General features: G+C 42.6%; 51 protein-coding genes (1 of these 51 only partly in view). 38 read left to right on the top strand and 13 right to left on the bottom strand.

Going from position 1 to position 57,671, the window contains the following annotated elements:
* Positions 1-60: 60 nt before the first annotated feature.
* The 19 genes from AC1DUD_RS10935 to AC1DUD_RS10845 all read left to right on the top strand — a co-directional run bounded on the left by AC1DUD_RS10935 (position 61) and on the right by AC1DUD_RS10845 (position 20,851).
* A complete protein-coding gene (locus tag AC1DUD_RS10935; protein WP_477374516.1) occupies positions 61-942 on the top strand; it encodes an NAD kinase in 882 nt (293 codons plus the stop codon).
* 9 nt (positions 943-951) lie between these two features.
* A complete protein-coding gene (gene porG, locus AC1DUD_RS10930) occupies positions 952-1,737 on the top strand; it encodes a type IX secretion system protein PorG (protein WP_477374514.1) in 786 nt (261 codons plus the stop codon).
* A gap of 174 nt (positions 1,738-1,911) precedes the next feature.
* Positions 1,912-2,439, top strand: a complete 528-nt coding sequence (locus AC1DUD_RS10925; RefSeq protein ID WP_477374512.1) for an ExbD/TolR family protein — start codon at positions 1,912-1,914, stop codon at positions 2,437-2,439.
* Between the two features lie 373 nt (positions 2,440-2,812).
* Entirely contained in the window at positions 2,813-3,553 is a 741-nt protein-coding gene (locus AC1DUD_RS10920) for an isoprenyl transferase (RefSeq protein ID WP_477374510.1), read from the top strand.
* Between the two features lie 63 nt (positions 3,554-3,616).
* On the top strand, positions 3,617-6,169 hold the full coding sequence (gene bamA, locus AC1DUD_RS10915; protein WP_477374508.1) for an outer membrane protein assembly factor BamA: 2,553 nt from the start codon (positions 3,617-3,619) through the stop codon (positions 6,167-6,169).
* 16 nt (positions 6,170-6,185) lie between these two features.
* Positions 6,186-6,716 (top strand): OmpH/Skp family outer membrane protein, encoded by a 531-nt coding sequence (locus AC1DUD_RS10910; protein WP_477374506.1) that lies wholly within the window; start codon positions 6,186-6,188, stop codon positions 6,714-6,716.
* Between the two features lie 48 nt (positions 6,717-6,764).
* Positions 6,765-7,277: an OmpH/Skp family outer membrane protein gene (locus AC1DUD_RS10905; RefSeq protein WP_330858101.1), complete on the top strand. Its 513-nt coding sequence runs from the start codon at positions 6,765-6,767 to the stop codon at positions 7,275-7,277.
* A gap of 226 nt (positions 7,278-7,503) precedes the next feature.
* Complete coding sequence (locus AC1DUD_RS10900; RefSeq protein ID WP_477374503.1) at positions 7,504-8,016, top strand: OmpH/Skp family outer membrane protein; 513 nt, start codon at positions 7,504-7,506, stop codon at positions 8,014-8,016.
* Between the two features lie 66 nt (positions 8,017-8,082).
* On the top strand, positions 8,083-8,931 hold the full coding sequence (gene murI / locus AC1DUD_RS10895; protein WP_477374501.1) for a glutamate racemase: 849 nt from the start codon (positions 8,083-8,085) through the stop codon (positions 8,929-8,931).
* Between the two features lie 200 nt (positions 8,932-9,131).
* Positions 9,132-10,202 (top strand): NADH-quinone oxidoreductase subunit NuoH, encoded by a 1,071-nt coding sequence (nuoH, locus tag AC1DUD_RS10890; RefSeq protein WP_477374499.1) that lies wholly within the window; start codon positions 9,132-9,134, stop codon positions 10,200-10,202.
* A gap of 97 nt (positions 10,203-10,299) precedes the next feature.
* Complete coding sequence (locus AC1DUD_RS10885; protein ID WP_477374497.1) at positions 10,300-10,890, top strand: NuoI/complex I 23 kDa subunit family protein; 591 nt, start codon at positions 10,300-10,302, stop codon at positions 10,888-10,890.
* Positions 10,887-11,435, top strand: a complete 549-nt coding sequence (locus AC1DUD_RS10880; protein ID WP_121231451.1) for an NADH-quinone oxidoreductase subunit J — start codon at positions 10,887-10,889, stop codon at positions 11,433-11,435. Before AC1DUD_RS10885 ends, AC1DUD_RS10880 begins: the two co-directional genes overlap by 4 nt.
* Positions 11,432-11,737, top strand: coding sequence for an NADH-quinone oxidoreductase subunit NuoK (gene nuoK / locus AC1DUD_RS10875; RefSeq protein WP_477374495.1), 306 nt, complete (start codon positions 11,432-11,434; stop codon positions 11,735-11,737). The genes AC1DUD_RS10880 and nuoK overlap by 4 nt, the downstream gene beginning before the upstream one ends.
* 12 nt (positions 11,738-11,749) lie before the next feature.
* Complete coding sequence (locus tag AC1DUD_RS10870) at positions 11,750-12,283, top strand: hypothetical protein (RefSeq protein WP_477374493.1); 534 nt, start codon at positions 11,750-11,752, stop codon at positions 12,281-12,283.
* Positions 12,280-14,340, top strand: coding sequence for an NADH-quinone oxidoreductase subunit L (gene nuoL / locus AC1DUD_RS10865; RefSeq protein WP_477374491.1), 2,061 nt, complete (start codon positions 12,280-12,282; stop codon positions 14,338-14,340). The genes AC1DUD_RS10870 and nuoL overlap by 4 nt, the downstream gene beginning before the upstream one ends.
* Positions 14,341-14,345: 5 nt before the next feature.
* Positions 14,346-15,950: a complex I subunit 4 family protein gene (locus tag AC1DUD_RS10860; protein ID WP_477374489.1), complete on the top strand. Its 1,605-nt coding sequence runs from the start codon at positions 14,346-14,348 to the stop codon at positions 15,948-15,950.
* Positions 15,951-15,958: 8 nt separating this feature from the next.
* Positions 15,959-17,947: a mucoidy inhibitor MuiA family protein gene (locus AC1DUD_RS10855; protein ID WP_477374487.1), complete on the top strand. Its 1,989-nt coding sequence runs from the start codon at positions 15,959-15,961 to the stop codon at positions 17,945-17,947.
* A 7-nt stretch (positions 17,948-17,954) separates the two neighbouring features.
* Positions 17,955-19,448 carry an NADH-quinone oxidoreductase subunit N gene (locus AC1DUD_RS10850; protein ID WP_477374485.1) on the top strand — a complete coding sequence of 498 codons (1,494 nt, stop codon included), beginning with the start codon at positions 17,955-17,957 and terminating at the stop codon, positions 19,446-19,448.
* Between the two features lie 95 nt (positions 19,449-19,543).
* Complete coding sequence (locus tag AC1DUD_RS10845) at positions 19,544-20,851, top strand: ammonium transporter (protein WP_477374483.1); 1,308 nt, start codon at positions 19,544-19,546, stop codon at positions 20,849-20,851.
* Positions 20,852-21,277: 426 nt separating this feature from the next.
* Here the strand turns inward: AC1DUD_RS10845 and AC1DUD_RS10840 are convergent, their stop codons facing one another.
* Positions 21,278-23,275: a KUP/HAK/KT family potassium transporter gene (locus tag AC1DUD_RS10840; protein WP_477374481.1), complete on the bottom strand. Its 1,998-nt coding sequence runs from the start codon at positions 23,273-23,275 to the stop codon at positions 21,278-21,280.
* Positions 23,276-23,588: 313 nt separating this feature from the next.
* On the opposite strand from AC1DUD_RS10840, the gene AC1DUD_RS10835 reads away from it, so the two are divergent.
* The 3 genes from AC1DUD_RS10835 to AC1DUD_RS10825 all read left to right on the top strand — a co-directional run bounded on the left by AC1DUD_RS10835 (position 23,589) and on the right by AC1DUD_RS10825 (position 28,464).
* A complete protein-coding gene (locus AC1DUD_RS10835) occupies positions 23,589-24,197 on the top strand; it encodes an alpha-ketoglutarate-dependent dioxygenase AlkB family protein (RefSeq protein WP_477374479.1) in 609 nt (202 codons plus the stop codon).
* 206 nt (positions 24,198-24,403) lie between these two features.
* Positions 24,404-26,383, top strand: coding sequence for an amidohydrolase family protein (locus tag AC1DUD_RS10830; protein WP_477374477.1), 1,980 nt, complete (start codon positions 24,404-24,406; stop codon positions 26,381-26,383).
* A gap of 173 nt (positions 26,384-26,556) precedes the next feature.
* Positions 26,557-28,464, top strand: a complete 1,908-nt coding sequence (locus AC1DUD_RS10825; RefSeq protein WP_477374475.1) for an amidophosphoribosyltransferase — start codon at positions 26,557-26,559, stop codon at positions 28,462-28,464.
* Positions 28,465-28,737: 273 nt separating this feature from the next.
* Here AC1DUD_RS10825 and AC1DUD_RS10820 read toward each other — a convergent pair whose 3' ends face one another.
* Positions 28,738-29,394: a LysE family translocator gene (locus AC1DUD_RS10820; protein WP_121231429.1), complete on the bottom strand. Its 657-nt coding sequence runs from the start codon at positions 29,392-29,394 to the stop codon at positions 28,738-28,740.
* Positions 29,395-29,561: 167 nt separating this feature from the next.
* Here AC1DUD_RS10820 and AC1DUD_RS10815 point away from each other — a divergent pair, with 167 nt between their 5' ends.
* Positions 29,562-31,196, top strand: coding sequence for an MFS transporter (locus AC1DUD_RS10815; protein WP_477374473.1), 1,635 nt, complete (start codon positions 29,562-29,564; stop codon positions 31,194-31,196).
* A gap of 92 nt (positions 31,197-31,288) precedes the next feature.
* Complete coding sequence (locus AC1DUD_RS10810; RefSeq protein WP_477374471.1) at positions 31,289-31,741, top strand: deoxycytidylate deaminase; 453 nt, start codon at positions 31,289-31,291, stop codon at positions 31,739-31,741.
* A gap of 123 nt (positions 31,742-31,864) precedes the next feature.
* Here AC1DUD_RS10810 and cmk read toward each other — a convergent pair whose 3' ends face one another.
* A complete protein-coding gene (cmk, locus tag AC1DUD_RS10805) occupies positions 31,865-32,542 on the bottom strand; it encodes a (d)CMP kinase (RefSeq protein ID WP_477374469.1) in 678 nt (225 codons plus the stop codon).
* A gap of 71 nt (positions 32,543-32,613) precedes the next feature.
* Here cmk and arfB point away from each other — a divergent pair, with 71 nt between their 5' ends.
* Complete coding sequence (gene arfB / locus AC1DUD_RS10800) at positions 32,614-33,030, top strand: alternative ribosome rescue aminoacyl-tRNA hydrolase ArfB (RefSeq protein ID WP_477374467.1); 417 nt, start codon at positions 32,614-32,616, stop codon at positions 33,028-33,030.
* Positions 33,031-33,189: 159 nt separating this feature from the next.
* On the opposite strand, the gene AC1DUD_RS10795 is transcribed toward arfB, so the two are convergent.
* A complete protein-coding gene (locus tag AC1DUD_RS10795; RefSeq protein ID WP_477374465.1) occupies positions 33,190-34,149 on the bottom strand; it encodes a lipid A deacylase LpxR family protein in 960 nt (319 codons plus the stop codon).
* 446 nt (positions 34,150-34,595) lie between these two features.
* The gene (gene lon, locus AC1DUD_RS10790; protein WP_477374463.1) at positions 34,596-37,070 is read right to left on the bottom strand and encodes an endopeptidase La; all 2,475 of its coding nucleotides are present in this window, start codon (positions 37,068-37,070) and stop codon (positions 34,596-34,598) included.
* Positions 37,071-37,439: 369 nt separating this feature from the next.
* On the opposite strand from lon, the gene AC1DUD_RS10785 reads away from it, so the two are divergent.
* On the top strand, positions 37,440-38,090 hold the full coding sequence (locus AC1DUD_RS10785) for a tetratricopeptide repeat protein (protein ID WP_477374461.1): 651 nt from the start codon (positions 37,440-37,442) through the stop codon (positions 38,088-38,090).
* Between the two features lie 21 nt (positions 38,091-38,111).
* On the opposite strand, the gene AC1DUD_RS10780 is transcribed toward AC1DUD_RS10785, so the two are convergent.
* Positions 38,112-38,678 (bottom strand): hypothetical protein, encoded by a 567-nt coding sequence (locus tag AC1DUD_RS10780; RefSeq protein WP_477374459.1) that lies wholly within the window; start codon positions 38,676-38,678, stop codon positions 38,112-38,114.
* Complete coding sequence (gene gpmI, locus AC1DUD_RS10775; RefSeq protein ID WP_477374457.1) at positions 38,665-40,188, bottom strand: 2,3-bisphosphoglycerate-independent phosphoglycerate mutase; 1,524 nt, start codon at positions 40,186-40,188, stop codon at positions 38,665-38,667. The genes AC1DUD_RS10780 and gpmI overlap by 14 nt, the downstream gene beginning before the upstream one ends.
* A 195-nt stretch (positions 40,189-40,383) precedes the next feature.
* Here gpmI and AC1DUD_RS10770 point away from each other — a divergent pair, with 195 nt between their 5' ends.
* From AC1DUD_RS10770 to AC1DUD_RS10745, 6 genes are all read left to right on the top strand, one after another.
* Positions 40,384-40,779 (top strand): DUF4783 domain-containing protein, encoded by a 396-nt coding sequence (locus AC1DUD_RS10770; RefSeq protein WP_477374455.1) that lies wholly within the window; start codon positions 40,384-40,386, stop codon positions 40,777-40,779.
* Positions 40,780-40,941: 162 nt separating this feature from the next.
* Positions 40,942-41,787 (top strand): carboxylating nicotinate-nucleotide diphosphorylase, encoded by an 846-nt coding sequence (gene nadC, locus AC1DUD_RS10765; RefSeq protein WP_477374453.1) that lies wholly within the window; start codon positions 40,942-40,944, stop codon positions 41,785-41,787.
* A gap of 103 nt (positions 41,788-41,890) precedes the next feature.
* Positions 41,891-42,544 carry a glycerol-3-phosphate 1-O-acyltransferase PlsY gene (gene plsY, locus AC1DUD_RS10760; RefSeq protein WP_477374451.1) on the top strand — a complete coding sequence of 218 codons (654 nt, stop codon included), beginning with the start codon at positions 41,891-41,893 and terminating at the stop codon, positions 42,542-42,544.
* A 5-nt stretch (positions 42,545-42,549) separates the two neighbouring features.
* Positions 42,550-43,350 (top strand): M48 family metallopeptidase, encoded by an 801-nt coding sequence (locus AC1DUD_RS10755; protein WP_477374449.1) that lies wholly within the window; start codon positions 42,550-42,552, stop codon positions 43,348-43,350.
* 47 nt (positions 43,351-43,397) lie between these two features.
* Positions 43,398-44,129 carry a YqjF family protein gene (locus tag AC1DUD_RS10750; RefSeq protein ID WP_477374447.1) on the top strand — a complete coding sequence of 244 codons (732 nt, stop codon included), beginning with the start codon at positions 43,398-43,400 and terminating at the stop codon, positions 44,127-44,129.
* 270 nt (positions 44,130-44,399) lie between these two features.
* On the top strand, positions 44,400-45,197 hold the full coding sequence (locus AC1DUD_RS10745; RefSeq protein WP_477374445.1) for a DUF3050 domain-containing protein: 798 nt from the start codon (positions 44,400-44,402) through the stop codon (positions 45,195-45,197).
* A gap of 126 nt (positions 45,198-45,323) precedes the next feature.
* Here AC1DUD_RS10745 and AC1DUD_RS10740 read toward each other — a convergent pair whose 3' ends face one another.
* A complete protein-coding gene (locus AC1DUD_RS10740) occupies positions 45,324-46,160 on the bottom strand; it encodes an aminotransferase class IV (protein ID WP_477374443.1) in 837 nt (278 codons plus the stop codon).
* A gap of 72 nt (positions 46,161-46,232) precedes the next feature.
* On the bottom strand, positions 46,233-47,270 hold the full coding sequence (locus tag AC1DUD_RS10735) for an RluA family pseudouridine synthase (RefSeq protein WP_477374441.1): 1,038 nt from the start codon (positions 47,268-47,270) through the stop codon (positions 46,233-46,235).
* 75 nt (positions 47,271-47,345) lie between these two features.
* Here AC1DUD_RS10735 and AC1DUD_RS10730 point away from each other — a divergent pair, with 75 nt between their 5' ends.
* Positions 47,346-48,242, top strand: a complete 897-nt coding sequence (locus AC1DUD_RS10730; RefSeq protein WP_477374439.1) for a 1-aminocyclopropane-1-carboxylate deaminase/D-cysteine desulfhydrase — start codon at positions 47,346-47,348, stop codon at positions 48,240-48,242.
* A 60-nt stretch (positions 48,243-48,302) separates the two neighbouring features.
* Here the strand turns inward: AC1DUD_RS10730 and AC1DUD_RS10725 are convergent, their stop codons facing one another.
* Positions 48,303-50,342 (bottom strand): sensor histidine kinase, encoded by a 2,040-nt coding sequence (locus AC1DUD_RS10725; RefSeq protein ID WP_477374437.1) that lies wholly within the window; start codon positions 50,340-50,342, stop codon positions 48,303-48,305.
* Positions 50,343-50,677: 335 nt separating this feature from the next.
* On the opposite strand from AC1DUD_RS10725, the gene lat reads away from it, so the two are divergent.
* Together lat and AC1DUD_RS10715 are read left to right on the top strand one after the other, a co-directional pair.
* Positions 50,678-52,009, top strand: coding sequence for an L-lysine 6-transaminase (gene lat / locus AC1DUD_RS10720; protein ID WP_477374435.1), 1,332 nt, complete (start codon positions 50,678-50,680; stop codon positions 52,007-52,009).
* Positions 52,010-52,230: 221 nt separating this feature from the next.
* Complete coding sequence (locus AC1DUD_RS10715) at positions 52,231-52,668, top strand: hypothetical protein (protein WP_477374433.1); 438 nt, start codon at positions 52,231-52,233, stop codon at positions 52,666-52,668.
* A 97-nt stretch (positions 52,669-52,765) separates the two neighbouring features.
* Here the strand turns inward: AC1DUD_RS10715 and bshB1 are convergent, their stop codons facing one another.
* From bshB1 to AC1DUD_RS10700, 3 genes are read right to left on the bottom strand one after another with little or no spacing between them, the layout of a single operon-like run.
* Entirely contained in the window at positions 52,766-53,491 is a 726-nt protein-coding gene (gene bshB1, locus AC1DUD_RS10710) for a bacillithiol biosynthesis deacetylase BshB1 (protein WP_477374431.1), read from the bottom strand.
* Positions 53,492-53,504: 13 nt separating this feature from the next.
* Complete coding sequence (locus AC1DUD_RS10705) at positions 53,505-54,011, bottom strand: glutathione peroxidase (protein WP_477374429.1); 507 nt, start codon at positions 54,009-54,011, stop codon at positions 53,505-53,507.
* A 4-nt stretch (positions 54,012-54,015) separates the two neighbouring features.
* Positions 54,016-54,630 (bottom strand): DUF4294 domain-containing protein, encoded by a 615-nt coding sequence (locus AC1DUD_RS10700; RefSeq protein WP_477374427.1) that lies wholly within the window; start codon positions 54,628-54,630, stop codon positions 54,016-54,018.
* Between the two features lie 109 nt (positions 54,631-54,739).
* Here AC1DUD_RS10700 and AC1DUD_RS10695 point away from each other — a divergent pair, with 109 nt between their 5' ends.
* From AC1DUD_RS10695 to AC1DUD_RS10685, 3 genes are all read left to right on the top strand, one after another.
* Positions 54,740-56,962 (top strand): RelA/SpoT family protein, encoded by a 2,223-nt coding sequence (locus AC1DUD_RS10695; RefSeq protein WP_477374425.1) that lies wholly within the window; start codon positions 54,740-54,742, stop codon positions 56,960-56,962.
* A gap of 148 nt (positions 56,963-57,110) precedes the next feature.
* Complete coding sequence (locus AC1DUD_RS10690; RefSeq protein WP_477374423.1) at positions 57,111-57,578, top strand: Fur family transcriptional regulator; 468 nt, start codon at positions 57,111-57,113, stop codon at positions 57,576-57,578.
* A 46-nt stretch (positions 57,579-57,624) separates the two neighbouring features.
* Positions 57,625-57,671: the 5' end (the start) of an adenylosuccinate synthase gene (locus AC1DUD_RS10685; protein ID WP_477374421.1), read on the top strand. The gene runs 1,231 nt beyond the window's last position; 47 of the gene's 1,278 nt are visible here — the first part of the coding sequence; its start codon is at positions 57,625-57,627; its stop codon lies off the right edge, out of view.

Raw genomic sequence — 57,671 nt, 5'->3', positions numbered from 1 at the left:
ATTATTTATACCTTGCTGCATTAATGTACTTTCAAAGTTCGATATTCGCTTTTTTAAAAAATGAAAATAGCAGTTTACGGCAGGCCATTTAACGAACCATCTGTTTTACCTTTTGTACAGCAGGTTTTTGATAACCTTGCACAGCACGGTGTTGATATTTATGTACACCAGCAACTCCACGAATACCTGCAGGATAAACTCCCCACTGTGCAATATAAAGTGTTGCGTCCGGCCGAAACTTTAAAAGGCTTTATTGATATTTTTATAACGCTTGGTGGCGATGGCACCCTGCTTGATATGGTTACCGTGATCCGCGATTCAGGGATCCCTATTATCGGTATCAATTTTGGCCGCCTGGGCTTTTTGGCCAGTGTTAATAAAAGTGATATTACGGCAGCCATTCACGCGGTAGTGAACAGGCAGTTTACCTGCGATTGCCGTGAACTGCTTACTGTTGATTCGAACCCCAATGTTTTCGGCAGTAATAATTTTGCGCTTAATGATGTAACCATCCATAAGCGCGATGATGCGGCTATGATCATTACCCATGTATTTTTGAACGACGAGTTTTTAAACTCATACTGGGGCGATGGTATTATCATCTCCACCTCAACCGGTTCAACAGCTTATTCATTAAGTTGCGGGGGGCCTATTATTTTCCCGCAATCAAATAGTATAGTGGTAACCCCGGTATCTCCTCATAACCTCAATGTGCGGCCTATTGTGATCCCTGATAGCAGCAAGCTTTGCTTTGAGGTGGAAAGCCGTAGTGCTAACTATATCATTTCGTGCGATTCGCGAACGGAGGTTTTGGATCAAACAGTTAAGTTTCATGTACAAAAAGCTAATTTTCAGCTAAATTTAATTAGGCTTAGTAATGAAAGTTACTTAACTACGTTAAGGAATAAGCTGCTTTGGGGCCTTGATGCCCGTAATTACTAAATTTGATTGATGCCAAAATTTTTACTTTTTACCATTCTCTTGTGTTTTACTTATCAGCTGCAGGCCCAGACCTGGGAAATGGGCGGATCGATAGGAGGGGCGGGCTATATTGGTGATCTTAATCCTAATAACCCCGTTAAAATAAGCGGCGTTTCTGCAGGAATATTTGGCAAAAGAAATTTCGATGGCTATTTCTCGGCTAAACTAAACATTGGCGTAGGTAACATTGCAGCTTATGACAGTCGCTCAGGCAGCCCGCAATTTCGAGATCGTAACCTTAACTTTAAAGACCAACTACGTGAGGTTAGCCTTACCGGCGAATTTAACTTCATGAATTATATCCCCGATGCCGGGCGAAACAAATACACACCTTACATATTTACGGGTATCGGTGTTTCTTCTTACGCGCCTAAGGCGCAGGATTTTAACGGACGAGAGGTGGGATTAAGGCAGCAAAAAACGGAAGGGCAGCTTAAAGCCTATGGTAATAATACCGTTGTGATTCCCTATGGTTTAGGTATAAAGTATAATCTTTCGGGAAAATTTACTGTTATGGCGGATATGGGGTATCGTTACGCATTTACAGATTACCTTGATGATGTAAGTGGTGTATATGCCGATAAAAGCAAAATGACCGCGATCTCAGCCGCACTTTCTGACCGTTCGGGCGAAAAGACCGGTAATTATATTGGTACTGTTGGTTCCCAACGCGGCGATTTCAAATCGCATGATACTTACTTCTTCCTCAATTTTACTATCTCATTTACTTTCGTAACTGCCAACTGCTATTATTAACCGGGCAGGCCAACAATAGCGACGCATAAGCGCTGTAGAATTATTGTGCCTTTTTAGATAATAATTCAATATTTAATTCGTTTTTTAATTAAAATACAATATTTAATTCTGTTAATGTATTGTATTTGCTAATTTAGTATTGCKAATAATTATTAACCTTAAATCTTTAAAGTCATGGCCGAATTAAATTCATCTCCCCAAAATGGTGGCGGAAAGTACAAACGCAAAAAAATAAACGCCCGTGTTGACCTCACTGCAATGGTCGATCTGGCATTCCTGCTCATCACCTTTTTTATCATGACCACCACGTTGGCTAAACCCAAGGCTATGGATCTGGCTATGCCCGATAAAACTGATATTGATACAGGTTTACCGGTTCCTGCAAGTCGTACGCTCACTGTTGTTTTAGGTAAAGACAACAAGGCTATGTATTTTTTGGGCGAATTGAAAAAGCCTATCATAGCGCCTTCTGTTACGAACTTTAAGGCTGACGGTATCCGTAAAGTTATTATAGAAACCAATAAAAGAGTTCATGACAGTTCGGGCAAACGCATGATAGTATTAGTAAAACCCAGTGATAAATCGCAATACAGCAATTTGGTTAGTACGCTTGATGAGCTTGCTATTACCGGCATCCAGCAATATGCTATAGTGGATATTAAGCCCGAAGATGTTGATGCGCTTAAGCAAAAGGGTATATAATAGTGTAACGCAATTGTAAGCAAATTTACAAGCAGCTTTTTGAGGCCGGCAGCTTTCATTATCAAACAGATAATGGCTGCCGGTTTTTTATTTTAGCTTAAATATTATGAAAAATCATGGTTTTGATAGCTGTTTAGGCTGTTTTAATATATTATTCGCAATAACATTTTCTTTTAGTGCGGGATACTAAAAAAATACAAAGTAAGTTTTACCTTTGTACCCTGAAAAATCCGTCAATTTGCGTGGCAAAAATGGCAGATACGGGTTAACATTATAATTGATTAGTGTAACAACCGAATACAGCAGACCATCATATTGATGAAAAATTTTACACAAGTGTGTTTGAACAGGGTGGCTTTTGATAATGAGTAATATGGATTATTTGGATCAGATTGATTTGTCGAAACTACCGCGGCACGTAGCTATCATCATGGATGGCAACGGGCGCTGGGCAAAAGGCAAAGGCAAATTAAGAATATTTGGCCATCACAACGGTGTAACATCTGTTAGGGATGTTGTTGAAGGGGCTGATAAATTAGGTATTAAATATATTACCCTATATACATTTTCATCCGAAAACTGGAACCGCCCCAAGCTGGAGGTTATGGCGATCATGGAATTGATGGTAAGTACCATTCATAAAGAGGTTCCCGGATTTATGAAAAACAACATCAGGCTTAATGCCATCGGCGATCTGGATATGCTGCCCGAAAGATGTCTTCGCGAACTTAATAGTGCTATTGAAACAACGGCTGGTAACACCGGGGTGGTGCTTACGCTGGCTTTAAGCTATAGTTCGCGTCGTGAAATTGTAAGTGCTGCAAAAAATATCGCCATAAAAGTAAAAAATGGCGAGCTGGATATAAATGATATTAATGAAGAGGTTTTTGAACGAAACCTTTTTACTGGCGATATGCCAAACCCTGAGCTGCTGATAAGAACCAGTGGTGAGTACCGTATAAGTAACTATTTATTGTGGCAAATTGCTTACGCCGAGTTGTATTTTACAACTAAACTATGGCCCGATTTCAGGAAGGAAGATCTGTATGAAGCAGTGATTGATTTCCAGAAACGCGAGCGCCGTTTTGGCTTAACAAGTGAGCAGGTGAACTAAATTTTTACTTTTAACAAATTTTAACAACTGTATAAATTATTTTTAGCCCACTAAAATATTCGAATGTATAAATTTCTTTTTGCTATTCTTTTCTCGGTTTTGGCTACTACGGCTTTCGCCCAGATATCCAATGGGCCGAGGCCTACACTTACAAAATCGATACCGGCTGATAGTTTAAGTTATCTTAATCCTAAAGATTATATTATTGGTGGTATTTCGGTTAGTGGCGCAAAATATCTTGATAAAGACATCCTTATCCAGTTATCTAAATTAACCAAAGGCGATAGGATCAACCTTCCGGGCGAGCGCAATGCCGAGGTAATTAAAACCTTGTATCAACAAGGTTTATTTGATGATGTTCAGTTAAACATCACCAAAATTAATATGGATACCATTTACCTGGAGATTGCTGTTTTGGAACGTCCGCGTTTATCACGTATGCACTTAACCGGTATTCGTAAAGGTGAAATTGAAGATGTTCAGAAAAAACTGAACGATCGTGTGGGCAAGATCGTAAATGAAAATCTTATCAGTACTACTACTGCCATTATTAAAAAGCATTTCAACGAAAAAGGCTTCTTAAACACTACAGTTACCATTACCCAGCGTAAAGATCAGGGTGATGTTAACAGCGTTATATTGGATGTTGCTATCGATAAAAAAACCAAGGTTAAAATTAACGACGTTATTTTTGAAGGTAATAAAGCATTTAGCACCGGTACGCTGCGTGGCTTTTTAAGTAAAACCCGTAAACGTAAATGGTATAACTTATTTGGCTCAAAGAAATTTAAACAGGATAAATACGAAGAAGATAAGCAAAACCTTGTTGAAAAAATGCAGGGAAGGGGCTATCGCGATGCCGAGATCCTGAGTGATTCGGTATGGAAACATGACGATGAAACAGTAAACGTAAAACTGAAAGTGTACGAAGGCCCTAAATATTACTTCGGTAATGTTAAGTTTTCGGGTAACGCTAAATATAATACAGACCTGTTAAACAGGATCCTCCATGTTAAAAAAGGTGACGTATTTAGCGAAGATGAATTGAACAAACGCTTAAGCGGCCCGACACCTGGTAATGATGATGTTTCATCTTTGTACCTTAATGATGGTTACTTAACCTTTAATGCCGATCCGGTACAAACAAGGGTATATAACGATACTGTAGATATTGATGTTAGGATTTACGAAGGCCCTCAGTATACCATTAACCGCGTTATGCTAAAAGGTAACGATGTTACCAACGATAAAGTGGTAATGCGTGAGATCCAGACTAAACCAGGTCAGAAATTCAATAAAGACCTCTTGATCCGCAGTGCGCGTGAAATTGGTCAGCTGGGTAACTTTGATGAGCAAAAAACTGAGCCGAAGCCAACCAACATCAATCCGCAGGATGGTACTGTTGACTTGGTTTACAACGTAGTTGAAAAACCTTCAGACCAGATTGAGCTTTCGGGTGGTTTTGGTGGCGGTCAGCTGGTTGGTACCTTAGGCTTAACCTTTAACAACTTTTCAATCCGCAATATATTCCACCTTAAAGCTTATAAGCCACTGCCAAAAGGTGATGGTCAGAAACTGAGCTTAAGGGGACAATCAAGCGGCCGTACTTACCAAAACTTCTCGTTCACGTTTTCTGAGCCATGGTTAGGTGGTAAAAAACCAATCTACTTTGCGTTATCAGCTTATACACAGGGAAGCTCAACCGGTCAGTACTATCCAAAATCAAGCCCTTACTACAACAACCTGCGTATTAATGGTGTGGGTGTTACATTGGGTAAACGTTTGAAATGGCCTGATAACTATTTCCAGTTAAACTACTCACTTAACTTTGACCATTACAGCCTTGATAACTATACCGGTTACCTGTTTACCAATGGTACATCGTACAACATTAAATTAACTCAGGAGTTGAGCCGTAACTCGATAGATGCGCCGATTTTCCCAACCCAGGGTTCAAATATTAAGTTTACTGTACAAGCTACTCCACCATACTCATTATTTAACAACACCAACTATAAAATAGCTACTCCTGAGGAGCGTTACCACTTTGTTGAATATTATAAATTTAAATATGATGCGCAGTGGTTCTCGAAACTGGTAGGTAAATTCGTATTGATGTCGCAGGTGAGGTTTGGTTTCCTTGGTCAGTATAACCACGAAGTTGGCCCGTCACCATTTGAACGCTTTAAATTAGGTGGCGATGGTATGCAGAGTTATCAGTTTTTACAGGGTAGTGAGATCATCGGTTTACGTGGTTACCAAAACTTCTCAATAGTACCTGAAGGCTCAAACGAAACTCAGAATACAAACACCGGTAGTGCTATCTATAACAAGTACACGCTTGAGCTTCGTCACCCGGTTATTGCGAGCCAGTCGGCAACTATATTCCTGTTGGCTTTTGCCGAAGGTGGTAACGCCTGGAACCAGTTTAGCCAGTTTAATCCGTTTAACGTAAGGCGTTCGGTTGGTGTGGGCGCAAGGATATTTTTGCCTATATTTGGCTTGCTTGGGTTAGATTATGGCTATGGCTTTGACAAAATACCGGGACAACCGGATGCAAATAAAGGCCAGTTCCATTTTACAATTTCTCAGAGTTTATCCGGCGGATTTAATTAATTTGCGTACCGAATATATGAAGAAGATAATTTTAGTAGCCTTTTTAACGTTAACTGCTTTTGCAGGCGCTTACGCGCAACGTTTTGCTTATGTTGATTCGGAGTATATATTAAAGCACATGCCTGAATACGCCTCATCGCAAAAGCAACTGGCTGCATTATCTGATCAGTGGCAAAAAGAGGTTGATGGCCGTTTTCAGGAAATTGACCGCCTGTACAAAGCCTACCAGGCCGATCAGGTGTTGATGACCCCTGATATGAAGAAACATCGTGAGGCCGAAATAGTGGAAAAAGAAAAGGCGGCGAAAGATTTTCAACGTCAAAAGTTTGGTCCGGATGGGGAGCTTTCACAAAGAAGCACCGCCTTGATTAAACCAATTCAGGATAGAGTGTCTAAAGCTGTACAAGCAATTGCTGAGGGCGATAACCTGGATATGATCTTTGATAAAAACAGCGAGGTGATCATGCTGTATGCTAACCCGCGGTATGATAAAAGCGCGGATGTTATAACCAGATTAGGACTGAAGCCCGGGGTATTTGCTAAATAATTTGAATTAAAATAAATCGAACTATTATTTAAACACAGAAAAAGGAAAATGAAAAAACTATTTAAAGTTGCCTTAGTTGCAGTAGGTTTGTTATTTGCGGGCAGCTTTGCAAACGCTCAGACTAAGATCGGTCACATCAACTTCAATCAGCTGATTGATTTGATGCCCGAAACCAAAACTGTAACAGCTTCGATCCAGGCTTATCAAAAAACATTTGTTGATCAGCTTACTACAATGAACAACGAGTACCAGGCAAAAGGCCAGGATTATCAGTCAAAAAGGGCATCAATGACTGATGCTGTACGTACTGCTAAAGAAAACGAGCTTACCGACATTCAAAAACGTATGAATGATTACCAAAATAACGCCCAGCAACAAGTTGATGCTAAAAGGCAGGAATTAGGTAAACCACTTATTGATAAAGCTACTCAGGCTGTACAGGCTGTAGCCAAAGAAAAAGGCTATGCTTACGTATTAGATTCATCACAGATCACTTTATTGGTATCTCCTGATGCTGATGACCTGATGGCTTCTGTGAAATTAAAATTAGGCTTGAAATAAAAATCAAAAAAGATATAAAAAAAGCGCCCTGATTAAACGGGACGCTTTTTTTATGTTTACCAATCAAATTACATATTGTTATTTTAACCAGGCAATGATAGCCGCCAATGTTCCTGTTCATTGCAAAGCTGTTTCCGGGTTAGTTCATGAGTGATTTGCTGATACATGTTACAAAAAACAAACAGATAATTATTATCCATTATTAAACACAGGACACAAAACAAAAATGAAAAAACTATTTAAAGTCGCCTTAGTTGCAGCAGGTATGTTGTTCGTGGGTAGTTTCGCTAAAGCGCAAACAAAAATAGGTTATGTTAACTTCAGTCAGGTTATTGATCAGATGCCTGAAACTAAAACTGTTTCTACAACATTACAGGCCTATCAAAAAACATTCATTGATCAGTTAACCACTATGAACAATGAATTACAAACAAAAGGTGCCGACCTGGATAAAAACGCAACTACAATGACAGATGCAGTACGTCAGGCAAAAACATCTGAATTGCAGGATATCCAAAAACGCATGAACGAATATCAAAATAACGCTCAGCAACAGGTTGATGCTAAAAAACAAGAATTAGGCAAGCCAATTATTGATAAAGTTAGCCAGGCTGTACAAGCGGTAGCTAAAGAAAAAGGTTATGCTTATGTATTGGATTCATCACAGGTTAGCATGATCGTATCTCCTGCAGGTGACGATTTGATGCCTGCTGTGAAATTGAAATTAGGTTTAAAATAAGATCACCTTTAAGTAAATTATACAAGAGCGCCCCGTAATTACGGGGCGCTTTTTTTATGTTTGTATATGTCAAATCAACCCATTGGTATTTTTGATTCGGGCTTCGGCGGCTTAACCGTATTCCGCTCTATTATTGAGCAGCTGCCCGGCTATGATTATATTTATATGGGCGATAATGCCCGTGCACCCTACGGCAACCGCTCATTCAGCACCATACATCAGTATACCTGGGAGTGTGTGCAGTGGATGTTTGACCAGGGATGCCCATTAGTGATCCTGGCTTGTAATACAGCATCAGCCAAAGCATTGCGCACCATACAGCAGCAAGATCTTAAGCACATTGATGATCAGTCGAAGAGGGTACTGGGGGTGATCCGTCCAACGGCAGAGATCATTGGCGACTATACCAAAACCAAAGAAATTGGCGTGCTTGGTACAAAAGGCACGGTGCAGTCGGGCTCATACCTGCTGGAGATCCAGAACTTTTTTCCCGATGTAAAAGTCTATCAGCAAGCCTGTCCGCTTTGGGTGCCGCTGATTGAAAACGGTGAATACGATAAACCCGGCGCGGATTTCTTTGTGCAGTTGTATCTGGATCAGATCATGGCTCAATCGCCAAATATCGATACCATTTTGCTGGCTTGTACACATTATCCTATCATCCAGGATAAGATCAAAGCACATTTGCCCGAAGGCATTAATGTAGTTGGGCAGGGTGATATCGTGGCGAGAAGCCTGGTTGAATATTTAAACCGCCATCCCGAAATTGAGCAAAAGCTTAGCAGAAACGGCGAGAATAAGTTTTACACTACAACCGATGATACTGCCGATTTTGATCATCATGCCTCGCTGTTCTTTTCAGCCCCTGTAAAATCTACATTTATATCGGCTAATGATTTGGTTGTTTGTAAGTGAATTGAAAGGGGGGGCACCCGTCATTGCGAGGTACGAAGCAATCGCGAACATTACAGGGTAACTTGCCCAGCCGCTCTGGTGATTGCTTCGTGCCTCGCAATGACGGTATAGATAACTTATCCTATCAACTTAATATATAATTTAATCATTCTAAATAACTCAACATTTAGTAAGTTTGCACCCTTAAGCAAATATTCCTGTTGAACTATTATTTTACATATTTTATCGCGGCAATTGGGTTGTTCAGTTTTTCGGCCTTTTTCGCTTTATTCGGGGTATATGCCGAGCGTAAAATATCAGCATTTATACAAGACAGGCTTGGTCCAACCGAGACCGGGAAATACGGTTCACTGCAAACGCTGGCCGATATTCTGAAAATGCTTCAGAAAGAGCTGATCATCCCGGCGGCGGCCGATAAATGGTTGTTTATGCTGGCTCCGGCGGTGATATTTATAGCCGTGTATCTTGGCTTCGCCGCGCTGCCCTGGGCACCCGGACTTATCCCTTCAAAAACTAATATTGGTCTGTATTACATCTTCGCCATTATCTCTATCGAAACATTAGGGATCCTGATGGCGGGCTGGGGCTCGAACAACAAATATTCTATACTGGGTGCTATGCGCTCGGCGGCGCAGATCATTTCATATGAGATCCCGGCGGGCTTTGCCATTATATCGGTAGTGATGATAGCACAAACGCTGGATTTGCAAGTGATCTCGGCTCAGCAGGGTATCCTGGCGACCGAAAAAATCAAATTCGCCGGCTTTTGGGATGTATCTCAAATAGGGGGCTTTTTTAGCTGGAATGTTTTCCGTGCACCACATTTATTGATCGCGTTTGTGATCTATTTTATAGCTTCACTGGCTGAAAGTAACCGGGCACCTTTTGATATTCCCGAGGCGGAGTCGGAGTTAGTAGCCGGTTTCCATACTGAGTTTACAGGAATCCGCTTTGCGTTGGTGTTTTTGGCCGAATATTCGATGATGTTCCTGGTATCTATGATAGCAGTGATTTTGTTTTTAGGTGCCTGGAATACACCATTGCCTAACATAGGAGGCGTTAAACTGGCAACATGGACAACCAATGTAGCATGGGGTATATTTTGGGTGGTGATAAAAACATTAGCCCTTGTAGGCGTACAAATGTGGATCAGGTGGACACTGCCCCGTTTACGGGTTGACCAACTGATGAACCTTTGTTGGAAGATACTAACCCCGCTGGCTTTTGCCTGTATGCTGATATCGGGCGTTTGGCGGTTGTGGTTGATGTGATTGGGGAGAGAGATTAGAGGTTGGAGTTTAGGAAAGAATAGTAATACAATATAAAATAGCATAGGAAATTCAGGGTAATCCTAAAATCCTAAAAATCATGGTTCAGAAAGTAATTAACGCGTTTACAACGGCATGGAAAGGTTTAAGCCTTACCATACGCCACCTCTTTGCCGGTAATGGCAAAAGGGAGATTGTGACTGTGAGCGACAGTAATTACTTTAAACAACTGGAGCATGGTACCAATACCATCCAATACCCTAAACAGCAGTTGCCGGTGCCCGAAGTGGGCCGCTATCAGCTGGATGTGGAAATGGACGATTGTATCGTATGTGATCTTTGCGCTAAGGTTTGTCCGGTGAATTGTATCGATATTGAGTCGATCAAAGCTACGGAAGCTATCGGCCAAACATCCGATGGTACAACCAAGCGTTTGTATGCTGCCAAGTTTGATATTGATATGGCGAAGTGTATGTATTGCGGCTTGTGCACTATTGTGTGCCCAACCGAATGCATTGTCATGACCAACCAGTATGATAAAACCGTTTTTCAGCTGAGCGACTTGGTTTACCAATTTTCGGATATGACTCCTGAAGATGCTACCGAAAAGCGCGCCTTATTTGATAAGCAGCAGGCCGAAAAACAAGCCGCTAAATTAGCCGCCATGAAACAAAAGGAGGGCGGGGCATGAGCTTAGTGCGCGTGTTGTTTTATGTGATGAGTTTTATCGCGGTAAGTTCGGCCCTTTATGCTGCATTGAGTAAAAATCTGGTCAGGAGTATTTTTATATTTTTTGTGACGTTGTTTGCACTGGCCGGTTTGTACGTATTGGCCCTTGCCGATTTTGTGGCGGTAACGCAGGTGGTGATTTACGTGGGCGGCATCCTGGTGCTGATACTTTTCGCTTTCATGCTCTCTGGGCGAGAAACCTTGAATGTGATCCAACAGCAGAAAGGGAAATTCATTAACATGGCTAAAGTACCGGCAGTTATATTGGCTGTGTTGTTTTTAGCGGTCATCGTAAATATTATCCTTAAAGCAGATGCTGATAACCTGCCATGGGTAAAGCAGTCCATCGCACAAAAAAATGAGATCGTACCAACTACTTTGATGACCGAAAATATCGGCATTAATTTAATGACCACCTACCTGCTGCCTTTTGAGGCTATCTCTGTTTTGTTGCTAATGGCTTTGGTGGGTGCGGCGCATTTATCACGTAAGGAGGGCAGGGCATGATCACATTAACCGACTTTTTATTGGTGGGCGCCTTGCTGTTTTGCACAGGGATTTACATGATCGTGTCCAAGCGTAATTCGATACAGGTATTGATTGGTATTGAATTAATGCTGAACGCGGCCATTTTAAACATGGTAGCTTTTGGTAAATATGATAAGCTGAATAATGGCGGGCAGGTATTTGCCCTGTTTGCTATTGTGCTGGCCGCCGCTACTACCGCTGTGGCACTGGCCATTATTCTGAATGTTTACCGGAGGTATAAAACTATTGATCCGGATGAGATTAAAAATTTGAGGGATTAATTTGAAATGAATATGAAAACGATCCTGTTCATTATATCTGTTTTATTGCCCCTTGGGAGATTATCCGCCTACGCGGATATGGGTGAGGTTGCTTCGGTCACTACAGTCGGTACAAAATATAAAGCCGAGCTGCTTTATATTTTGGATGAAAAGAAAATTAAGGCTGCTGCTTTTCGTACAATAGATCCTAAAAGCATCTTACAGGTCAACGTGATAAAACCAGAGGCCGGAATAAAAAAATATGGCCCTCAGGCAAAAAACGGCGTCATCATAGTTGTTACAAAAAAATTTGCTGTTAAAGCTTATCAGCAAAGATTAAGTGCGTTGTTAGATGAATACAAAAAGTATCTTAAAGAGCATCATAATGATGATAGGCTTTCATTTGTAATAAATGGGGTGGCGTACCGGTCTTCTTCCTTTGAACGTACTGGAAAACTTTATAACATATTTTCAGATGATGCGGCATATCTCAACTTCGAGTTAAGCTTTACCACAGGGCTCGACGACATATTAACTTCAGTAATTATCGATAGTAAAACCAATTGAAGAACGTAATACCATATATTGATTCTCCCATTTTTGGCTATGCTATTTTAGCTGTGGCTTTGCCGTTGGTGGCCTCGCTGATCAACTTTTGCCTGCCGGTAAAAAGTAAATTGGCAGGCTGGGTATCAACGCTGGCTATTTTGGTTGGTTGTGTTTTATCGGCTATTGTATTTGCAAGGGTATGGAACCAGCAGCCGTTGCATACCCAAAAGCTGTGGTTTACCATTGGTACTACTAAAGTTTTCGCGGGCATCCTGCTTAATAACCTTTCAGCGATGATGTTACTGCTGGTATCGCTGATCGCTTTGCCTGTGCATATCTACTCCACGGCGTATATGAAGTATGACGACAGGTATAGCCGCTACTTCACCTATCTCAGCTTTTTCTGTTTCAGTATGCTGGGTTTGGTTGTGGTGGACAGCCTGGTGTTGTTCTACGCTTTCTGGGAGTTGGTGGGCTTTTCGTCATACCTGCTTATCGGTTTTTGGTTTACCAGGGATAAGGCGGTGCAGGCCAATAAAAAAGCCTTTATCATGAACCGTATTGGCGATATCGGTTTGCTGAGCGCTATTATTATCATTTTTGCCCAGTTTCATACCTTTGATATAGCAGAGCTTTTTATTACCAAGAACCTGGTATTTAAATCGGTTATACATGATGGTTTATGGATCTCAGCTACAGGTCAGATGCCAGCTATCTGGCAATATATTGCTTGTTTGGGGGTGTTTATGGCTGTCGCCGCTAAATCGGCTCAATTTCCGCTGCATACCTGGCTGCCGGATGCAATGGAGGGGCCAACTTCGGTTTCGGCTTTGATCCACGCAGCTACCATGGTGGCCGCCGGGGTGTTTTTGCTGGGCAGGGTTTATCCGCTGTTTACTGATAGCGAGTTAACCGTTCTTGCTGTTATCGGCTGTTTTACCGCTTTTATGGCGGCTACTATCGCGCTTACGCAAAACGACCTGAAACGTGTGCTCGCTTATTCAACCATATCGCAACTGGGCTATATGATCCTGGCAATGGGGGTGGGGGCTTACGGTTCGTCATTGTTTCATTTGGCTACACATGCCTTTTTTAAGTGTTTGCTGTTTTTGGTGGCGGGCGTTGTGATCCACGAGATGCAGCACATCAAAGAAGAGAACGATCTGAATATCGATCCGCAAAATATCCTGCATATGGGTGGCTTGCGTAAAAAGTTGCCGCTTACTTTTATTGTCGCGGTTATTGGCTCGCTGGCGCTTATCGGCATTCCGCTTACATCGGGCTACCTGTCAAAAGATGGCATCCTGATCCAGGCTTTTGAGTGGAGCGAAGGCCGGAGCGCATGGCTTAAACTGATCCCGGCAGGTGCCTTGTTTACCAGCTGGCTTACCGCTTTTTACGTGTCAAGACTGATAGTAAAAGTCTTTTTCGGCGAGTTTCGCTTGCTGAAAAGTAACCCCGAAATAAAATTTCACATCAGCGATGGCGGCTGGCAATATAAACTGCCGTTGATCCTGTTGGCGGTTTGCAGTTTGTTCCCATTGTTTTCGCTTAACCCATTCTTTTACGAAAAAGCATGGCTATTTGAGAGTTTAAAACCTGCCGACTTTTTGGCCCGCGAAAATATTTATCATACCATAATCCCGATAGGGGTGAATATATTGAGCGTATTTGTGATGTACGCGGCGTACGCCATCTACGTAAAACAAAATACTTTCTCGTTCCCGCAAACGGGTTTCCTGTACCGCTTATCTTATAACCAATGGTATTTGGACAAGATCTATAAAAAAGCGATTGTAAAGCCTATACTTGGCTTAGGTAAAACCTGCTTCTGGTTTGACAGGAATATCATTGACGGGTTGATCCATTTAATTGAGCGTACAAGCCGATTGGTAGCAAGCCTTACCGCTTGGAGCGATAAATATATTGTTGACGGATTTTTACATTCAATGGCTGCATTGGTGCAAAGTATTGGCAATTTTGCACGTAAGTTTCAAAACGGTAAGGTGCAGTATTACCTTTATAGCATGCTGCTCATTGTGCTGGTACTCTTTATTTTAAAAATACTGATCTGAATTTAATGAACCTATTAACCCTCCTCATATTTATACCTGTACTGTTTGCGTTGGTGATCGTATTGCTGCCGTCGTCGGTTCGGGGGAGTTTTAAATATATTACCCTGCTGGCTACACTTTTGCAGCTGGGTATCAGCATCTGGATCTACCTTGATTTTAAAACGGGTGCGGCTACGGCAGGCATTAATCATGAAGATCAGTTTCAGTTTGTACAGAAACTGCCCTGGATAGCCCTTAACCTGGGCAACATGGGCAAGCTACAGATAGATTATTTTGTTGGGATAGATGGCATTTCGGTAACGCTGCTGGTGATGTCGGCATTGGTGATGGTGGTGGCTACATTGGCTTCATGGGAGATTAAGAGTAACCTAAAAGGTTTTTTCCTGTTGTTCCTGCTGCTGGATATGGCCGTTATGGGCGTATTTTGTGCGTTGGATTTCTTCCTGTTTTACTTGTTTTATGAGCTGATGTTATTACCGCTTTATTTCCTGATAGGGATGTGGGGCGGTGTGCGCCGGGAATACGCGGCCATCAAGTTTTTCCTGTACACACTGTTTGGTTCGGTGTTTATGTTGCTGGTAATGGTTGGCTTATACCTTTCAGTGAGCGACCCGGCAACCGGCAGTCATACTTTTAATATCATCCAAATGATGAACCCGGCTAATTATTCTGCGGGTTCGGTGTTTTCGGCGGCGGCGCATCAAACCATATTGGGGATGCCTGCCCGTACGGTTGGCTTTGTGGTGCTCTTCATCGCTTTTGCCATTAAAGTGCCTGTTGTGCCATTACATACCTGGCTACCCGATGCCCACGTAGAGGCACCGACGCCGGTATCAATTATCCTGGCCGGTGTACTGCTTAAAATAGGTGGCTACGGTATCATCAGGATCTGCTTAGGGATTTTCCCGGAGATAGCTACTTCAGGTGCTTTTTGGATCGGTCTTTTAGGCGTTATTTCCATATTATACGGGGCCTGCAATGCGCTGGCCCAGCGTGATCTGAAACGGATGATCGCTTATTCGTCGGTATCGCATATGGGTTTTGTACTGTTAGGTATAGCCTCACAAACTGCTGAAGGTGTAAGTGGCGCCGTGATGCAAATGGTAAGCCATGGCTTTTTATCAACTATGCTGTTCTTTTTGGTGGGCGTGGTTTATAACCGCGTGCACGACAGGGATATCTACCATTTCCGTGGATTGGGTACGCATATGCCGAAGTATACAGCTTTTGTCATGATCGCCTTTTTTGCGTCGTTAGGTTTGCCGGGTTTCTCGGCTTTTGTGGCCGAAGCATTTACGCTTACAGGTACATTTAAATCGGCAACAGTAAACGGCTTGCTGCCATACTGGATGGCTATTTGTGGTTCGATTGGGATCCTGCTTAGTGCAGCCTATTTCCTGTGGACGCTGCAACGCATGTTCTTTGGCAAAGTATCCTTAAAAGGCGGTGAAGTTTGGAAAATTGCCCTTACCGACCTGAACCTTCGCGAAAAACTAACACTTGCCCCGCTGGCCCTTGCAGCGCTGGCTTTGGGTATAATGCCGGGGCTGGTTTTTGATAAGATCAATGATTCGGTACTGGCGCTGATACAGTATTTACAGGCAAAATAAAATAAATCGTGTTTCAACATAAATTCATTTATGGAAAAGTGCATACCACTGCATCTTTTATTTACGCTGCCCCCGGCAACCCGGGCATAAGCGAAATAACAGATGGTATGTATTTAACCGAAGGAATTATGTTTAAGAAATTATCTATCGCTGCTGCATTATTTTTTATCGCCACAGCAACCAAAGCCGAGGAGGGACAAAAGGTAGCCTCAAAAGTTCAAAAAGTAACCGTGTTTTTAAGCGGGGCGCAGGTAAGCCGTACCGCGCTGGTGAATATCAGCCCCGGTACATCAACACTAATATTTGAAAATCTGTCGCCGGGTATTGATGTGCAAAGTATCCAGGTAAATGCCGGCGGCGATTTCACCATCCTTTCGGTTAACCATGAACTTGATTTTTCAGACAATGAGATTAGGCAAAAACAGGTGCAGGTAATTTCCGACAAGCAAAAACTGTTAAGGGATAAAGTGAGTTTAATAAACAACATGTATTCTGTTTACCAGGAAGAGGCTAATACTATGGCCAAAAACCCGGTAAGTAATGGTACAAATGTTGCTTTAGATCCGGTTAAATTAAAGCAGGCGCTTGATTTTCAAACAGCGCGTTTAAATGAGATCAAAAAGAACCAGCAGGTTGCGCGCGATCAGGTAGATCTGCTAAATAGTCAGATAGACGATTATAATAGGCGGATAGAGGAAATTAACAATGCAAGTGTTAAAACTACCAGTAATATATTGGTAACCGTATCATCAAAAGCCGTTTTACAGGCAAATTTTATCTTAAGTTATGTAGTGCGCAATGCAAACTGGTTCCCAACCTATGATATTCGCGCTAAAAATGTGAACAGCCCTATCACCATTGTTTACAAAGCTAATGTATCACAACAAACCGGTGAAGACTGGAAAAATGCCAAACTTACCCTATCGACAGGAAACCCTACAGTGAATGGTGCAAAACCCGAACTTACACCGAGTTACCTCAACTTTGGGATGTATTATTCCGGATCAACCGCGTCCATAACCAAGGTAACGGGCAGGATAGTAAACAGCGATGATAAACAAGGTTTGCCGGGTGTGGCTATTAGGGTAAAAGGAACCTCAATAGGTGCGGTGAGCGATGTAGGAGGCAATTACAGTATCCAGTTACCGGCTGGTAATCCGGTGCTCACTTATAGTTTTATCGGCTTTGAAACACAGGAAAGATTAGCCAATACGGCGGTGATCAACGTATCTTTAAAATTATCTTCAAAACAGTTAAATGAAGTTGTAGTAGTTGGGTACAGTTCTGCCCGTGATGATAATTCTTCCGGCTACAGCACCGGCAGTGTAAGCAGTGTACGTAAAGAACCAGCTTACACTACACCTATCCAGGTAAAAAAAGAAGAGAATCAAACCAATATCGAATTTAACATCGCCAACCCTTATACCGTGCCAAGTGACGGCAAGCAATATGCGGTTGAGATAAGCCAGTATAATATCGATGCTACCTACCAGTATTATGTAGCGCCTAAATTAAGTACCGATGTGTTCCTCACCGCGCAGCTTACCAACTGGAACAAATACAGTTTCCTGTCTGGCGAAGCTAACCTGTTTTTTGAAGGTACTTACATCGGCAAGTCGCTTATCAATACCGATGCTACCACAGATACGCTGAACCTTTCATTAGGTACGGATAAAAATATTATTGTTACCCGTACGTTGGAAAAAGGCCTTGCTTTGCGCCAGTCGTTAGGTTCAAACCAAAAAGAAACCCGCAACTGGCTAATCGATGTTAAAAACAGGAAAACTCAGTCGGTTAACCTGCTGGTTGAAGACCAGGTGCCGGTTTCGCAGAATAAGGATATCGAAGTGGAAACCCAGGAAACATCAGGCGCGAAACCTGATGCAACAACAGGCAAGGTTTCATGGAATTTCATGTTAAATTCGCTCGATGAAAAGAAGGTGAAATTAAAATACCAGGTTAAGTACCCCAAAAATCAATCAGTAATAGTACAATAAAATATAAATGCACGATCTGCTCCCCCATATATCAGCTCAGTTAACCAATGTTTTTGGCAGCATTCCCTATTTCATGTCCGAAATTTATTTAACCGTGCTGTTTTTAGTGGTGCTGATAACCGACCTGATATTTGGGCGCAGATCTGTAAAGCTTTGTAAAATAGTAGCCTGTGCAGGCTTGTTGCTGGTGTTGTTTAAAGACCTGCAGCAGGTAGCCCTGATCCTTGACGGGGATCATGTTATTTTCGGGAGTATGTTATTGCTGCGTAGGTCAGCGGTGTTCTTCAAGATCATTATCGATCTGCTGTCATTCATCCTGTTATTGAATTTTACATGGGATGATAAACTGAAAGCGCATCCTAAAGGATTAGCAGACCTGTATACCATTTCCATCGCATCTATTTTAGGTCTGCATTTAATGGCTATGGCTATTAACCTGCTGTCGGTTTATCTTGCTATTGAGATGGTATCCGTAGCATCATACCTGATGGTGGCTTACCGTTCTGACACCGCTTTGAGTACCGAGGCGGGTTTAAAGTATGTGCTGTTCGGCGCGGCATCATCAGCTATTATGCTGTATGGTATTTCATTACTGTATGGCTTCAGCGGCTCACTTGATCTGCTGAATATCGTAGCGCAATTGCCAAATGTAAATCCGGTAAGTGTTTCATTTGCTTTGGTATTGGTGATGATTGGGATAGGCTTTAAACTATCATTTATGCCCATGCATTTTTGGGTGCCCGATGTTTACCAGGGAGCGCCCACACCTGTTACTGCTTACCTTTCAACTGTACCCAAAATAGCTGCTTTTGCATTACTGGTAAACGTGATGCCTTTGTTCCTGTTTTCGGCAGATTGGAAAGGGATTGATTTTGGCATTGTTTTATCGGCCATTGGTATCATTACGATGATAGCCGGAAATTTTGCCGCCGTTTTGCAAAATAATGTAAAAAGGATGCTGGCTTATTCGAGCATGGGTCATACCGGGTTTGCTTTAATGGCAGTGGTTACTTTCAATTTGCAAGGGCTATCATCACTTACGTATTATCTTGCTGTTTATGCGCTTGCCAATATCGGGGCGCTGGCATTGGCCTCTTATTACAGTAATATTGTTGACGCCGAAGAGATGGAAGGCTACAAAGGTTTGGGTTTAAAATACCCTGTAGCTTCGGTTTGTTTTGTGATTATCCTTATTTCGTTAACCGGGATCCCGGTTACTGCCGGCTTTACAGGTAAGTTATTTGTGTTTTCGGCAGTTTATAGCGCTTATGAGCAAACGCATAGTATCTGGCTGCTGGCATTGATGATAACCGGTGCCATAACCACGGTCGTATCACTATTCTATTACCTCAAAATCCCGCTGTATTTATTTCTTAAAAGAACAGAAAATGCAGAAGTTGCCAGCGAAAGATCTTATAATTTGCTTGTTTTAGCTGTCATTATAAGTTTTCTGCTTGTTTTATTAGGGATTTTTCCAAATTCTATCCTGAAATATCTGTAGTTGATGTTTTTTTCAACAAAAGTCAATTAGTTTCTTTTGTTTTTAGAAAAAATACTACCTTTCATGCCGATTTAAAACATATTTTTTCTGAATACATGAAGAGGTACTTCCCTTTTTTCCTGATCTTAATTATACTTTCGCTTACTTTTATTTTTCCGTCGGTTGATTTTAAAAATTCCGGCCACCCCAATTTTAATACGGGTGATATAGCTTGGATGCTGATGTCGACGGCGCTGGTTTTGATCATGACTCCCGGTCTTGCGTTTTTTTACGGAGGGATGGTTAACAAAAAGAACGTGATATCAACCATGCTGCAAAGCATTGTTTGTATGGTGATCATTACGGTAATGTGGGGCATTTTTGGTTTCAGCCTGGCCTTTGGCGATAGCTTTTACGGCATTATCGGYAATCCATCAACCTATTTTATGATGAAGGGTATGCTGGGTAATGCTACCTGGAAAGCCGCGCCAACTATCCCATTGCTGCTTTTTGCCATGTACCAGTTAAAGTTTGCTATTATTACCCCGGCGCTTATCACCGGTGCATTTGCCGAGCGCATCCGTTTTAACTCATACATTATTTTCCTTGTACTGTTCTCGATTTTCATATTCTCACCGCTGGCGCATTGCACCTGGCACCCGGATGGCATATTAGCCAAATTTGGTGTGTTAGACTTTGCAGGTGGTACGGTAGTGCACATGTCGGCTGGATGGGCTGCATTGGCATCAGCCTTATACTTAAAACGCCGTAATGAGGCTAACCATGCGCCGGCCCGTATCACTTATGTAATGATAGGTACAGGTCTGTTATGGTTCGGCTGGTTTGGTTTTAATGCCGGTTCGGCTTTTGGGGCTAATGCTTTGGCGGTTACCGCTTTGGCAACCAGTACCACTGCTTCGGCAGCCGCGGGTGTTACCTGGATCTTTTTTGATATGCTGCTTGGCCGCAAACCATCGGCAATGGGTACCTGTATTGGTGCTGTTGTGGGGTTAGTTGCTATTACGCCTGCTGCAGGCTTTGTATCGGTGCCGCATTCGCTGGCTATCGGTATCATATCGGCTGTGGTGAGTAACCTGGTTGTTGAATGGCGTACCCGTACTTCCATTGATGATACACTTGATGTGTTCCCTTGCCACGGTGTTGGCGGCATGGTAGGGATGTTGTTAACCGGTGTATTTGCCAGTCAGCATGTAAACCCTAATAATACAACCGGTAACGGCTTGTTTTTTGGTGAAACCCATTTATTTCTTGTTCAACTGGTAGCGCTCGTTTGCGTATCGGTATTCGCGTTTTTCGGCTCATTACTATTGTTAAAGATCACCGACATGATCTCGCCACTAAGGGTTTCTGCCGAAGAAGAAGAGCAAGGCCTTGACATCAGCCAGCACGGCGAAAAATTATAATCATATTTTCCAACCAATCCAATAAACCTGATGAAACTCCCGGCCGTAAGGCCGGGAGTTTCGTTTTAAAGCAAAATACTTCATTGTCTTAGCTCAAGTTTTGAGGGTTTGATAATGAACATTGGATAACTTGGGCTGCGGACGTTAAAAAACTTCCTCAAAAGCGTGGGAGTGTGCGATTCCCCTCTTGAGAGGGGTGGAGGGGTGTGTTATTCTACATGCGGCTTATCGCCTATATAACACACCCCTGCTACCACACGTTCCTACGCGCCCCCTCTCAAGAGGGGATTTAAAATTCAATTAATTGCTTAGGCTAACGGCTATGGCGGAAGACGCTTGTACCTGCGCAAAGTCAAATTAAAAAAGAAAACCCCTCTTTGCAAAGCAAAGAGGGGTAACACGCGCAGCGACGTTGGGTGGCTTGCTTTAATCAGCAAACTCGGCAACCAAATTGTTTACCGGGTCATCCACCCGTTTGATATGAATGTTATTAACCGGTTTTACTACCAGCGGGATCTTTTCAACGCGTGTTTCGCTGGTATCCAGGCCAAAAGCTTTAGCTTCAGACTGGGCCAATTTTTTGATGGCAAAATAACTGTTCAGGATAAAACCTTCGGATACGCTGAACAGGTTATTGTACGACAAGAATTTTTCCATGATCACAAACCTGAAATCGGCAGCCATCTTATATTGTTTCAGAGATGGATAGTTGCTGGTGATATCTATCTCGCCACGTTCAACCATATCTTCCACTACCTTACGGAACAGCACATTTACACGTGGCTGGATCCTGAAACCAAGACGGAACTCTACACGGATCACTTTGCCCGGTTCAATCTGGTCGACAGTGTACTCCATGGTGTAAGGCTCGTCGGTGCGTTCAATATGTACAAACCAATAGGTGTCAGCACGTTTGGGGCGACGGCTCATAATAGAGTAAATGATCTTTTCCTCTATCTGTTTGCTGTTATTGGCTTTGGTTAAATAAATAAGATGGGTTGCATATTTATTTACAGCGGTATCGTTACTCAGCGCATTAAGTAAGGGCAGTTTTTCTTTAATGTCGATGAAATTAAGGAAGCGGTTATTGATTTTACGTGCCCTGAACCAGGTGTACATGGTAAAGATCAGGCCGACTTCAAATCCTACAAAGAACAAACGTTTTAATATTTTAACCGCGTTGGCTACAAAGAAAGAGAACTCGACAGTTACAAATAGGCACAGGATAATAGTAACCAGCCATACCGGCCAGTGCTTTACATAGCGCATAAAGTAATACATTAAAATAGTGGTGCTGAGCATGGCAATGGTGATACTAAAACCATATGCAGCCGTCATGGCGCTTGAGGTACGGAAGTATAACGATACCAGGATACAGCCGATACACAACATCCAGTTAATACTTGGGATATAGATTTGCCCGCGGATGTTTGAGGGGTATTTAATAGTGATCCGGGGCCAGAAATTCATACTTACTGCCTCGCTGATGAGTGTAAATGAACCGCTGATCAAAGCCTGACTGGCAATAATGGTTGCCAGTGTTGCCAAAGCCACAGCAGGTAAAAGGAAGGTATGCGGTACGATCTCAAAGAAAGGGTTAACGCCGGTAAAATCCTTGCCTGGTGCTTGTGATAGTACCCATGCACCCTGACCGAGGTAGTTCAATATCAGGGTTGTTTTTACAAAAATCCAGCTTACCTGGATGTTGCGGCGACCGCAATGGCCCAGATCGGAGTAAAGGGCTTCCGCTCCGGTAGTACATAAAAATACCGCGCCTAATAGCCAGAAACCTTTAGGGTGGTCCATTAGTAAGCGGGCCCCATAGTAAGGGTTAAGGGCTTTAAAGATAGATGGAAAGTGCGCTATCTGCATGGTGCCTAACACGCCAAGCATAATAAACCACAGCAGCATAACCGGACCGAAAGCGGAGCCAACCACCTTGGTGCCGAACTGCTGGAAAAAGAACAGCAATAAAATGATGGTGATCACAATGATCAGGATCAGGTTATTACCGGGTACTATCACAGTTGAAAATGCCGGTACAAGGTTCAAGCCCTCTATAGCTGATGTTACGGAGATAGGAGGTGTGATGATACCATCGGCAAGTAAAGTGCCTGCACCTATAATGGCGGGGATAGCCAGCCATTTACCATAACGCCTTACCAGCGCATATAATGAAAAAATACCGCCTTCGCCTTTGTTATCGGCCTGTAGGGTAATAACAATATATTTGAAAGTGGTTTGGAGTGTGAGCGTCCAGAAGATACAGGAAATAGAGCCCAATACCAGCGCGGTATTTACTTTGCCACCTTCAACCAACAAAGTTTGGAAAACGTAAAGGGGAGAAGTACCGATATCGCCAAAAATAATACCGAGGGTAACGATCATACCCGCAAAAGTGAGTTGCTTAACGTGCGAATTCATGAATTGTATAAATTGTTAGGGGAAAAAGAGGGGATGATACCAAAGCAACGGAGGAGTTTATGGTCCGTTTTGAAAATTTTGCTGCCGCAGTGGTAAACAATGCCATCGTAAATTACATTTTGTACTATGCATGCACATAGCCAATAAGCATGCCAGTAGAATTTATTTTTATTTAGATATTTGTTTTACAGTCGTTTATCAAAATGAGAAAGATTTTCTCAATATGAGGAAAAGCTATCAAAATGATAGGTTTTATCATATTGAGAGCAAAGCAGGCTGCGCGTTTTTATGGTACTATTACTGATATTTGAGCATGGATCTATTCAATAATGATCAGCTAAACCTGTTTGGTGCGCCAAAAAACTTATTGCCTTTTGACGGCGAGGTTTTACTTTACCCGCATTTTTTTAAGGACGACGTGTTTACCCGGCTGGTTGATGAAACACCATGGAAACAGGATAAAATGAAGATCTATGGTAAGGAGATCAACTTTCCGAGGCTTACAGCATGGTATGGGGAGAGCGACGAGGTGTATGTATATTCAGGTGTTGTGAACGTACCTGTTAAGTTTAGTCCGCTGCTTGATGATATTAGACAGGCGGCAGAGCAGCAATGCGGTCACCGGTTCAATACTGCCCTGCTTAATTATTACCGGGATGGCAGTGATAGTATGGGCTGGCATAGCGATGATGAAACTGAGCTTGGCGGAAATCCGGTCATAGCTTCGGTGTCATTTGGTGCATCGCGGATTTTTCAGTTTAAACATAAGCAGCAAAAGAATGCCAAAGTTTCCATTAACCTCAATAATGGCGACCTGCTGATCATGCAGGGGCAAACGCAGCATCACTGGCTTCACCAGGTACCCAAAACAAGCAGGATGCAGGGAGCGAGGATTAATATTACGTTTAGGTATATCGGGTAGCTTGTTTGAATATTTTGCTGTTCAAAGAAACTTAGCAAAGTGCTATCGTGGTTAGTTTCGACTAAAGCCGCCTTTCGCCTTTATGTTATCTATCGGTTTTAACGGACGGTTAAACGCGGATCATATAGGGGCTTTAGCCAAAATCTCAAAGGCGGCTTTGTAACATCGCAAACAAACTACTATCTTACATTAACATTACTGACCTCATGAAAAGACCTTTATTATTATTTGCCGCCCTTTCGGCCTTGATAACAAATGCCCGGGCCCAGACCGATTTACCTGTTGATAGCGGAACCTTCTTTCTTCACAAGTTTGAGCAGCACATCGGTAAGGAGACTTACTATGTGCGCAAGTATAAAGATGCTGTTCATTATAATATCGATTTTAAATTTGTTGACCGTGGTTCACCCGTGCCCCTTACTGCCGAACTGAAGGTAAATCCAGTGACAGACCCGCTGGAGCTAACTATAAAAGGTAATACTTCAAGATTTTCAACCATTGATGATAAGGTGACCATTCGCGGAGGTGAAGTAGCTATCAGGGTTAATGATTCGTCATATACGCAAAAAGCACTGCCGCTTAGTTTCCCGGTAGCAGGCTATTCGCCGGGCACAGTGCAGCAGGTGCTCGTTCAGTATTGGAATAAGCATAAGCAACCTGCAAATATTCATACGCTGCCATTTGGTGATGTACAGATCAAAAAATCAGGTACCGATCAGCTTACTTTTAACGGTAAACCGGTTACACTTAACCGGCTTACTATAAGCGGACTGGTTTGGGGCAATGAACTGGTTTGGACGGATAATGAAGGTAAACTTATCTGTTTGATTACGAATGACGCCGAGGGTGATAAACTGGAAATGATGCGCGTGCCTTATGAAGAACTGCTGCCGCAATTTATCAGCAAGGCTGCTATCTATGGTATGGAGCTATTTGCCAAAGCAGCCGCGCCAATCGGGACGGTTGATAAAGTTATAGCTGTTACCGGAGGCAATCTGGTTGATGTAAACACGGGTACAAGCACAGCAAATGCGGTTGTTTTAATAGAGAATGGCGTTATCAAACAAACAGGTAAAGCAGGTGAAGTGAAAATTCCGGCAGGGGCTAAGATCATCGATGCCAAAGGAAAAACGATTTTACCGGGTCTTTGGGATATGCACGCACATTTTGAACAGGCCGAATGGGGGCCGGCGTATCTTGCGGCAGGTGTAACCACCGTGCGCGATTGCGGTAATGAATTTGGATATATTAATGCAATAAAAGCCGCTGTTGATGGCGGCAAAGGTGTTGGGCCAAATATCATTAAAGCCGGTATTATTGACGGCAAAGGGCCGTATGCACTGGGTATTATCCAGGCCGATACTAAGGAAGAGGCTATAAAAGCGGTTGACCGTTATAAAGAAAATGGCTTTCAGCAGATCAAGATCTACAGTTCGGTAAAACCGGCCATAGTTAAAGTTATCTGCGATGAGGCGCACCGTTTGGGTTTAACCGTAACAGGACACATTCCCAATGGAATGACCCTGCAGCAGGGTGTTGATTCGGGGATGAATATGGTTAATCATGTTCAGTACGTGTATTCCATCATGAAACGTGATAAGAATAGGGCTACTATTTTTGATGATTCGATAAGTGTGGCGGCAATCAAGTTCATAAAAGATCATCATGTGGTTATTGATCCTACCATAGGTGTTTTTGAGCTGGCATTCCGTAATGTCAAAGATGATATCACGAAACTTGAACCTAACTATTATAATTTGCCGCTGCCGCTTCAGGCGCTGTTTAAGAACATGGGCGAAGAACCTGCACAGGCTGCTAAGTTGAAGCCGATATACGAGAGCATGAAGAAAACAGTAAAGGTATTGTATGATGCGGGGGTACCTATAGTTGCCGGTACAGATATGGGCTTCCCGGGTTACAGTCTTGACAGGGAACTGGAATTATATGTAGAAGCAGGCTTAAGCCCGGCGCAGGCTATCAAAACAGCAACTATTACACCCGCTACAGTAATGAGCCTTGATAAAACAACAGGCTCAGTTGAGGTTGGTAAACAAGCCGATCTGGTTATTATCGACGGTGATCCGCTGAACAATATCATGGATATTCGTAAGGTATCAGTAGTGATAAAAGAGGGAAGGATTTATGACCCGGTTAAGCTGCACCAGATGGTTGGCTTTAAAAAATAGGTATGTAATTTGTTATGCTGATTGGGTGAATGGTTGGTTTTCAGTGTAATTACAGTTTATTTAATCGGCGATTTATCCAATCGACAAAACAATTAACAAACTACTAATTAATGACAATTGAATGTAGCCATACTTCATTTTAAAATGATACCTTTGCAGCCTCATTCCGAATCATGAGCGATCAGATTAAACATGAATGCGGTGTGGCATTTATCCGCTTACTAAAGCCACTATCTTATTATCAGAAAAAGTACGGAACTGCACTGTACGGCCTGAACAAACTTTACCTTTTAATGGAAAAACAGCACAACCGCGGCCAGGATGGCGCAGGTGTTGCTACCATTAAACTGGATATTGCTCCGGGCAAACGCTACATCAGTCGTCACCGCTCCATGGCTTCAAATGCCGTTGCTGATATTTTTGAATATATCCAGAAGAAATTCGCGGAGATTCAAAAAGAGACCCCCGAAAGGATGCTTGATGCCGAATGGCTTAAAGAGCATGTTAGCTTTACCGGCGAAGTTTTATTAGGGCACCTGCGTTACGGTACCCACGGTAAAAACAGCATTGAAAGCTGCCATCCATTTTTGAGGCAAAACAACTGGCAAACACGTAATTTGGTTATAGCAGGTAACTTCAACATGACCAATGTTGACGAGCTGTTGCAACAACTTTACGATCTGGGCCAGCACCCAAAAGAGCAAGCTGATACTATCACCGTACTTGAAAAAATAGGTCACTTTATTGATACTGAAAATCAAGGCCTGTTCGATCAGTATAAACGCGAAGGATTGGACGATAACGTGGAGATCAGTAAACTGATCGCTAATGATATGGACGTAGCCAAGATCCTCCGTAAATCGGCCAAGAACTGGGATGGTGGTTATACCATTGCCGGGATCCTGGGCCATGGCGATGCCTTTGTAATGCGCGACCCGGTTGGTATCCGTCCGGCGTTTTACTATTACAATGATGAGATCGTGGTTGCAGCTTCAGAACGCCCTGCTATCCAAACAGCATTTAATATACCGATGGAAGAGATCAGGGAAATTCGCCCGGGTCATGCTTTGATCGTTAAAAAGAACGGCAAGATCTCTGAAGATATGTTCAGCGAGCCAAAGGAAAAGAAAGCTTGTTCATTTGAGCGGATCTACTTTTCGCGCGGCAGCGACTCGGCTATTTACCGTGAACGTAAACAATTAGGCCGTTTGCTTTGTCCGCAGATATTGGATTTTGTTGATCATGATATTAAAAACACAGTTTTCTCCTACATACCAAACACAGCCGAAGTTGCCTTTTACGGCATGGTTGAAGGCATGCACAAGTATGTAAAAAAATATCAGCATGAAAAGCTGCTTGAGCTTGGAAGCGATATCACTGAAAAAGATATTGCCGAAATATTGCAGGTAGCACCAAGGGTTGAGAAGATAGCTATTAAGGATGTTAAGCTACGTACCTTTATCACCCAGGATGCCGACCGTTCCGAAATGGTGGCCCACGTATATGATACCACTTACGGTCTTATCAAAAAAGGTACCGACACACTGGTAGTATTGGATGATTCCATTGTTCGAGGTACTACGCTTAAACAAAGTATCCTGAAAATTTTGGACAGGCTCGGGCCTAAAAAGGTAGTTGTGGTTTCATCTGCTCCGCAGATCCGTTACCCTGACTGTTACGGCATTGATATGTCGCGCATGGGCGAGTTTGTTGCCTTTGAAGCAGCTATAAGCCTGTTAAAAGAGATGGATAGGGAAGATGTGATCCTGGATGTTTACCAAAAATGTAAAGACAGCCACAAACTGCCGAAGGAAGATGTTGAAAACTATGTTAAAGAGATCTATGCCATGTTTACCGACCAGCAAATCTCTGACCGTATAGCTAAGATCATCACTCCTAAAAACGTTAACTGTGAAGTACAGGTAATTTACCAGACATTGGATAACCTGCACATCGCTTGTCCTGATAATCTTGGTGACTGGTACTTTAGCGGTGATTACCCAACCCCTGGTGGTAACAAGGTTGTTAACCGCGCCTTTGTTAACTGGATGGAAGGTAAAAACCAAAGAGCTTACATGTAAGATACATAACCCCTTAAAGGGGCGATAATATTCAAGGCGATGATTTTTTCATCGCCTTTTTTGTTTTGAAAAATCGTGGTCATGTTGAAAAAAATGCTCATGATATGATTAAAAATGGGTGTCATGCTGAGCTTGTTGAAGTATGGCGGGCAGGGCCTCTGCGCACGAGTCTTCGACAGGCTCAGACTGACAGGCCTCTTTGCTTGATATCAGTTCACTTTCAGAAGTTCACTGCATGACGAGCGAGCGAAAAAATAAGATAAGAGAAAACCCTTACGATCCCGCCGGCGCAGCAAACACAAAATGCGTAACCAGCTTATCAATCAACACCAGCGAAGCAATAATAAGAGCTATACCGGCTACTTCGTTAAGGCGATGAATAAATTTAACCGAAATGCGGTCGCGTAGTTTATTTGCGTAAAAAGCTTTGAGGGTATCCATACCGAACTGAATGATGAGTATGGTTAAGAACATAACGGCTATATGGAAGGAACGATGAGGCGTGCCTACAAGGAAAGTTGTACTGGCTGCGCCGATCACTACCGTCCAATGGAAGAGGAGGGTAGGGTTAAAAATACACATCAGGAAGCCTTTAAGTACATAGCCAAAACGGTCGGCACTTGAGGGTACCTTATTTTCATAGTTGATCTCGCTTTTCTTGAACATATAATATAGCCCAAGCGCAAATAATATGGCGCTGCCCACAACACCGGCTATAACTTTGGTATGATCTGATACATCGATATATTGCGAACCGAAGAGGATCGCGCCAACAAAAACCACATCGCTGCAAACCACACCCAGGGCAAGCGAAATACCGGCATGAAACCCTTTTTCGATGCTGGTTTTAATAAGCGCAAAAAAAACCGGGCCGGTAATAAATGTAAGTACTAATCCAAACCCGATACCCGAAACAATGGCTTTTATCATTAAGTTAAGCTTTGTTCTTTTTTGAACATTGCGAATATGCAATTTTATCTCATAAACAACGAAAGTTAAAATTGTGATTTAATTTATTTAAAAAAGAGTGGAGAGTTTTAGCAAAATTGGATTATGTTTAGAGATTCAAAAATCAAATCTGTACAACCTATTTTAAAATGGAACAAAAAGATGCTAAGAACTACGGTACAGCCCTGTATACGCTGATTACCGTGTTTTTTTTCTGGGGCTTTTTAGCAGCCTCCAACGGTATTTTCATACCCTTCTGCAAAGAACACTTTCACCTTACCCAGTTTGAATCCCAACTAATTGACTTTACATTTTATGGAGGGTATTTCATTGGTTCATTGATCCTTTACTTTGCTTCTCAGGCAAGCAAGGTTGATATCATGAACAAGTTAGGTTACAAAAATGGCATTATTTTAGGCCTTATTGTTTCGGCGGTGGGCGCATTAGCTATGATCCCTGCTGTGGCTTCAGGCGCGTTTGGTTTTATCCTTGCTGTTTTCTTTATCATCGCGGTTGGTTTTTCACTACAGCAAACGGCTGCAAACCCTTTTGTTGTGGCATTAGGTCCGCCCGAAACCGGTTCAAACCGTTTAAATTTTGCTGGCAGTATAAATAACATCGGTGCTTTATTAGGCCCGGTTGTAGTGAGCGTGGTATTATTTGGTTCGGCAACAGCAAAAACTGCTGCTGCCGATGTTAAAATATCATCCATCAATAACCTGTATTACCTGTTGGCCGGCTTATTCATTGCTGTTGCTTTGTTCTTCTGGTTCTCAAACCTGCCAAAGGTTACCAGCGATGAAAAAATCGAATCAAGTTCAAAAGCAAATACACCATTACTGGTAATGTTTGTAGCTTTTTGTTTAATCCTTGCAGCCGACCCTATCAGCAAGGCTGTAGGCATACCAAGCCAATATTTTGTATATGCCTCGTTGGCTATAATTGTATTTACACTGGTAGGTACTATTTTTGCCGCTAAAAAGAGCAAAGAAGGCTGGGGTGCTATGCAATATCCACAGTTGATATTGGGTATGCTGGCCATATTTACCTATGTAGGTACTGAAGTAACTATTCAAAGTAATATGGGTTCGTTATTGAAAACTCCTGAGTTTGGTTCATTCGCTGAATCTGACATTGCACCATATATCTCATTATATTGGGGTAGTTTAATGATCGGTCGTTTTGCAGGATCTATTGACGCATTTAATCTTTCAAAATCTGTTAAATACATTTTATATGTTTTAATTCCTTTTCTTGCATTTGGTATAGTGTTGCTCGTAAATATTTTTTCAGGTGCTAACGTAAGCCATCTTTACGCCTATGCAATTTGTGTAGCCATCCTGATTGTTGCTTTCTTTATCGGTCAGCAAAAGCCAACCCGTACCTTATCTGTGCTTGGGTTGTTGGGCGTAGCATTTATGCTTGCGGGTTTATTTACTACAGGTAAAGTGGCTACCTTCGCTTTTATTAGTGGTGGTTTATGCTGTTCTATCATGTGGCCTTCTATATTCTCATTAGCTATTACAGGTTTGGGTAAATATACCAGCCAGGGCTCGGCATTTTTGATCATGATGATCTTAGGCGGCTCTATCATCCCTCCATTGCAAGGTAAAGTTGCCGATGGCGCAGGTAATGTTATACCAGGCATGAGCGGTATCCACTTCTCTTATATTGTACCCGTAATTGGCTTTGCATACCTTGCTTATTTTGCATGGAAAGTTAGCCGCGAACTCCGTAGTCAGGGTATCGACCTTGACCACGTTGAAGTTAAAGGCGGGCATTAATATTTAATCGGTCATTAAGTCATTGGGTCATTAAGTCATTTTTAAATGAAGTAATGACCCAATGACGTTTAATGACATAATGACTTAAAACTATGAAACCCAGCTTCGATCATATTTTCATGAACCTGGCCACTGATCTTTCGCAGCGGTCGCATTGCGTTAAGGCGCATGTTGGGGCGGTTTTAACCCGCGACACCAGGATCATATCTATCGGTTACAACGGGCCGCCTGCAGGTACACATAATTGTGATGAGGAATGGCCCGGGGTTGGTTGCGCGCGCGATTCAAAAGGCAGCTGCTCGCTTGCCCTGCATGCGGAAGAAAACGCGATACTTTATGCAGTAAAGAATGGGGCACGACTTGAAGGGGCTACGCTGTATACCACGCTATCACCCTGTTTGCCTTGTGCAAGGCTCATCTATTCGGCGGGGATTACCCATGTTTACTATGATAAATCGTACGCAGAGTACAAAGGTTTACCAAGCGATGAAGGCGTAGATTTTTTAAACAAATTTGGGGTTAAGGCTGAGAAGTTTGACCGTTGATGGTTTTGATTGCGTTGATTTCGCTGATATATTTTTGAACCTTGATTTGCTTGATTAAAAGATTTCCTGATACATTTTTTTCAATATCAAGAAATCCTTAAATCCTTAAAATCATGGTTTCCGCTATTCCGCAATAAAAGGCTCAATACGGCTCAGTGCAAAGAGTAATTGCTCGTCCTGGCTAAGGTCGGTGTTGTCTAATATAATAGCGTCATGAGCGCGAACTAACGGGCTTTCCTTGCGTGTGGTGTCCTGGTAGTCGCGGTGGGCAAGGTTATCAAAAACTTCTTCTAAGGTAATATTGGGATTGGTTGGTAATAACTCTTTGTAGCGGCGTTCGGCCCGGATCTTTGGATCGGCAGTCATGAACAATTTTATCTGGGCGTCCGGAAATACAACGGTACCGATATCCCTGCCATCCATGATGATGTTTTTTGAACGGCCCATGCGCTGCTGTTGCCTCACCATGGCTACACGCACCTCTTTAATGGCCGAAACCGGGCTAACTTTATCGGCTACATGCATCTGGCGGATCTCCTCAGATACATCTTCCTCATTTAAGGTAATGAACGTTTTGTTATTATGGGTGGTAAAGTTAAGATGGATATTATGTAGTGCATCTGCAACCTGGACATGATTTTCCAGATCAATGTTATGCCTTAAAAAATATAAGGTTACAGCACGGTACATAGCGCCGCTATCAACATAAATAAAATGAAGCTCTTTTGCTAAAGCCTTTGCCAGGGTGCTTTTGCCGCACGAAGAATAACCATCAATGGCTACTACGATATTGTTGTTCATAGAACTGCTAAATTAGTAAATTATATACAAATGACCTGCCGGAGCTAAACCAATTAGGCTTATTTTTGATGATGAATTTTACCAAGGCCGATCTCCAAAAGGAAACGAGCCACAAAACATCCAGAAGCGGCGGAAAAGGCGGCCAAAACGTAAATAAGGTTTCGAGCAAGGTTGAATTGCTGTTTTCAATTGCCTCATCAGCATTGTTTACCGATGAGGAAAAGCAACTGCTAACCGAAAAACTACAAAGCAGGTTTAACAAAGATGGATACGTGCAGGTAGTATGCGATGAAGAAAGGAGCCAATATCTCAATAAAGAAAAAGCGATTGAACGGTTAACATCATTATTGATAAAAGCCCTCCAAAAGCCCAAGGTACGAAAGCCAACCAAAGTAAGTAAAGCCAAAAAAGCCGCAAGGCTCGACAGTAAGAAAATACAATCGGTGAAGAAGGAGGGGAGAGGAAAAAGATTTAATATTAGTGATTAGAGGGGAACTCCCTAAAAGTATATCATTGCGAGGGCAGCGTGGCAATCGTATGCTATACAGGACGGCTAAGCTTCCGTGCGATTGCAACGCTGCGCTTATAATGACGTGGTGGTTTAAGCAAGGGTTCTCCTAATCACTAACCTCCAACCTCTAATCTCTCTACTTAAACCTATAAAACCCGGTAATAGATCCCCATTGGTGCGAGCGAAACATCTCCTTGGCATCTTTGGTATGAAATATGGCAGCTATATCAAAGGCAAAGCGGCTGGTGGTAAAAGCTACGCCAACCTGTTGGCTAAATATAAAAGGGTTCTTTTCTGAAACAACTTCCAGGCTGTTCGGATCGTCATGTTTGCGGAACAGGCTGCCTTGTATAGTTGCATCATAGCCAACCAGGTTAGCCAGAGGCTTATAGTAAAAAAAGATTTCGTGCTTGTGCAATAATTTTTCTTCGCCACCGGTTGATACCGTGCTTTGTGTACTGATGGAATTGAACAGCTGGTTAAAATTTCCTAAACGCACCATACCGCCGGCTCCGGCGCCGGTAAAGCCATTGCCCAGGTTGGCATACGAACTAAATGTAAGGTCGATCCATGAGGCACGGGCCAGCAGTTTATTATACTCGGCCGAAAGGTTGAGCTCTACATCATTTTTGATCTGGTATTGCCAGCCATTAAGCTGATAAAAGCCAAATGTGTTGTGGATAAGCTTTTGCACAGGCTCGCCGCCTGCTGCGGGGCCAACTACACCTAATTGTGCACCAAGTTTGAGGTTACTTTCATTTTTATAAAGAAAGTTAAGTGTTGAACCTAAATAGGTATATGCCGCGAAGGGCCTATCGATATCAAATGGTCCGCGAACATAGCCCGATTGGGGGTTAAACATTTTTTGCCCCAATTCAAATCCTAAAACTTTATTCTGGAGATCATTTTCTGATGGTTTTACTGTTAAAGCTTTTCTGTAATAAAAGAAAATGCCATTAGTATAATACCTGTCGGATCCCTGACCAAGGAATGAATCATTATCAGATTGGATACCAAATTCGTGACCGCGGGTTTGTGCAAATAAACAGGTAGCGCTTAGCAGGCATACCAGTGTTAAAAATAGTTTATTAGGCATTGAGGTTTAAATAGTATATGTGCGCTAATATATAAAAAACCCAATGCAAATAAAGGAGTTATAAATTTGGCAATTTAAAAATTGATAAGATGTTTATTTAGGGGCGAAGCCATTAATTCCTGTATTGAAAGTCAATGTGATTCTTCTTTTGAAATAGATCATTTAAAAACCGGTTGTCATTTCGACGAACCAGTAGAGGGAATGCGCGGGAGGGGTGAGGAGAAATCTTATGCAATATGTACTAAATCATGTAAGAGAGTTTTACATGGCGTATAAGATTTCTCTTTCGCCCCGGCGCTCATTCCAAAGCATACTCAATCGAAATGACAATTTTTTTATACAAAAGAAGTGTAAATCATCACAGGCTGCCAGACTCACAGTCCTTTAAAACAAAAGAGGTTTCACAGCATGCTGTGAAACCTCTTTTGTTAAGGCAAGTAAACTGCTTAATTAACAGCAGCTTTATCGTCTTCTTTAACGGTAAGATCAATAGGCTTTTTAACTTTTTCGTTAAGCAGCGCCATGCTTATTACATCCCTCATATCGGTAACGTAATGGAAACTAAGATCTTTTATATAGTCTTCTTTAATTTCCAGGATATCCTTTTGGTTTGATTTGCACAGGATGATCTCCTTAATATTGGCACGTTTGGCAGCCAGGATCTTCTCTTTGATACCACCCACAGGCAACACGCGACCACGTAGCGTGATCTCGCCGGTCATGGCCAGATTAGGTTTTACTTTACGTTGTGTAAATGCCGATACCAAGGCCGTAAGCATGGTAACACCTGCCGATGGGCCATCTTTTGGGGTAGCACCCGCCGGTACGTGTACGTGTACATCCCACTGGTCAAACAGTTTAGGGTTAATGTCGAAATCGGCAGCGTGTGCCCGCAGGTAGGCGAGGGCAATAGTAACCGACTCTTTCATTACATCACCAAGGCTGCCTGTTAACGTTAAGCGGCCTTTTCCAGGGCTTAAGCTTGCTTCAATGAACAGGATATCGCCACCTACCGAAGTCCAGGCCAGGCCTGTTACAACGCCTGCAACATCATTGCCTTCGTAAAGGTCTTTATCAAAAATAGGTGCGCCTAATATTTTCTCAATATCTTTTTTGCTTACGGCGCTGTTGTAGGGTTCTTCCATGGCTATGCTCTTAGCTACGCCGCGCACAACCGAGCCTATTTTTTTCTCCAGTGAGCGTACACCCGATTCGCGGGTGTAATCAACTATCACCTTTTCAAGCACATCAGCCTTGAGGCTTATATCTTTTAGTTTTAAGCCATGTGCCTCGCGCTGTTTTGGCACAAGGTGTTGCTTGGCTATCTCAATTTTTTCTTCAATGGTATAACCGTTCACCTCAATGATCTCCATCCTGTCTAACAAAGCAGGCTGGATAGTGCTCAGGGAGTTGGCGGTTGCTATGAACATCACGTTTGAAAGGTCGTAATCCATCTCCACGTAATGATCATAAAAAGTGCTGTTTTGCTCGGGGTCAAGCACCTCAAGCAGGGCCGATGAAGGATCACCCCTGAAATCGTTGCCCACTTTATCTATCTCATCTAAAATAAAAACCGGGTTTGAGGCGCCCGCTTTTTTAATCGACTGGATAATACGGCCCGGCATAGCACCTATGTATGTTTTACGGTGGCCACGGATCTCTGCTTCATCGCGGATCCCGCCTAATGCCATACGTACATATTTACGGCCCAAGGCTTTAGCTATCGACTTACCAAGAGACGTTTTACCAACTCCCGGAGGGCCTACCAAACAAAGGATAGGCGCTTTCATGTCATGCTTTAACTTCAGTACGGCAAGATATTCGATAATACGCTGTTTTACCTTATCTAAACCAAAATGGTCCTTGTCAAGGATCTTCTGTGCACGCTTAAGGTCGAAGTTGTCTTTGGTGAAGTCGTTCCAGGGCAGGTCAAGCAGCAGTTCAAGATAATTGATCTGTACCGAATAATCGGCAGCTGCTGGATTGGTACGTGCAAGTTTTTCAAGCTCCTTGTTAAAATGATCTTTAACTTCTTTAGCCCATTTCTTTTTTACGGAACGCTGGCGTAAGCTCTCAATTTCCAGGTCGGGGCTGTTACCACCCAATTCTTCCTGTATGGTTTTAAGCTGTTGATTAAGGAAATAATCCCTTTGCTGTTTATCAAGATCGACACGCACTTTGGTCTGGATCTGATTTTTCAGTTCCAGCATTTGCAGGTCGAGCGTTAAATGCTCCAGTACAAGGTTGGCACGTTCGCGCAGGTTGGCTATTTCAAGAAGGTGCTGCTTGGCCGTCATATCAGCATTCATATTTGATGATATGAAATTGATCAGGAACGATGTACTTTCGATATTGCGGATAGCAATACCTGCTTCACTTGGGATATTTGGGGAAAGCTGGATAATGCTCATGGCCATATCCTTAATGGATGATACCATGGCTTTAAATTCTTTATCTTCCTTACCTTTTATTTCATGGAAGGGCTCAACTGTAGCTTTTATATAAGGTTCGCTTTGTACTTCTTCTTTTAAGTAAAAACGTTTTTTTCCCTGGATAATAACGGTGGTATTACCATCGGGCATTTGCAGCATTTTTATGATGAGTGCTATGGTACCAACTTTATTTAGCTGGCTAAAAGTAGGGTCTTCAATGCCCACATCCTGTTGCGAAACCACCCCAATCATGCGGCTGCCTTTATTGGCATCGCGGATTAGTTTTATTGATTTATCCCTGCCAACCGTAATTGGTATCACAACACCGGGAAAAAGCACGGTATTGCGCAAGGGTAAAATAGGCATTACATCGGGAAGTTCCTCATTATTCATCTCCTCCTCATCTTCCGATGACATTAACGGGAAAAATTCTGAATCCTCATTTATAACCGGTAAAGCATTTTTAAAATCAAACGGATCGAAATTCATTAATTATATTTTAGTAGAATAAAACGCCATGTTGTCAGCCTGTAAAATAGCATTCACGCCAATTGCAGGTTAAATCACGATTGTAAATCGCGCCTAATTATGGTTCAAGAGCTGTGCCAAGTTACACTAAATAGTAATAACAAATACTTAGTTGATTTAACGTACTGGTTATATGTTTGTTACAAATTTATGGCATGCAGTGTAAATAAATAAGATTTTATTGTTAAAGATGAAAAAAAGTCATAGTATAGCTGTTCACAATTTTATGCACATGTGAAAATATTTTTCACAAAACTGTAATATGGCATAATAATTTGATGCATTGATAGTTAATATAATACCATTTTTGTTTTACCAGTAATCCGTTTAATGAAGTTATCAGTTATCCTGCCCCTTCTGATCATGTCCTCTCTTGAGTCGGCTATAGCGCAAAACGCTTATGTACGGCTTGGCCAGCAGGCGCTCATGGACGGTGATTTCCGTTCGGCGGTGTCGCACCTGGAGAAGGCATGTATAACTGATTCTACAAATGCCAACGCTATGTGGATGCTGGGTTATTCATATTATCACAGTGATAATTATAAAAAATCAATACTGGCGTACACCAAAGTAATTGCCGTAAAGCCGGCTGATGCCACTGCTTATTATTACAGGGCAAGGGCAAAAAGCTATTTGGGAAGAGACAACCAGGCGTCGGCAGCAGATAAGGAGTTGTACTTATTGGGCGCCATAGTTGATCTTACAAAAGCTATCTCCATTAACAATGATATGCGGGATAACAAATACTACCAAAACCGGGGTATAGCTTATCGCGATTATGGTGTGTTTAAATTGCAGGCAACTTCCCGTTTTTATGATAAAGCCAGGGGAATAAACTCGTTAAAAGCTTCAGTTGCCGATCTGGAAAAGGTATTGTCTGATAACCCAAGCCGCATGGACATTTCCGCACTGATCGATCAGTCAAAAGAAAAACTCATCCAGGCTACCACCGGCGCTAATACGTTGGTGAAGCAGCACTAAAGCCAGCTTAAATCTTCTGTTTTAACGTTTCGGCAAAGTTCCCTGAACTTTGTAGTCGTTGCGGCCCATCAACTTTACATGCTGTGTTTTTTGGATCAGGTAAAGCGAATCTGGAAAATAGCTCAGTTTCTCGTTGGTTTCGTACAGCAGATTTTTGGTGTGGTTATAGATCAGGACCCACTCCACTTTTTCGCCCACTTTTTTAATAATGATGCGACGGGTTTTAAGCTCCGGTGTACGTGCCCTGTATACAATAGCACTATCGCTGGTGCTGATTGTGTAGCTGTTTTTCCATGCCGGGCGGTTAATGTCCGACTGGATAAATAAATTGAGCTCCTGGCTCCAGTTGTCAATATGCACCACTTTTGTTTCGGTAACACCATTGTGGGTAACCGTTTTGGTTACAGCGGGGTTTAACTTCGTAAGCCTTGCCGAATCGGCCCTGAAAAATTCTTTCAGGTCAAAATAAACCAGCTTTGCACCGCTTTGCCTGTTATCAGGCCGGCACGAATATAAAGTTGTTATAAATAATAAAAAGCCGCCCAACAGGGCGGCTTTGCTTATGTTTTTTGGATTACACCAATACATTACCAGTCATTTCGGGAGGGATGGCGACACCTAATATGTTTAATATTGTTGGCGCCACATCGCCCAGTTTTCCGTCTTTTACTTCTTTAACATCCTTATCAATCACAATACATGGTACCAGGTTGGTAGTATGTGCTGTATTGGGCGATCCGTCTTCGTTGACCATGTAATCGGCATTACCATGATCTGCAAGGATAATGAACGAATAGCCGTTGGCCAAACCTGCTTCTACAACAGCTTTGGTGCAACTGTCCGCAGTTTCGGCTGCTTTAACTACTGCGCTGAAAACACCGGTATGGCCAACCATATCTGTATTGGCAAAGTTAAGGCAAACAAAATCGGGCCAGCCTGTTTCCAACTCCGGGATGATAGCATCACGAATGCCGGCAGCATTCATCTCAGGCTGCAAATCGTAAGTAGCAACCTTTGGCGATGGTGCCAATAACCTTTTTTCGTTGGCAAACTCTTTTTCCCTGCCGCCCGAAAAGAAGAAGGTAACGTGAGGGTATTTCTCAGTTTCTGCAATCCTGATCTGTGATTTACCTGCATTCTGCAGGATTTCGCCCAGGGTTTTGGTCAGATCTTCCTTGTTGAAAACAACCTGTACATTCTTAAACGTTTCATCATATGGTGTCATGGTGATGTAACGGACATTAAGCGGGTGCATGTTATATTCAGGGAACGACTTTTGCGTTAGGGCGATACTGATCTCGCGGCCCCTATCGGTACGGAAGTTAAAGCAGATCACCACATCGCCGTCTTTGATAACTGCCAGCGGTTTTCCTTCGCCATCGACAGCAACTATTGGTTTTACAAACTCATCAGTAACATCCTCAAGGTATGAGTGTTTGATGAGATCGGTAACGTTTTGTGTTGGTGTGCCAAGGCCATTAACCATCAGGTCGTAAGCAAGTTTAACGCGTTCCCAGCGATTATCGCGGTCCATAGCGTAGTAACGCCCTATAGCTGAAGCTATTTTAGCGCCGGTACCGGCAATATGCTCTTCAAGATCGGTAATGAAACCCAAACCCGATTTAGGGTCGGTATCGCGGCCATCTAAAAAAGCATGGATATATACATTGTTAACATCCAGTTGTTTGGCAGCATCGCAAAGGCCTTTTACATGCCTGATGTGCGAGTGTACGCCACCGTCAGATACTAAACCGATGAAGTGTACATCTTTATTATTTTGCTTAGCGTATTCAAAGGCATCTTTCAATACAGGGATAGTTGGCAATTCTTGATCATCAACCGCTTTATGGATGCGGCCAAGTTCCTGGTAAACCACGCGGCCTGCGCCAAGGTTCATGTGCCCCACTTCTGAATTACCCATTTGCCCGGCAGGTAAACCTACCGCTATTCCTGAAGCTTCAAGTTTTGAATTTGGATATTGCTTAAGCAGGCCATCAACAAAAGGAGTATTAGCGGCCAGTATTGCGTTTGATTGATCGTTGCGGCCGTAACCCCAGCCATCAAGTATTATTAATGCGAGTTTCTTTTTGTTTTCCACAATGCAAATATAAAGGCAACGGGGTACTTTATATATAATTTTTTAATTTAGGTTAGCAGCCTGAAATAAAAGTTAAATTACGCTGTTAGTGTTTATTATATAGTTTTATAAAACATAACTTTTTAGTTTGTTAAAAAGCACATAACACTTAGCCGCTCTTTGTAACTTTAGCACCCATTAGTACGTTATTATAGTATGAAATTATTATACCTGTCATCGTTTATTTTTTTGCTGATGCTTCCGCATGTTTCATCTGCCGATGCAATAGATAACGTGGCCAATCTTTTAAAAGTTGGTAATACCAAAGAACTTTCCAAGTTATTTGCTACCAACGTGGAGATAACCATCATGGAGGATGAGAATGTTTATTCACAAACCCAGGCAGCGGTGATATTGGATAAGTTTTTCGCCAAAAATAAGCCTCAGGGCATAAAATTGCTGCATAAAGTAAACTCGGGCGGCAATTACCATTTTGGTGTTTATATTTTAAATACCGATAAAGGCGAATTTCGGGTTGCTATTACTTTAAAGGACGCAGGTAAGGGCACTAATGTTGTTGAACTGAAAATTGAAGATGAGAAGGTGAAGTGATTTAATTTAAAAATTTGAAGATTGGTTAATTTGAAAATGAATATGTTTTAATATTATCAAATTTTCAAATCGGCACATTTTCAAATTCATTTTATCATACATCTTCATCAAACCACTGCATTTAAAAATTGTTGTTACTTTTGACACTCAAAAAGTACACAATTGGATAAGGAACTAATACACCAGTTTATAAATAATGCTTTAAGTGAGGATGTGGGCGATGGCGACCATACCTCTCTTTCTACTATCCCTGCCGATGCTACCGGCAAAGCCAAACTTTTAGTTAAGGATGAAGGTATACTGGCCGGTGTTGAGCTGGCTGCTGAAATATTTCATGTGGTTGATCCCAACCTTAAACTGACTGTGTTTTTACAGGATGGTACTCCCGTTAAATATAAAGACGTAGCTTTTGAGGTTGAAGGCAGCTCCCGCAGTATTTTAACTGCCGAGCGTTTGGTACTGAATTGTATGCAGCGTATGTCGGGAATTGCTACAAAAACCCGGGAGATAGTTGATTTGCTGCAAGGAACAAATACTAAAGTTTTAGATACCCGGAAAACCACTCCCGGCCTTCGTTACCTCGAAAAATGGGCGGTGCGGATAGGCGGTGGTGTAAACCACAGGTTTGGCTTGTATGATATGATCCTGATCAAGGATAACCATGTTGATTATGCAGGGGGGATACGCCAAGCTATTGAAAGCGCCAACCAGTACCTAATCGATACGGGAAAAAAACTGGCCATTGAAATTGAGGTGCGTAACCTTGATGAGCTGGAACAGGTTTTACAAACCGGCAACGTGAACCGCATACTGATAGATAACTTTAATTTCGACAGCCTGCGGCAGGCAGTAGCTATGATCAAGGGGCGTTTCATCACCGAAGCTTCGGGTGGCATCACCATCGACAATATTCGCGAGTATGCCGATTGCGGGGTCGATTATATTTCTGTTGGTGCGCTCACGCATTCGGTTAAAAGCCTTGACCTTAGCCTGAAAGCTATAAAATAGGGTAATTAAAATATCAAATAACACATCATTAAGCAAAGTTTAGTGGTAAAAGCGCTGCGATTAAAACGCTTTTACCGCTTCAATTTTGTAATATTGCAGGAGAATGATAACCGTTTACTCTGTTACAGCGCTTATAATGGCTTATCTGTGCGGCTCAATACCAACGGCTGTTTGGATAGGTATGGCTTTTTACAAAGTGGATGTACGTGAGTACGGAAGCGGTAATGCCGGTGCTACAAATACTTTTCGTGTGCTTGGTAAGCAGGCAGGCATCCCGGTGATGATGCTTGATATATTTAAAGGCTGGGCAGCTACTAACTTCGCTTATTTTATTGGTGCATCAGCTACAGGCGCTATAAATTCAACCGCTTATACCAATTATGAGCTGGCCTTGGGGATAGCTGCTGTTATGGGCCACCTGTTTCCCGTTTTTGCAGGTTTCAGGGGAGGGAAGGGCGTTGCAACTTTATTTGGAATGATTTTGGCTATACATTTTCATGCCGCTTTACTCTGTGTTATTGTATTTATAACGGTGTTACTGATCTCAAAATATGTGTCGCTTAGTTCAATTGCAGCTGCCTTTACTTACCCTATAGGCGTTTCTTTTATCTTTCCGACACCCATACGATCGATAGTGATTTACGGCATGTGCATTTGCGTGCTTGTGCTGGTAACCCACCAAAAAAATATTGAGCGCTTAATAAGGGGCAAAGAATCGAAAGTTAATTTTTTTAAAAAGAAAACAACAACTGCCTGATCACCATGAAAAAGTTTAAACCTGTATTAGTCCTGATAGCTGTCATGGCTATCTTTTCATGTTCAACTGTGCCGCTAACCGGCCGTAAACAATTAAGCCTTGTTGGCGATGCCGAAGTAAACCAGTCGGCCGCGGCAAGCTATAAACAACTGCTTAGCGATCCTAAAACCAAAGTCGTAGCCACCGGCTCTGATGCTCAACGCGTTAAAGTTATTGGTAACAGACTGGCGGCGGCTATTGAAAAATACCTTAAAGAAAATGGCTATGGCGATCAGTACAGCTTTCAATGGGAGTTTAACCTGATCCAGAGCAGCGAAGTTAATGCCTGGTGTATGCCTGGCGGCAAGGTGGCTGTTTACAGCGGGTTGTTGCCTGTTGCTAATACCGATGCCTACCTTGCAGTAGTTATGGGCCACGAAATTGGCCATGCTATTGCGCGTCACTCGGCCGAACGTATTTCACAAGAAATGCTGGTGCAAGGCGGCGGACAGTTAGTAGGTGCGGCCACAAGCCAGCAATCGCAGGCTACGCAAACAGCTATAAGCACTTTGTATGGCGTTGGCTCGCAATTAAAACTATTGGCTTATTCACGCAACCAGGAATCGGAAGCGGACCGTTTAGGTTTAACCTTTATGGCTATGGCCGGGTATGACCCGCATAATGCCATCGCTTTTTGGCAGCGCATGGCCGCCCAAAATAAAGGCGGTGCCCAACCCGAGTTTTTGAGCACGCACCCTGCCGATGCTACCCGTATTGCCAATATCCAGAACCTCATACCCGAGGCTATGAAATATTATAAAAACTAATCATCATTAATGGATCCCGCCCCTTAAAAGGCGGGATTTTTCATTTTATGGCTAAGAGTCAATTTTTAAAAGCGCAATGGAAAAACCTGGTAATGCTCAATTACGAGGTTGATGCTACGATATTAAAACCTTATACACCGGCAGGTACGGTACTTGACCTTTGGGAAGGCAAAGCACTGGTAAGCATGGTTGGTTTTATGTTTCTGGATACACAGGTGCTGGGTGTTAAATGGCCATTTCATGTAAACTTTGAAGAAGTTAACCTGCGGTTTTATGTACGGTACCACAACGGCACCGAATGGAAGCGCGGCGCTGTTTTTATAAGTGAGATTGTACCGAAAAGCATGATCGTGCTTATTGCCAATAATCTTTATAAGGAACATTACCGCGCCCTGCCTATGCGTAGTTCCATTACTGCAAGTGCAGATAATCATACTCAATTTTTATATGAGTGGAAGCTTAACGGCCGGTGGAATAAGCTCGGAGCCACAGCAAGTAATGAGTTAACTGATATCAAACCCGGGAGCCCGGAGGAGTTTATTTTGGAGCATTACTGGGGCTACAACGGTTTAAGCGCCACCAAAACTATGGAATACCAGGTTGAGCATATCTCATGGCAAATCGGTCTGGTACGCGATCATGTTTTTGATGCTGATATAACCGCGCTGTATGGTGAGGCATTTAAACCGTTTTTAGAAAAAGAACCCGTTTCGGCTTTTTATGCGCTTGGGTCGGATATAACAGTGCGGATGGGGGAGAAGATAGTGGTGGGTGAGTAAGGACATGTAAAAAGCTGCTTAATATAAAATCGTCATTGCGAGGAACGAAGCAATCGCGAACTATACAGAGCGGATCTGCTAATTGGGATTGCTTCGTTCCTCGCAATGACGTGGTGACGATTTTATTTTTTATTCGCAATTTATGTTGTTTTAAACTATCGTTTGTCTTCAATCGGTTTACCGGCCTATCACCACCCCGTCAAAAAAAATAATCACTTCATTAATAATCACCGTGTTTGCTATTTTTGCTGCCCACACAATTTTTGATACATGGCAAATTACAGCAACCGCATTGCACATTTAAAAAACGAGATCCAGCCTTTACGCGACCAGCTTATCCATCACGAGCTTTATAAAAATATTACCTCGCTTGATGAGCTTACCGTTTTTATGGAGCACCATGTGTTTGCTGTTTGGGATTTTATGTCGCTGTTAAAAGCTTTGCAGCAAAAGCTCACCTGTACTGTTACGCCATGGATGCCCACAGGTAACGCCAATACCCGCTATCTGATCAATGAAATTGTTGCAGGTGAAGAAAGCGACATCGACGAGCAAGGCAACCGCGCAAGCCATTTTGAGCTTTATCTGCGCGCTATGCAGCAGGCCGGCAGTACTGCCGATGGCATCAACAACCTGTTTAATGAGCTGAACTTCGGTAAGCATATTGATGAGGCGCTTATCATTGCCCATATCCCCGTAGCTGCCCGCAATTTTGTGCAGCATACCTTTGATGTTATCGATACCAATAGAGATTACCTGCAGGCCGCTGTATTCACTTTTGGTCGTGAAGATCTGATCCCTGACATGTTTGTGAGCATAGTAAAAGAGCTAAGCCAGCAATTACCGGGCAAGGTTGATATCCTGTTATACTACCTTGAGCGCCACATTGAAGTTGATGGCGATCACCACTCCCAACTGGCCTATCAAATGACTGCCGAACTTTGTGGCGAGGATGACAGCAAATGGGCTGAAGCTACTACGGCTGTTAAAGAAGCTTTGCGGGCGCGTATCGCGCTTTGGGATGGGATTTTGGAGGCGATTAAAGTATATGAGGTAAGCACTCTTTAAATAAGATCCTATAATAAAATTGTCATTTCGATGGAGCAAGGGAGGCTGAAGCGTCGGGGCGAAAGAGAAATCTTATACGTCCTGTAAAGCAATTGTGCATGGCAATCGGTAAAACACTGAATACCCCTACAGCTTATTCAACTCATCCATCAGCACTTTACTGTACTGGTTAAAATAACGCCTCACTCCAAAACCCATCACGGTTTGTATGCCGCGGGTAGCGTTGGTTAAAAATACCTCATCGGCCTCGTATAAAATGTCGGGATTAATTTGGGCTTCGGTTATCTCGATATTATTTTCCTTTGCCAGCTTAATCACCACATGGCGCATTACGCCCTCAACGCAGCCTTCGCTTAGTGCCGGGGTATATAAATGATTTTGGTAATTGATGAAGATATTGGAGCTGCTGGCCTCGCAGAGGTTACCGCTTTGGTTCAGTAAAAACACATCATCAAGTTTGTTCTGGGTTTTGTACAAGCTGGCCATCACATAGATCAGCGAGTTGCAGGTTTTAATATTTGAAAGATAATTGGATGGTTTGGGCAATTCTGTAAACACATCCATGATCAAACCTTTCTCGTTTAAAAAGTATCGCGGCTCTTCTGACGGGGTTAGCTCCAGGCAGTAACCCATTTTGTTTTGAGTAGGGGTATACAGGCCTTCGGCATCGCGGTAAACGGTTAGGCGCAACCTGCCATGTTTCACTTTGTTCCTGCGGGCGAGCTCGTTAACAATATCGTTCAGAAACCAGGTGTCCATTTGCGAATAGCCATCAATTTTAAGGGCTTTCATGCCCCGTTGAAGGCGGTCGGCATGCAGTTCGGCAAATTTTAGTTTTCCTTTCATTAGCCGCATGCTTTCAAACAGGCCGTCGCCATATTTAAAGCCCCTGTTGCCAATGGAAAGCAATGGGGTATTTTGAGGGAGATATTCGCCGTTAAAATTGATGAATACGGGTATCATGGACAGGTAGATATTATAATTTGATCGTGCTTATTTGGTTATCAGGTATTGTTTCTCTTCTTTATCTAACGTCTATTGCTTCGTATCTGTATCACTGTATTTTCGCCATTTTGTAAGTACGGCCTCAAAATCAGCCGGCAGGGGCGATTCAAAATGCACCTGCTTTTTTAACGTAGGGTGTAAAAAGCCCAGCGTTTGTGCGTGTAAAGCCTGCCGCGGCATCAGCTCAAAACAATTTTCAACAAATTGCTTGTACTTGCTGAACATCGTACCCTTCAAAATTTTATCGCCGCCATAAGTAGCGTCGCTAAACAAAGGGTGACCGATATGCCGCATATGCGCCCTGATCTGGTGGGTACGACCGGTTTCCAGCTGGCACTCAATGAGCGTAACATAACCCATGCGTTCCAATACTTTATAATGCGTTACCGACCATTTACCTTTTTCAGGATCATCATATATCGACATCACCCGCCTGTCGGCCACACTGCGGCCAATGTAGCCGGTTACGGTACCGTCTTCAGGCAGGTCGCCCCAGGCAAGCGCTATATATTTGCGGGTGATGGTGTGATCAAAAAACTGCTTAGCCAACCAGTTCATGGCACGCTCGTTTTTGCTGATCAGTAGCAGCCCTGAAGTATCCTTATCAATACGGTGCACCAGTCCTGGCCGGCCATCATTACCCGGTAAGGTTGGTAATTGCTGAAAATGGTATACCAGCGCATTAACCAGTGTACCGGTGTAATTGTTGTAGCCGGGGTGTACCACCATGCCCGCTTCCTTATCAACTACCAGTACATCATCATCTTCATAAATAATATTGATGGGGATGTTTTCGGGGTATACTTCTGTATCACGGGGCGGGTGCGGTAATACTACCGAAATCACATCAAGCGGCTTTACTTTATAGCTGGCTTTAATGGTTTTATCGTTCACCAACACATTTCCCAGTTCAATAGCATTTTGAATGCGGTTGCGTGAAGCGTTCTCTACGCGGTGCATCAAAAATTTATCAATCCGCAAAAGCGACTGGCCCTTGTCAACCACTACGCGTAAGTGCTCATACAAGTCCTGTTCTTCCTGCTCTATCAGTTCGGGTTCGTGTGCCATTTGAGGCGCAAAAGTAATCGTTTTTTGTGGTAGGTTAAACGTAATATTGCAATAGCATTAACGCCATATTATTTTATGAACATTGATCTTGAAATTTTTAGCCCGGTACAGCAAATCAACAACCCTCGGTTTGATGACTATGGCGTAAAAGTTTTCATCAAGCGCGATGATCTGATCCACCCTATGATATCGGGCAATAAATGGCGTAAACTTAAATATGTACTGAAACAGGTTCAAACTGAAGGGAAAACACACATCGTAACCTTCGGTGGTGCATACTCCAACCATCTGATGGCTACGGCTGCTGCGGCGGCGAAGTTTGGCTTTAAATCTACGGGCATTGTACGCGGCGAAAAGGTTGATAACGACACGTTATTTTTATGCCGGCTGCATGGTATGAAATTGCAGTTTACTGATCGTGACAGCTATCGCGATAAGTCGGCCCTGTTCAACCAATATTTTGGCAATGATGAGCAGGCTTTTTTTATTGACGAAGGTGGGGCATCTGCCGAAGGGGCTAAAGGCTGCAGTGAACTGGTTGACGAGCTAACTGAACCTTATGATCATATTTTTTGCGCCTGCGGCACGGGTACAACCGCAGCTGGTATCATTAACGGATTAAAGAAGCATCAGCTTAAAACAAGATTCAACGCGGTGCCAGTATTTAAAAATGGTGGTTTTATTAAGGAGGAGATAGATCGTTTTTTAACGGCCTCGTTGGATTATGATGTACATACAGATTACCACTTTGGCGGCTATGGCAAAGCCAATGATGAGCTTATCAACTTTATTAAGCAATTTGTAGCTGCAACAGGCATATTGATCGAGCCTGTTTATACCGGCAAAATGATGTATGCCTTATATGACCTAATAGCCAAAGGGCACTTTGAACCCGGCAGCAAGATTCTGGTAATACATAGCGGGGGCATTTGGGGCTTATTGGGGATGAAGGAAAAATTTAATCAGCACTAATTGCACGAATGGGTTCTAATTTTCGCAAATCAGAATAATTCGTGTAATTCGTTCTAATTGTTAGGCGTCATACAAATTGTTCGTGTTTATTGGGATCTCAAAGTAAAAAGTTGATCCTTCGCCATAGATACTTTCAACCCATAGCCTGCCCTGGTGACGGGTAACTACTTCCTGGCAAATATAAAGGCCTATCCCTAACCCCGACATGTGGGATGCCAAATTTTCGACCCGGTAAAAGCGCGAAAAAACGCGCTCCAGTTGATCCGGCTGGATTCCGATGCCAAAATCCTGTACTGATACTTTTAATTTATTATCGATGATCTCTGCCTCGATGATCACTTTATCCGCCTTGGGCGAATACTTAATTGCATTTGTTACCAGGTTAATGATCACCTGTTCAATACGCTGACTATCGGCATGAATAATTAATTCCCGGGGAGGCAAGTTTAAAATGAGTTGATGAGAGGGGTCAGTTTGCTGCAAAATCTCTCTTGATTCGGTGATGAGCCTGATCACATCAAAATCGGCATAAGTAAAAGGCAGTTTGCCAGTGTGGATTTTTGTAACATCAAGCAGATCTGATATCAGCGTGGTTAATTTGCCTACCTGTTCCAATGCCCTGCCGGCCAGTGCCTTGTTTTTATCCTCGGGAGATAAATTGCGGGTAATGATCTGCAGGTATCCTTTCAGGCTGGTAACCGGTGTCTTTAACTCGTGACTTGCAAGCCCTATAAACTCGTCCTTTTTTTCATTAAGCTGTTTAATATCCTCGTATAGTTTGGCATTGTCAAGCGCTACTGCTGCCTGAGCGGCAACAGCCAAAACAAGTTGCTCATGCTCTTTAGTAAACCTGGCCGGCTGTTCGTGCCCAAAAAACAAGCCGCCAATTACCTCGCCCGATTTGGCCCTTACCGGCACCGCCAGGTAACTTACCACCGGCAAATGTCCTTTAGGCATGCCAAAATGTGGCGCGTTTTTTCCGTACCGAGGGTCTTTGGTAATATCGTCAACCCGCACTGTTCCCTCGCCGCTGAAAGTGGGATGAAAAACTGCTGTGTTACGCGGCATGCCGAATTTTTCAAATGCCTCACGCGGCGCACCCGAAAGGGTGAACAGCATGTATGATTCGCCCTGCTCATTAACCTGGTTGTGAAAAAAAGCGCCAAACTGCGCACCGCATAACTGGGTGGTTGAGTCTGTAACTTTTTGCAGGATACCTTGAATATCCAGCTCGGCCGAAATAACCTGGCCTATTGAGTTTAAGATCTCCAGCCGTTCGGCATATTGCTGTAATCTTTCTTCAGATTTTTTTTGCCTGCCTATGTCACGTATTATTTTTGAAGCCCCAATTACCTTGTTGTTGCTGTTTCTGATGGGCGAGATAGTGAGCGAGATTTGTATTTCCTCACCGCTTTTCGTTTTACGGATGGTTTCAAAATGTTCTATCCGCTCGTTGGCCCGTATTTTACTAATTATCAATTCTTCTTCCTGGTAGCGGTCTTCCGGTATTAGAATCGTGATGTGTTTGCCAATGATCTCATCTTCAGTATAACCAAATAGGCGTTGGGCTGAGTTATTCCAACTGGTAATGATACCATCCAGCGTTTTACTCACAATGGCGTCTTCAGATGATTCAATGATAGACGCCAGCATGCCCTGCTTTGATTCGGCATTTTTTTGTTCGGTGATATCTATCAGTGTATTGGCTGCACCGGTTAGCTCACCCTTTTCATCAAAAAGAGGTTTAGGATTTGATAATATGTAACTGGTAGTTCCATTGGGGCGTTTAATAAATATCTCCTGCTGTTTTATAGCTTTACCGTATTTTAATACCCTGCCTGTTGGGGTTTCTTCAGATTTTAAGGGGAGGCCATCTATATTAAATATCTCCCAGTTTACGTACCATTTATCTTTATTAACTTCAGGTGTTTTACCCCAAAGCTTTACAGCCGCTTTATTAAAGGAAATTATAAAACCGTCTTTATCGCAGGTGTAAACCGCGACAGGCAGGTCTTCAAGTAAATCCCAGGTGGCCAGATCTCTAAAAGTTACTTTCGTGGCTGGTTTCGGTTGGCTGGCAGGTAATGGTTCTTCTCCCATGTGTTTATAGATACCCCTCAAGGCGCATATGCTACGAATTTACTATTAAAATATGCATCCAATATCAGATTAATTAAAAAGAAAATATCTGTCGAGATCGGGCGACGCAATTTAGGCAGATATGGTATTAACATTAGTTATGATCGGGCGGTAAAAGTAGTTTTCGCTTGTCTTTTTCTATAAATGTTTTCATAAAAACAGGTGTACCGGTTTGGAGTTTGGTACAAAAAGTAACTTTAAACAATTTAAAGTTACTTTTTTGTCAATCGGTTCAAAAACCGCTTAAATTTTGATTTTAGGCGGGTTTTGCTAAATTTGTAATAAACCAAATTAATATGTACAACCTACTTGTTTCTCCGCAGGATGTACAGGCTTCGCTTCAGAAGCATGTACTGGCTGATGGCTTCGACCTCACTTTTGATATGGAAAAAAGTAAGGGTGTTTATATTTACGATGCAAAATATAACCGTACACTGCTTGACTTTTTTACCTGTTTCGCTTCTGTGCCTTTAGGGTATAACCACCCCAAAATGCTGAATGATGAAGAGTTTAAAAAAAACCTGATGCTTGCGGCTTTAACCAATCCGTCAAACTCGGATATATACACTACGCAATACGCCCAATTTGTTGAAACATTTGACAGGATAGGGATTCCCGAATACCTGCCGCATGCTTTTTTCATTGCCGGTGGTGCCTTGGCTATTGAAAACGCGCTGAAGGTAGCAATGGACTGGAAGGTGCAGAAAAACTTTGCCAAAGGTTACACCAAAGAAAAAGGTTTTAAAGTATTGCACTTTGAACATGCTTTTCACGGTCGCTCGGGTTATACATTGAGCCTTACTAATACGCTGCCTAATAAAACCAAATGGTTTGCCAAGTTTGACTGGCCACGGGTATCTGTGCCTTATATGAATTTCCCTTACAGCGATGCTAATCATGAAGATTTGCTAAAAAGAGAACAATTATCAGTAGCGCAGATCAGGAAAGCATTTGAAGATAATAAGGATGATATATGTGCCATAATAATTGAGCCCGTACAGTCAGAAGGCGGCGATAACCATGTGCGTAAGGAGTTTTTAGAAAAACTGCGTGAACTTGCTGACGAGTACGAAGCATTGCTGGTATATGACGAGGTACAAACTGGCGTTGGTTTAACAGGCAAATTCTGGTGCCATGAACATTTTGGTGAAAAGGCCCGCCCTGATATTCTGGCCTTTGGCAAAAAGATGCAGGTTTGCGGTATTTTGGCCGGCAGGCGCATTGATGAGGTGGAGGATAATGTGTTTAAGGTGTCATCGCGCATAAACTCAACCTGGGGCGGCAGTTTGGTTGACATGGTGCGCTCGTCAAAAATAATGGAGATCATTGAGGAGGACAGCCTTTGTGATAATGCAGCAGCAATGGGTGAGTACCTGCAAAACGGCTTAAGTGAAATTGCTGAACGGCACCCCGTTGTGAGTAATGTACGTGGAAAAGGGCTGCTCACAGCTTTTGATTTTCCGGACAAAGCGATCAGAGATAGTTTTATTAAAAAAGGTTTTGATAATAATATTATGTACCTTGGCTGTGGCGAAAGGAGTGTGCGTTTCCGCCCCGCGCTGATCATCGAAAAAAGCCATATTGATATTGGTTTGGAGATGCTTGAACAGCTCTCAGTAGCTTTTTAACAAAGAAGCAACGAAAATCAATCCCGGCTATAGCTAAATCCGGTCATGAAACGGATGGAATTAACTAATATTTAATAAGGTAAAACGGCATCTATTATTTGTAAAAAACAAAAGATATTAATATACGCTACTTTTTTTCCAAAATACGCTATATTTTTTGTTATTATTCCAATTAGATTTGTTGCAACCCTATTAAAGTAACGTAGTTCTATTCAATCATCATGAGCAAACACATAGAGAAATTAAAGAAACAACTGGTTGAAGTAGCCGAGGTTGTAAACTCATTCAAATCTGAAGCCGTGCAGGTTCGAATAATCGACCGTTTACTGGAAGTAATGATCGAATCGGAGAAGGTGGATGCCGAAGGGGTTGAATTGTTTGGTAAAAAAGCAAGGAAATTACGTATTGAGGAGGAAGGTGGTGCTATTGCGGGCCGTAAAAAACCCGGTGCTACCAAAATACTTAATCAACTGTTGAATACAGATTTCTTTGATACTCAGCGATCTATTTCGTCAATTGCCAATTACTGTAAAGATCAGTATGACTCTGATTTTAAAACGTCTGAGCTTTCAGGCATCCTCTTGAAATTGGCTAATGAAAATAAGCTGAGAAGAGAGAGAAGCAATGAAAATAATCGCTTTGAATATATTAGAGCCTAAGTATCATTATACTTACTTAAATAAAAAGGAGCCTGATTTTCAGGCTCCTTTTTATTTAAAGTAAATTTAACTATATATAATTATAGGTTAATTAATATTATCTTAGATTAAATAAATTATCTACGCCTAAAATTTTTCTACTGGTAAAGCCTTCAGCATATTTTGCCTGGATACTTTTACCAAACTCGCGTGCGCGGCCTGTAACTATCTCAATAAAATCGGGTGTTGAAATATAGGTTTGTGGTTCACCTTCCCAGCTTGGGTTATAAAACTGTGATCCGTAGGCATAAATACTCTCTATCTTTTTATCCCAATGTTCGGTTACATCAATTAATATATCGGGAGTAATATAATTATCCTGTATAAAATGAAGTACCATATCCGGCCGCCACGCTTCCTGTGGTGCGCCATCAATATCAAAGGTTTCTATTTTGCGCAAACCCGCTAAAAACGCCGAGGCCTCAACAAGCTCATTAGCCCGGCCATGATCAGGGTGGCGGTCATGATAAGCATTAGTTATTACAATTGAAGGGCGAAATTTGCGGATAGCCTCAATAACTTTTACCTGATGTTCGCGGGTATTTTCAAAAAAGGCGTCGGGCAGGCCAAGGTTTTCACGTACTGCTAAACCTAATATGTCGGCAGCGGCAGCGGCTTCCTGTTTACGGATCTCGGCAGAACCACGGGTACCCAGTTCGCCGCGGGTAAGGTCAACAATACCAACTTTATAGCCAAGGGCAATATGTTTTAAAATTGTACCTGCACAACCTAATTCAGCATCATCAGGGTGTACCGATAAAATTAATATATCTAATTTAAGCATGCGCAAAAGTAATTCATTGGTTAGAAGCCGCTGTCAGCAGGCGGTCAATCTTTCGCCTGATCTTTGATGAGTTTGGTTTGGTGAAAGGATAGTAAAAGTCAACCACGTGACCTTCCTTGTCGATCAGGAATTTGTGAAAATTCCAGCGGGGGATCGACCGTACATTTCCATTCTCTTTTTTATCGGCAAAAAATTGGTACAAAGGATCAGCATATGGGCCGCGTACCCGTATTTTTTCAAATATGGGATAATTGGCCCCATTGGCTTCACAAAAAACAGCAATAGCTTCGCCATCTAAAGGTTCCTGGCCGCCAAAATCATTTGAGGGGAATGCAAGGATCTCAAAGTCTTTACCTTCAAAATCCGTTTTTAATGCCGCGAGTTCTTTTAGCTGGGGTGTAAAGCCGCATTGTGATGCCGTGTTTACTATTAAAAGAACCTTATTTTTATATTCGGAAAGACTGATCTCTTCACCGTTTAACTTGTGGACGTTAAACCGGTAAATACTTTTATTATCCATTAAACTAATTGCTGTATGAATTATATCCGGCCTGGTTTAATATGGCCTCGATATCCTTCTGTTCTTCGGGGTCGTAAGTTTCTTTGAGGTTATGGCCAAATATGCTGGCTACCGACTGGAACATGAAAGCCTTAAAGCCACCCTTTAATTCTTTGACCATAGCAAAGCTGGTTTGCCCGGTTTCGCGGTCGATAAGCTTAATTAAAACCTCGCCCTGACTAATTGTCAGGTTTTTGATTTCTTTATTGAACAGATTTTTTATCTCACCCTCACAGGTGCTTACTAATTCCTTTTGTTTTTTCCTGTCGGCTGTAACGGCCAGGTCGCGCTGTAACTGGCGGTACCTTTGCCCTGCAAAACGTGCGTAGGGCAGTACTTTCATTACATTGTAGCGTAAACGGCGGTAGTTTAGCCTGTCGGCCTCGCTTGCAAAAATACGGGTATCTACAATTCTAACCTCGGGCTCAACTATCCATGGTACAAGCTCACCGTCAAGGTTGGTCATAGCTGTTTTGATGGTATCATTTTTGCCGAGGGTTACAGGTGCAGGCGTAGCTGTTTGGGCCTTTGCAGCACCCATTAAGCAACATAACAGCATCGTAAAACCAATAAATTTCATATTTTTACTTAATACAAAAATAATGTAATTTTTTTTGGTATTTTACTAATACCTGCAATAATATTTAATTGCTGCATGTTTATGATTGAATACCGCTAATACCCCGTACATGAAAGACTTAGTGATTGACCTGGAAGCCGAGAAGAAGGAGATACTAAAAAGATACCGCGCTTTATTACGTGCCTGTAAATCAACCCTGCAAAAGGGCGATAAACGCATGATACGCAAGGCATTTGATATGGCCCTTGAAAGCCATAAGGATATGCGCCGTAAAAGCGGCGAGCCCTATATATATCACCCTATTGCTGTTGCCCAGATAGCCGCCGAAGAAATTGGCCTTGGCACTACCTCAATAGTGTGCGCCCTGTTGCATGATGTGGTTGAAGATACCAACATGACGCTTGAGGAAATTGAGATGGAGTTTGGTAAAAAGGTGGCCAAAATTATCGACGGCCTTACCAAAATATCAGGTGTATTTGATACCAACAGCTCATTACAGGCCGAAAACTTCCGCAAAATGCTGCTCACCCTTGCCGATGACGTAAGGGTGATATTGATCAAGCTTGCCGACAGGCTGCATAACATGCGTACCATGGAATTTATGCCCAGGGACAAGCAGCTGAAACTCTCGTCTGAGACGGTTTACCTGTATGCGCCCCTTGCACACCGCCTGGGTTTGTACGCCATAAAATCTGAGCTGGAAGATCTTTCCATGAAATACATGGAGCGCGAAACTTACCAGTTCATCAAAAATAAACTCAACGAGAAAAAAGCCGAACGCGAGCGTTTTATACGAGATTTTATTGAGCCTATCAATAAATCATTATTAACGCAGGGACTTGAGGCTGATTTGTTTGGGCGGCCGAAATCTATCCATTCCATCTGGAATAAGATGAAAAAAAAATCGATACCTTTTGAGGAGGTTTACGATCTTTTCGCTATCCGGATCATATTGGATAGTACCCCTGAAAATGAAAAGGCCGACTGCTGGAAAGCTTACTCTATAGTGACCGACCAGTACCGCCCTAATCCCGACAGGCTGCGCGACTGGATCTCTTCGCCCAAAGCCAACGGTTATGAATCACTACATACTACTGTAATGGGCCCGCGCGGACAATGGGTTGAAGTGCAGATCCGCACTAAGCGTATGAACGAAATTGCCGAGAAGGGCTTTGCCGCGCACTGGAAATACAAGGAAGCAAGCTCAGATAGCGGCCTCGACCAATGGGTACATAAGGTGCGCGAAATGCTCAAAAACCCAGATACCAACGCGCTTGACTTCATCGATGATTTTAAGATGAACCTCTTCAGCGATGAGATCTTCATTTTTACTCCTAAAGGTGCATTGATCCAACTGCCGTTAAATGCTACAGCGCTTGACTTTGCCTTCGAGATCCATACCGATGTTGGTGCAAGTTGTATCGGCGCTAAAGTAAATCACAAACTGGTGCCGCTAAGTTATAAGTTGCAAAACGGCGACCAGGTTGAAATCATTACATCCAGCAAGCAAACGCCTAAAGAAGACTGGCTTAACTTTGTGGTTACCGCTAAGGCCAAAGCAAAGATCAAGTCAGCCTTAAAGGAAGAGAAGCGCAAAATTGCCGAGGATGGTAAGGAGATCCTGGAGCGTAAAATGAAATCGCTCAAGATCACTTACAATTCCGAAAACCTGCAAAAGATCAGCTACTTTTTTAAACTGCAAGCCACCCAGGATCTTTTTTACAATGTTGCCAAAGGCACTATTGATATGAAGGACCTGAAAGAGTACCAGGCATCCGAAAAAGTAATTGATAACAAGCCACAGGATAAAATTGATCAGGAACAGGTTCAAAACCTCATCAAAAATATCAAGGCTAAAGACAGCGATATCTTGCTCATTGGCGAGGACATGCAAAAGATAGATTACAAGCTGGCCAATTGTTGCAATCCAATCCCTGGTGATGATGTATTTGGTTTTGTTACCGTGAGCGACGGGATCAAGATTCACCGTACCAACTGCCCTAATGCAGCCAAATTAATGGCCAACTATGGTTACAGGATAGTAAAAGCCCGCTGGACAAACCAGCAGGAGCTTGCTTTCCTTACAGGCCTGCGCATTACCGGTATTGATGAGGTTGGGTTGATCAACAAGCTCACTACCGTTATATCGAATGATTTTAAAATAAACATCAGGTCTATTACAGTTGACAGCGATAATGGTATATTTGAAGGATCGCTGATGTTGTACGTGAACGACACCAGTCATTTGGACACCCTGATTAAAAACCTAAAACAAGTAAAAGGCGTAACCGCAGTTAACCGTTTTGATTCGGCTATTGAGAAAGCGTCTTGAGGTTGAGTGAATGGTGAATGGTTGATTAAGTGAGTAGTTAAAAGGTAAAGAAATAACTAAGCTTACCAACCATTCACCCAATAAACCACTCACTCAATCAACTAATAACCCAAATTATTAATAACTTTGCCCCCGTTAATACATCATTATGTCACAGCAGGATACCATACCAATGGTTAAGAAAATTTTTGAGGCCTACCTCGAAAATAAAAACCTCAGGAAAACCCCTGAACGTTTTGCTATACTCGAAGAGATATATTCCCGTACAGATCACTTTGATGTGGAGTCGTTGTATATCCACATGAAAAATAAAAAATACCGTGTTAGCCGTGCAACGGTTTACAACACGCTTGAGCTATTGGTTTCCTGCGACCTGGTTACTAAGCACCAGTTTGGCAAAAACATGGCCCAGTTCGAAAAATCATACGGCTACAAACAGCATGACCACATCATTTGCATCGACTGTGGAAAAGTGGTTGAGTTTTGCGATCCCCGCATCCAGCAGATCCAGAGTATGATGGGCGATATATTAAAATTTGAGATCAAACACCACTCTTTAAATCTTTATGGTAATTGTACCAAATTAAGAGCGGGTTTTTGTGATAGAAAAATTTAACTTTGCCCCCTTTCATAACACATATTCTTGAACTTACGATAAATTAATGGCTGTTGACGTATTATTAGGCCTCCAGTGGGGCGATGAAGGAAA

It is taken from the genome of Mucilaginibacter sp. P4_A11, assembly GCF_056402535.1.
This window is presented reverse-complemented; position numbering and strand designations above follow the sequence as displayed.

What these genes read in the sequence shown, in the direction of transcription:
- AC1DUD_RS10935 (WP_477374516.1), top strand. Translation starts at nt 61, where the DNA reads ATGAAAATAGCAGTTTACGGCAGGCCATTTAACGAACCATCTGTTTTA.
- porG (WP_477374514.1), top strand. Translation starts at nt 952, where the DNA reads ATGCCAAAATTTTTACTTTTTACCATTCTCTTGTGTTTTACTTATCAG.
- AC1DUD_RS10925 (WP_477374512.1), top strand. Translation starts at nt 1,912, where the DNA reads ATGGCCGAATTAAATTCATCTCCCCAAAATGGTGGCGGAAAGTACAAA.
- AC1DUD_RS10920 (WP_477374510.1), top strand. Translation starts at nt 2,813, where the DNA reads ATGGATTATTTGGATCAGATTGATTTGTCGAAACTACCGCGGCACGTA.
- bamA (WP_477374508.1), top strand. Translation starts at nt 3,617, where the DNA reads ATGTATAAATTTCTTTTTGCTATTCTTTTCTCGGTTTTGGCTACTACG.
- AC1DUD_RS10910 (WP_477374506.1), top strand. Translation starts at nt 6,186, where the DNA reads ATGAAGAAGATAATTTTAGTAGCCTTTTTAACGTTAACTGCTTTTGCA.
- AC1DUD_RS10905 (WP_330858101.1), top strand. Translation starts at nt 6,765, where the DNA reads ATGAAAAAACTATTTAAAGTTGCCTTAGTTGCAGTAGGTTTGTTATTT.
- AC1DUD_RS10900 (WP_477374503.1), top strand. Translation starts at nt 7,504, where the DNA reads ATGAAAAAACTATTTAAAGTCGCCTTAGTTGCAGCAGGTATGTTGTTC.
- murI (WP_477374501.1), top strand. Translation starts at nt 8,083, where the DNA reads ATGTCAAATCAACCCATTGGTATTTTTGATTCGGGCTTCGGCGGCTTA.
- AC1DUD_RS10885 (WP_477374497.1), top strand. Translation starts at nt 10,300, where the DNA reads ATGGTTCAGAAAGTAATTAACGCGTTTACAACGGCATGGAAAGGTTTA.
- AC1DUD_RS10880 (WP_121231451.1), top strand. Translation starts at nt 10,887, where the DNA reads ATGAGCTTAGTGCGCGTGTTGTTTTATGTGATGAGTTTTATCGCGGTA.
- nuoK (WP_477374495.1), top strand. Translation starts at nt 11,432, where the DNA reads ATGATCACATTAACCGACTTTTTATTGGTGGGCGCCTTGCTGTTTTGC.
- AC1DUD_RS10870 (WP_477374493.1), top strand. Translation starts at nt 11,750, where the DNA reads ATGAAAACGATCCTGTTCATTATATCTGTTTTATTGCCCCTTGGGAGA.
- AC1DUD_RS10860 (WP_477374489.1), top strand. Translation starts at nt 14,346, where the DNA reads ATGAACCTATTAACCCTCCTCATATTTATACCTGTACTGTTTGCGTTG.
- AC1DUD_RS10850 (WP_477374485.1), top strand. Translation starts at nt 17,955, where the DNA reads ATGCACGATCTGCTCCCCCATATATCAGCTCAGTTAACCAATGTTTTT.
- AC1DUD_RS10840 (WP_477374481.1), bottom strand. Translation starts at nt 23,275, where the DNA reads ATGAATTCGCACGTTAAGCAACTCACTTTTGCGGGTATGATCGTTACC.
- AC1DUD_RS10835 (WP_477374479.1), top strand. Translation starts at nt 23,589, where the DNA reads ATGGATCTATTCAATAATGATCAGCTAAACCTGTTTGGTGCGCCAAAA.
- AC1DUD_RS10830 (WP_477374477.1), top strand. Translation starts at nt 24,404, where the DNA reads ATGAAAAGACCTTTATTATTATTTGCCGCCCTTTCGGCCTTGATAACA.
- AC1DUD_RS10825 (WP_477374475.1), top strand. Translation starts at nt 26,557, where the DNA reads ATGAGCGATCAGATTAAACATGAATGCGGTGTGGCATTTATCCGCTTA.
- AC1DUD_RS10820 (WP_121231429.1), bottom strand. Translation starts at nt 29,394, where the DNA reads ATGATAAAAGCCATTGTTTCGGGTATCGGGTTTGGATTAGTACTTACA.
- AC1DUD_RS10815 (WP_477374473.1), top strand. Translation starts at nt 29,562, where the DNA reads ATGGAACAAAAAGATGCTAAGAACTACGGTACAGCCCTGTATACGCTG.
- AC1DUD_RS10810 (WP_477374471.1), top strand. Translation starts at nt 31,289, where the DNA reads ATGAAACCCAGCTTCGATCATATTTTCATGAACCTGGCCACTGATCTT.
- cmk (WP_477374469.1), bottom strand. Translation starts at nt 32,542, where the DNA reads ATGAACAACAATATCGTAGTAGCCATTGATGGTTATTCTTCGTGCGGC.
- arfB (WP_477374467.1), top strand. Translation starts at nt 32,614, where the DNA reads ATGAATTTTACCAAGGCCGATCTCCAAAAGGAAACGAGCCACAAAACA.
- AC1DUD_RS10795 (WP_477374465.1), bottom strand. Translation starts at nt 34,149, where the DNA reads ATGCCTAATAAACTATTTTTAACACTGGTATGCCTGCTAAGCGCTACC.
- lon (WP_477374463.1), bottom strand. Translation starts at nt 37,070, where the DNA reads ATGAATTTCGATCCGTTTGATTTTAAAAATGCTTTACCGGTTATAAAT.
- AC1DUD_RS10785 (WP_477374461.1), top strand. Translation starts at nt 37,440, where the DNA reads ATGAAGTTATCAGTTATCCTGCCCCTTCTGATCATGTCCTCTCTTGAG.
- AC1DUD_RS10780 (WP_477374459.1), bottom strand. Translation starts at nt 38,678, where the DNA reads ATGTATTGGTGTAATCCAAAAAACATAAGCAAAGCCGCCCTGTTGGGC.
- AC1DUD_RS10770 (WP_477374455.1), top strand. Translation starts at nt 40,384, where the DNA reads ATGAAATTATTATACCTGTCATCGTTTATTTTTTTGCTGATGCTTCCG.
- plsY (WP_477374451.1), top strand. Translation starts at nt 41,891, where the DNA reads ATGATAACCGTTTACTCTGTTACAGCGCTTATAATGGCTTATCTGTGC.
- AC1DUD_RS10755 (WP_477374449.1), top strand. Translation starts at nt 42,550, where the DNA reads ATGAAAAAGTTTAAACCTGTATTAGTCCTGATAGCTGTCATGGCTATC.
- AC1DUD_RS10750 (WP_477374447.1), top strand. Translation starts at nt 43,398, where the DNA reads ATGGCTAAGAGTCAATTTTTAAAAGCGCAATGGAAAAACCTGGTAATG.
- AC1DUD_RS10745 (WP_477374445.1), top strand. Translation starts at nt 44,400, where the DNA reads ATGGCAAATTACAGCAACCGCATTGCACATTTAAAAAACGAGATCCAG.
- AC1DUD_RS10740 (WP_477374443.1), bottom strand. Translation starts at nt 46,160, where the DNA reads ATGATACCCGTATTCATCAATTTTAACGGCGAATATCTCCCTCAAAAT.
- AC1DUD_RS10735 (WP_477374441.1), bottom strand. Translation starts at nt 47,270, where the DNA reads ATGGCACACGAACCCGAACTGATAGAGCAGGAAGAACAGGACTTGTAT.
- AC1DUD_RS10730 (WP_477374439.1), top strand. Translation starts at nt 47,346, where the DNA reads ATGAACATTGATCTTGAAATTTTTAGCCCGGTACAGCAAATCAACAAC.
- AC1DUD_RS10725 (WP_477374437.1), bottom strand. Translation starts at nt 50,342, where the DNA reads ATGGGAGAAGAACCATTACCTGCCAGCCAACCGAAACCAGCCACGAAA.
- lat (WP_477374435.1), top strand. Translation starts at nt 50,678, where the DNA reads ATGTACAACCTACTTGTTTCTCCGCAGGATGTACAGGCTTCGCTTCAG.
- AC1DUD_RS10715 (WP_477374433.1), top strand. Translation starts at nt 52,231, where the DNA reads ATGAGCAAACACATAGAGAAATTAAAGAAACAACTGGTTGAAGTAGCC.
- bshB1 (WP_477374431.1), bottom strand. Translation starts at nt 53,491, where the DNA reads ATGCTTAAATTAGATATATTAATTTTATCGGTACACCCTGATGATGCT.
- AC1DUD_RS10705 (WP_477374429.1), bottom strand. Translation starts at nt 54,011, where the DNA reads ATGGATAATAAAAGTATTTACCGGTTTAACGTCCACAAGTTAAACGGT.
- AC1DUD_RS10700 (WP_477374427.1), bottom strand. Translation starts at nt 54,630, where the DNA reads ATGAAATTTATTGGTTTTACGATGCTGTTATGTTGCTTAATGGGTGCT.
- AC1DUD_RS10695 (WP_477374425.1), top strand. Translation starts at nt 54,740, where the DNA reads ATGAAAGACTTAGTGATTGACCTGGAAGCCGAGAAGAAGGAGATACTA.
- AC1DUD_RS10690 (WP_477374423.1), top strand. Translation starts at nt 57,111, where the DNA reads ATGTCACAGCAGGATACCATACCAATGGTTAAGAAAATTTTTGAGGCC.